A 57,671-nucleotide genomic window follows, 5' to 3' on the forward strand; every position below is an offset into this window, starting at 1 on the left:
CTCCATCGTGCGCAGCCCGTTGGACTTGAATGCCGCCTCTCACCTGATCATGGCGGGTCTGACCTTGGGTGTCGGCAGCATCGGTTTGTCTTATGCCCTGCCTTGGCTGCCGCTGATTGGACGACACATGGACACACGGCTGCATGCGGCCAGTGCTCAGGTGGGCTTTCGCTTCAACTCGTTTGTGGCGCTGGCTTTGGCCGACCGCATTGCGGGGCCTCAAGGCTTGCTGTTGATTGCGGTGTTGATTGGCGTCTGTGTGCCCCTCTTCAACATTGGAGCAATCTGGCCCATGGCCAGGCACGGGCAGCGGGGCTTTGTGCGCGAGCTGTCACGTAACCCGCTCGTCATCGCCACCGCCTCAGGGCTGCTTGCCAACGTCGTGGGCTTGCACATCCCCAGTTGGACCGAACCCACCTTGCAACGCATTGGCGCGGCCTCACTGGCCTTGGGACTGATGGCCGCAGGTGCGGGCATGCAATTCGCCACGCTGGCACAAGCCAAGACCTTAGGCCTCGCATTACTCGCGATTCGTCACTTGCTGACGCCGCTCATGGCATGGGGCTTAGCGAACTGGTTTGCGCTCGACGCCACCCAAACCAGTGTGTTGCTGGCCTTTTCAGCACTGCCCACGGCATCCAGTTGCTATGTGCTGGCAACGCGCATGGGCTACAACGGGGCCTTTGTGGCTGGACTGGTGACGCTTTCCACCCTGTTGGGCATGTTCAGCCTACCGTTTGCCTTGGGAGTGTTGCGCTGAAACTGCTGTCTTTTGTGGCACAATATCGCGTTTTGCGGAAAGTGCGTTGAAATAGGTTGACGTGGCTACCGCAGCTGACAAGGAAGATCATGAAAGAAGGCATTCACCCCAACTACCGCGAAGTTTGCTTCGTGGACATGTCCAACGGTTTCAAGTTTGTGACCCGTTCGTGCGCCAACACCAAAGAAATGGTGAAGATGGACGATGGCCGCGAGCTGCCCTTGTTCAAACTGGATACCACCAGCGAATCACATCCCTTCTACACAGGTACACAGAAATCTGTGGACAACATGGGTGGTCGCGTGGAACGTTTCCGCAACAAGTACGGCAAAACTGCCGCCAAGTAAGCCACTCGCTCACTTCCAAGAAGGCAGCCCGACAAGGTGCTGCCTTTTTTTATGACCGAAACCACCCCCGCCATCGTCGCCCAACACGCCGTTCGCCGCTTGCCACGCGTGGCCATGTGGCTGTTTTGCCTGGCGTTTGTAGTGCCGGGCTTGTTTGGTCGCGAGCCGTGGAAAGGCAACGAAATCACGGCCTTTGGCCAAATGCTGGCTTTGGTCGATCGCCCCAGCAGTTGGCTCACCCCCATGCTGTGGGGTCAGGCTCCGGATCTGGATGCCTTGCTGCCCTATTGGCTCGGCGCATGGGCCATCCAAATGGCCCCGCATGGCATGTCCGCAGCACTGGCTGTGCGCATTCCTTTCGCCATGCTGCTGGGCTTGACCATGGCCGCCACTTGGCACGGCGCCTACTACCTGGCGCTCAGTCCACAAGCCCAACCTGTGGCTTTTGCCTTCGGGGGTGAAGCCCAACCCAAAGATTACGCCCGCACCATGGCCGACGGGGCTTTGCTGGCCTTGATCGCCTGTCTTGGCCTGGCGCAGTTGTCACACGAAGCCAGCCCTATCTTGGCGCAACTGGCTTTTGTCAGTTGTGCGTTTTATGGTGTGGCAGCCCTGCCCTACCACCCGCGTTACAGCTTGGTTGCCCTGGGACTGGGCCTGTCAGGTCTCTCCTTGAGTGGCGCGCCCAGCTTTGCTGTGCTGATGGCCGCGGGCAGCGGCCTGTTGTGCTTGCTGGATCTGGAAAGCACATCGGCCACAACAGGACGCCGTCATGCCTTGTGGCTGGTGGGCATGGGCCTGGCCGTGGCATGCATTGCCAGTGCTTTGGACGTCTGGCAATGGCGTCTGCAAACCCCGCACAACAACTGGTCTGAGTGGCGCAGTGTGTTGCGCTTGTTGGCCTGGTTCACCTGGCCTGTCTGGCCACTGGCCTTGTGGACACTGTGGCGTTGGCGTAGCCATTGGACGTCGTTGCACTGGAGCCGCCATGTGGTGCTGCCTATGTGGTTTGCCGCCCTGACCGTGGTGACCGCACTGTTCACGCCTTCTGCGGACCGCACGCTGCTGCTGGCACTCCCCCCTCTGGCCACCCTGGCCGCGTTTGCCTTGCCTACCCTGCGACGCAGCATGAGCGCATTCATTGACTGGTTCACCCTGCTGTTCTTCTCAGGTTGCGCCTTGGTCATTTGGGTGGTGTGGATTGCCATGCAAACCGGTTGGCCAACGCAACCTGCGGCCAACGTGGCACGCCTGGCACCTGGTTTTGTGCCAAGCTTTGGTGTGCTTGCCTGCGTGGTGGCTGTCATGGCCACCCTGGCCTGGGCCTGGCTGGTGCTGTGGCGGGTTGGCAAACACCGCCATGCCTTGTGGAAAAGCGTGGTGTTGCCAGCCGGCGGTGCGGCCTTGTGCTGGCTGCTGCTGATGACCTTGTGGTTGCCCTTGCTTGACTTTGCCCGCAGCTACAAACCCTGGGTGGCACAAATTCAAACCGTGATGGCGCGCGTCAGCAGCACGGCACCGAACTGTCTGATGGCCTACGGGCTGGATGCGGGTCAAATGACGGCCTTTCGCTACCACGGTGGCTTTGAGATCAAACCCCTAGATAGCAGCTCACGCCCACAACACGCCAGTTGCGAGTGGCTGCTGGTCGACAACGATTTGCGCCCTGGCTTATCCCAGGTGGTCAAGCTCAGCGAGTGGACGCGCATTCAAACCATACGTCGTCCGTCTGACAACGACGAAGACGTGATCTTGTTCCATCGCCAACCATGAGTCGCAGCGAAGGAGCCACCATCGTGCGTCACGCCAGCACGGTGCTGGTGGGGCAATTGGCTGTCATGGCGTTTGGCATCACCGACACCCTGGTGGCCGGACGTTTTGCCGACACCGCCTTGGCGGCTTTGTCAGTGGGCTCGGCCACCTACATCACGGTACACATCTCATTGATGGGCATGTTGCAAGCCTTGCTGCCGGTGTGGGCTGAATTACACGGCGCAGGCCGTCAAACGGCGGTCGGACAGTCTGTGCGGCAGGCGCTTTACCTGTGCGCGTTCACCATGGTAATTGGCATGGTGGCTTTGTTTTTTCCTGGACCGTTGCTCAACTGGACCCAGGTGCCCGCAGCGCTGCAAGCCGAAGTGCGCGAGTACCTGGCCATCGTGGCCGTGGGTTTGCCCGCTTCCCTGCTGTTTCGCATGTACGGCACCCTGAACCAAAGCCTGGGCAAACCCAAGTTGGTGACCTGGGTGCAGGTGGGCGCATTGGCCGTGAAAGTGCCACTCTCCATCGTGTTGGTGCTGGGCATACCTGGCTGGTTCGACCCCATGGGCTTGGCGGGTTGTGCCTGGGCCACCCTGGCGGTCAATTACCTGATGCTGGGCTTGGCCCTGTGGTTGCTCAAAACGCAAGACTTCTACCGCCCGTATCGCATCTGGTCACGCCTAGAACGCCCCGACTGGGCACAACTCAAGCGCTTTGTTCAACTGGGCCTGCCCAGTGGCTTGGCGATTGGGGTGGAAGTGACCTCGTTCACCTTGATGTCGTTGTTCATTTCTCGCCTGGGTGTGGTGGCCACCGCCAGCCACCAAATTGTCAGCAACATGGCCGCCGTGCTCTACATGGTGCCGCTGGCGTTGTCGATTGCCAGCAGCGCACGCGTGAGCTACTGGTTGGGTGCGGGAGACACCCAACGCGCACGCCGCGCCCTGCGCACAGGCCTGGTGTGGGTGGTTGGCATGGCGTGTTTGTTGGCCACCCTGATGGGCTGGCAACGGGACGGCATTGCGGCTCTTTACACGGTGTCCCCACAAGTCGCCACACTGGCCAGCACCCTGCTGCTGTGGGTCGCGCTGTACCACTTGGCCGATGCCTTGCAGGTGTTTTGTGTGTTCACCTTACGCAGCTATGGCATCACCGTACTGCCCCTGCTCACCTACACCTTGCTGCTATGGGGACTGGGCTTGGCGGGCGGTTATGCCGTGGCCTACGGCCAGATAGATAGCAGTGAACTGTCCTGGTTGGTGCCTGAGTCACCCATTGCGTTTTGGCAAACCAGCAGCGTCGCCTTATGTCTGACGGCTGCGGTGCTGTTGAGTGTGTTGTGGCGTGCTGCTTACCAAACCCGCACGCAACGCTGATGGTGCGCTCTTAAGCCGCGTGCTGACGCCAACGTACTGGCGGCAAAGTCAAGGTAAAGCATGACCCTTGGCCCTGCACACTTTGAATTGACAAATGGCCACCGTGACGCTGCATCACGTGTTTGACAATGGCCAGCCCCAAACCCGTGCCCCCCGATTCGCGTGAACGGCTGCGGTCAACACGGTAAAAGCGCTCGGTCAGGCGTGGCACATGTTCGGCCGCAATTCCAGGGCCTGTGTCTTGAACTGCGAAGCGTAAGCTTCCGTCGGGCAATACCTGCGCCTTGACGTCAATGTGTCCCCCGGCTGGCGTGTAACGTACTGCGTTGCTCACCAGGTTAGACAACGCGCTTTGCAGCTCACGTGGCTCGCCCAGCAAAACGGCATCCGACAAACTGGGATCTGCCGAGAACGTCAAACTTTGGGGCATGCCGTGTGCGTCCAGCAAAGACGACAACGCTTGCGCTTCTTGCTGGCAAAAGCGCAGCAGTTGGGACACGCTCAGGTTAGATTGGTAGCCCGGGTTCGGACTGCCTTCCAAGCGTGACAGGGTGAGCAGGTCTTCCACCAAGCTCTGCATGCGATGCGCTTGTGTTGCCATCAAGGCGAGATAACGCTGCTGCTCGTGTGCACTCAAGGGTAGCGTTTGCAAAGTCTCCACAAAGCCCGACAACACCGTGAGTGGCGTACGGATTTCGTGTGACACATTGGCCACGAAATCGCGGCGCATGGCTTCGGCCTGCTCAAGTGCGGTGACATCGCGTGTGATCAGGAGTTGTTTACCCTCACCATACCGGTGACGCTGCACAAAAATGCGCACGGGATGCCCCTCGCGATCATCTCGCCCGGCGATGACCACCGGTTCGCCGGGCTCAGGAGTGCTCATGTACGCCATGAACACCGGGTCGCGCACCAAATTACCAATGCGCTGCATCAAATCACGCTCAGTGTTGATGCCCAATTGCGCAGCCGCTGTTTGGTTGCACCACTCGATTTGGGTTTGGTCATCCAACAGCATCACGCCATTGGGTGAGGCCTGAATGGCCAACAAAAAGTCTTTCAATCGTTGTTCGCTGGCCAGCAAAGCACGTTCACGCTCGCGCAGCAAGCGGCGGGTACGGTCCACTACTTCGCCCCATAAACCAATGGTTTGCGGAGCTCGGTCTAAGTCACCCTGACGCAACCACGACACCACACGCAAGCCACGCAAAGCATCGAGCAGCCACCACAACAATCCGGCCAGCAAGGCCCCACTGAGCAAAGAGGCCCATGCGGTAAGCACCGTTTTGGCGCCACCCCAGAAATAACCCAGGGCTGCGCCGAAAGAAAGCAGAAAAAGAAGACTGAAAAAACGCCAGAACACGTGACCCTTCAGAGACCTATCAGGTCTTGGCTGTGATTCGGTATCCTACGCCACGCACCGTTTCCACCATGGCACCGGCCTCACCCAAAGCCTCACGCAAGCGCTTGACGTGCACGTCGACCGTGCGTTCTTCAATGAACACATGGTCCCCCCACACGCGATCGAGCAACTGGCTGCGGCTATGTACACGCTCGGCATGGTGCATCAAATAATTGAGCAGCTTGAATTCAGTCGGCCCTAGCTTGATGGACTGATCCTGATAACTCACACGGTGCGTGGAACCATCGAGTTGCAGCAAACCGACCTTGACCACATCGCTGGCTTGTTCGGGTGCACGCCGACGCAAAACCGCACGGATGCGTGCCAACAGCTCCTGGGTCGAGAACGGCTTGGTGATGTAGTCATCTGCGCCAGCGTCCAAGCCCGCCACCTTGTCAGGCTCATCGCCACGCGCTGTCAGCATCAAAATTGGAATGGTCTTGGTGCGTGGGTCTGCACGCCAGCGACGCGCCAACACCAAACCACTGTGGCCAGGCAGCATCCAATCCAGCAAGATGACGTCGGGCAACACCTCATCGATTTCTTTTTGGGCAGCCTCACCATCGGACGCCAGCACAGCCAGCATGCCCTGGTGGCGCAAATTGACTGCAATCAATTCGGCAATGGCCGACTCATCTTCCACCACCAACACTCGGGCCATTTTCATGTCAGATCAGTCCTGCTCAACCCATGGACGATTCAACATCGGCCAATGGTGTGTGGCGCACATCTTCGCCTTTGACGATGTAAATGATGAACTCTGCAATGTTCTTGGCATGGTCGCCAATCCGCTCAATGGCTTTGGCAATGAACAACAAATCCAAGCTGGCGGAGATGGTGCGCGGGTCTTCCATCATGTAGGTGATGAGCTTGCGAACAAAGCCATCGAACTCTTGGTCAATCTGATCGTCTTCACGCAAGATGCTGACCGCAGCAGGCACATCCAAACGGGCAAAAGCATCCAGTGCTTTGCGCAGCAAGCCCGACGCCAGCTCTGCACACATGCGCAAATCGGTCGAAGGCAAGGTGCGGGGAGTACCCCCATCGATGATGGACTTGACCATGCGTGCAATCTTCGAAGCCTCATCACCCACACGCTCCAGGTTAGCAGTGGTTTTTGACATGGCCATCAGCAAACGCAAATCGCGCGCAGTAGGCTGCCTGCGACCAATGATGGATGAGATGTCGCGGTCGATTTCAACTTCCAGTGCATTGACACGTGCTTCTTGATGCAACACATCTTCAGCCACCTCGGCACTGAAATGTGACAAGGCATGGATGGCTTGTCGAATTTGCGACTCAACCAATCCGCCCATCTCCATGACGCGAGAAGACAGGTTGTTGAGGTCGTTGTCGAACTGGGAGGACAGGTGTTTATCAGGCATGGTGCATCTCTTCCAAAAAGCATTAGCCGAATCGGCCAGTGATGTAGTCTTCGGTCTCTTGGCGCTTGGGTTTGAAGAAAATTTGTTCGGTCTGACCAAATTCCACCAAGTCCCCCAGGTACATGTACGCCGTGTTGTCACTGCAACGCGCCGCTTGTTGCATGTTGTGCGTCACGATGACCACGGTGTAGTCACGCTTGAGTTCAATGATCAACTCTTCTACTTTGGCGGTTGAAATCGGGTCCAGGGCAGAGCAAGGCTCATCCAACAACAACACTTCAGGCTTGATGGCAATACCACGTGCAATGCACAAACGCTGTTGCTGACCACCCGAGAGACCCGAGCCGCTTTGTTGCAACTTGTCTTTGACTTCGGTCCACAAGGCCGCTTTGCGCAACGCCCATTCCACGCGGTCATCCATGTCGCTGGCATTGAGGTTTTCAAACAGCTTCACACCAAAGGCGATGTTGTTGTAGATCGACATCGGAAACGGGGTGGGCTTTTGAAACACCATGCCGACTTTGGCACGGATCAAGGCCACGTCTTGCTTGGAAGTGAGCAGGTTCTCACCATCGAGTTCAATCACGCCTTCGGCACGCTGCTCGGGATAGAGCTCAAACATGCGGTTGAAGGTGCGCAACAATGTGGACTTGCCACACCCCGAAGGACCGATGAAAGCGGTGACCTGGTTTTCGGGAATTTCAAGGTTGATGTTTTTGAGCGCGTGGAATTTGCCGTAATAAAAATTCAGGTCTTTGACTGAAATTTTGGCTTTGGTCGCAACTGCGGTATCCATGGTTCGCCTTTGGAAGATTAGTCTTTTTGACGCGTGAGCACACGCGCCAAAATATTGAGGCCCAACACCGCCACGGTGATGAGAAACACGCCAGCCCAAGCCAGCTCTTGCCAGTTTTGGTAAGGGCTCATGGCAAATTTAAAAATCGTCACGGGCAAACTGGCCATAGGTTCAGACAAACTGGAGGTCCAGAACTGGTTGCTCAGTGCTGTGAACAACAAGGGCGCCGTCTCTCCTGAAATACGCGCCACAGCCAACAAAATACCTGTAACGACCCCTGCACGCGCAGCCCGCAAGGTGATGCTGGAGATCACTTTCCACTTCGGAGCACCCAAGGCGTAAGCCGCCTCACGCAAACCGGAGGGCACCAACTGCAACATGTTTTCGGTGGTGCGAATCACCACCGGAATCACAATCAGCGCCAAGGCCACCACACCGGCCCAACCCGAAAAAGACTTGAAGCGTGCCACCACCAGGGTGTAGACAAACAGGCCAATCACAATCGATGGCGCTGACAGCAAGATGTCGTTCACAAAACGGGTGACGCTTGCGAGCAGGCTCTTGGGTGAATATTCAGCCAAGTAAATGCCAGCCATGATGCCGATGGGCGTGCCCACGAAGGTGGCCAATGTCACCATTAAGAACGAACCGTAAATGGCATTGGCAATGCCGCCCACATCGTTAGGGGCTGGCGTGGACTCGGTGAGTGCCACCCAAGTCAAACCGCCCACACCCAAACGAATGGTTTCCCACAAAATCCAGACCAACCAGACCAGGCCAAACGCCATCGCCGACATGGACAAAAACAAGGCCACGCGGTTGACACGCTGACGCGCTGCAAATTTAGCCAAACGGGGATCGCTCATGACTTGGTCCCTTCGCTGCGCTGCATGCGAGCCAACAATACTTTTGACAGCGCCAACACCACGAAGGTGATGAAGAACAACACCAGTCCCAAGTAAATCAAAGACGCTTGGTGCAGCCCTTCTGAAGCTTCCGCAAATTCATTGGCCAAAGCCGAGGTGATGCTGTTGGCGGCTTCAAACACACTGAGAGAGTTGAGTTGGTTCATGTTGCCAATCACAAAAGTCACGGCCATCGTCTCGCCCAATGCACGACCCAACCCCAACATGATGCCGCCGATGACACCCGCTTTGGTGTAGGGCAACACCACGGTGGACACCACTTCCCAAGTGGTCGCCCCCAAGCCGTAGGCGGACTCTTTCAACAAAGGAGGCGTGACTTCAAACACATCGCGCATGACCGATGCGATGAACGGAATGATCATGATGGCCAAAATAATGCCGGCCGACAAAATACCAATACCCACAGGCGGCCCGGAAACCATGGCCCCTAGGTAGGGCACACCCGTCAGCAGCTTTTGCAAGGGCACTTGCACATAGGTCGACAAAATGGGACCAAACACCAACAGGCCCCACATGCCATAGACGATAGAGGGAATGGCCGCCAGCAACTCAATGGCAGTCCCCAGAGGACGTTTGAGCCAGGCGGGCGACAGCTCAGTCAAAAACAAGGCAATGCCAAAACTGACCGGCACCGCAATCAACAACGCGATGAACGAGGTGGTCAGCGTGCCATAAATCATGACCAAACCGCCGTAGTCGTTCTTCACGGGGTCCCACACAGTGCGGGTCAAAAAGCCCAGGCCATAAGCATGAATGGCAGGCCAAGCACCCACCACCAAGGACAACAAAATACCAAACAACAACGCCAAGGTCAGACATGCCGCAGCAAGTGCCGCCCAGCCAAACAAACGGTCAATCAAGGACCCCATGCGCAAACTGGGAGGTAAAGGTGGTGGATTCATGTCTCGCTCATCACGTCGTGAAAAGGGGCCGCCGGAAACAGCAGGCCCACGGTCTGAGAGTGTATGACTCGTCACGTCTGGGGCCTTGGTTTCAAGATGAATAAATTTAGAACGCGACCGACTTGCCCGAAGCGTCTTTGATTTGGCTCCACGACTTACGGATGACGTCTTTCACCTTGTCGGGCATGGGCACATAGTCCAGATCGTCGGCAATCTTGTCACCGTTTTTATAACCCCAGTCGAAGAACTTGAGCGCTGCAGAGCCGTTGTCAGGCTTGTCTTGCACTTTGTGCATCAAGATGAAAGTGGCGCCAGTAATGGGCCATGCATCTTTGCCCACTTGGTTCGTCAAGATTTGGTAGAAGCTCTTGGACCAGTCGGCACCGGCAGCAGCCGCCTTGAAGGCTGAGTCGTCAGGCGAGACAAAGTTGCCAGAAGCATTTTTGACTTGCGCAAAAACCATTTTGTTTTGCTTCACATAAGCGTATTCCACGTAGCCAATGGAGTTGGGCAAGCGGCTCACAAACGCTGCCACGCCTTCGTTTCCTTTGCCACCTGCACCTGTGGGCCAGTTCACAGCTGTACCGTCACCGACTTTGGCTTTCCAATCGGCATTGACCTTGCTCAGGTAGTTGGTGAACAAGAAGGTGGTGCCGGAACCGTCAGAGCGACGCACTGGAGCAATCGTCTCATCGGGCAATTTGACGTTAGGGTTCAAGGCCTTGATGGCAGCGTCGCTCCACTTGGTGATCTTGCCCAGGTAAATATCACCCAGCACCTCGCCCGTTAGCTTCAACTGACCAGGAGTCAGACCGGCGATGTTGACGACAGGCACCACACCACCAATGACAGTGGGGAATTGCATTTGGTTTTTCTGAGCCAGCTCTTCATCTTTCAAGGGCATGTCCGACGCGCCAAAGTCCACCGTCTTGGCATCGATTTGCTTGATGCCAGCACCTGAACCCACCGATTGGTAGTTGACCTTGTGGCCCGTGACTTTGTTGTACTCAGCCGCCCATTTGCTGTAGATAGGCGCAGGAAAACTGGCGCCAGCGCCCGTGATGTCTTGCGCCGAAGCGGTGACACCGCCAAAAGCCAGAGCGGTGATGGCCAGCAGTGATTGAATGACGTTTGATTTCATGGAGTTTCCTTGTAGGTCATGAAGAGATGTGTGTACTGTATGAACACTTTGTGACAGCTTCGTGACGAAAACCCTAGCTTGCGCGTTCAAGCACTCAATTACGATGCCCCACAGAGAAACGCCACATGGTCTGCGGTGTGAAGTTGATCACTGGGTCATAAGCAATGCGGGTGAAGAAGTGCGCAAAGTCATACGTCACACTCAGGCCCGTGCGGTGCACCATGCGGTCTTCGACCAGACCACTTTTGAACAACACATCGAGCGTCAAGCGCTGATCATCAGGCATGGGGGTTCGATATAGCAAGTGCAGATGCTGTTGATCTGGGTTTTGGCGGTTGTCTCGCACCACTTGTAGAGACACCGATTGCAAGGACGACCAACGGTAGCCCACAGAGGCCATCCAGGCATCGTTGGGGTCAAAGTTGAGGTTGACATACGGGTGAAGGTTGGTACGCCCCAAGCCAACCCCCGCAAACAATGTATCGCCCGTTTCAACCGACAAACTGCCACCCCAAAAACCACCTGAAGCGGTTTGCACCGAAGGCATGATGCGCCAGTGCGAGGCCTCGAAGCTTTTGTCCCACCCCATGCGAGGTTGAGACACTTGCTGCTCGGGTGAACGGTACCAAGCCCCCCAGATATTGCCTAGCTGCGACGTTTGCCGGACATTGATGTCCAACCCATGGCTGTTGGACAGCCCCCCGCCAGATAAGGCGTACACACCGGTGGTGAACTTGTACGAAGGCTCCTCAGCCTGTGCGCTGCTGCAACCCAGCGCACACCACAGTACCAAGCCAGCGCATCGCTTGATCATGCTCAGACAAGCAAGGTGTCGGCAATACGCTGTGCGCAGCGCTGGGCTTGGTCTGCATCTTGTGCTTCCACCATCACGCGCACCAGAGGCTCGGTGCCACTGGCGCGAATCAACACACGCCCGCTCTGGCCCAACTCGGCGCGAACTTTCTCGGTTTCTTCTTGCATGCGGGTGTTGGCCTGCCATTCTTGGCCTGGACGCAAGCGCACATTGACCAGCGTTTGCGGGAACAAGGTGACATCTTTGAGCAAATCAGCCATGGTGCGGCCACTGCGCACGCAAGTTTGCAGCACCTGCAAAGCGCTGACCAAGCCATCACCCGTGGTGTGCTTGTCCAACGCCAGCAAATGCCCGGAGCCCTCGCCCCCCAAGATCCAATGGTGTTTTTCAAGCTCTTCCAACACATAACGGTCGCCGACCTTGGCACGCACAAATTGCACACCACGGCGGGTCAAGGCCACTTCAACGGCCATGTTGGTCATGAGTGTGCCCACCACGCCAGGTAACACCTCGTCTCTGGCCAAGCGGTCATCGGCCATGAGATACAACAACTCGTCACCGTTGTACAAGCGACCTTGGTCATCCACGATTTGCAGACGGTCGGCGTCGCCATCCAGAGCCACACCGAAGTCAGCATGGTTGGCTTTGACCGCGCGTACCAACGCCTCGGGGTGGGTAGCCCCCACTTCGTGGTTGATGTTGAGGCCATCGGGGCTACAACCAATCGCCACCACCTCTGCGCCGAGCTCATGGAACACCTTGGGCGCGATGTGATAGGCCGCACCGTGCGCGGCATCGACCACGACTTTGAGGCCTTTGAGGGTCAAGTCATGCGCAAAGGTGCTTTTGCAAAACTCGATGTAACGACCTGCCGCATCGTCCAGACGGCGAGTTTTACCCAGATTCGCGGAATCCACCCAGACGGGGGCTTCTTCTAACGCGGTCTCCACGGCTTGTTCCCACGCGTCGCTGAGTTTGGTGCCTTGGGCACTGAAGAACTTGATGCCGTTGTCAGCAAAAGGGTTGTGACTGGCACTGATGACCACGCCCAAGCTCGCACGCTGCGCGCGTGTGAGATAGGCCACACCCGGCGTAGGCAAAGGGCCCAGCAGCACCACATGAACACCCGCAGAGTTAAAGCCTGACTCCAGGGCAGACTCCAGCATATAGCCTGAAATGCGGGTGTCTTTGCCAATCAACACCGTGGGGTTGGCCTCGGTTTGTTTGAGCACACGGCCTACGGCATGAGCCAAACGCAACACAAAGTCAGGCGTGATGGGGGCTTGCCCCACGGTGCCACGAATGCCATCGGTGCCAAAGTATTGACGTGTCATATTTTTTGTTTTTTGAGGAATGATGGAGAGATTGTCTCAAAGAGTGGCGGACTGCCAGACCTTCAAGGCGTGGACAGTTTGCGCAACGTCATGCACACGCACAATGCGTGCGCCTCGCTCAACCGCCAACAGCGCAGCCGCCACACTGGGCACTAAGCGCTCGTGCACCTCACAGCCAGTCACAGCACCGAGCGAGGACTTGCGCGACCACCCCACCAGCAAGGGATAACCCAAAGCAAGCAACTCGGCTTGGCCAGACAGCAATTCAAAATTCTGTGCCACTGTTTTGCCAAACCCTACCCCCGGATCAAGCGTGATGCGCTCACGGGATACGCCCAAAGCATGTAGTTGTTGCGCCTGTTCGTTCAAAAACTCACGGACAACAGGCAAGGCCAAGCCTTCCATCGGACGCAATTGCATGGTGCGTGGTTCACCCGCCATGTGCATCAGACACACACCACAACTCGGGTGTGCTGCCAGCACAGCCTGTGCACCCGGTTGGCGCAAAGCCCAGATGTCGTTCACGATGTCAACCCCCGCATCCAACACAGCTTGCATGGCCTGTGGTTTGTAGGTATCCACCGACAGCGGCACCTGCCACTGCAAAGCCTCTCGCACCACGGGAAGCACGCGCGCCAATTCCTCCTCCAACGACACCGCAGGCGCTCCAGGACGGGTTGACTCCCCGCCAATGTCCAGCATATCGGCCCCTTCTTTGAGCAATTGCTCGGCATGCGCCAAGGCGGCTTGTGTGGTGGGGTGCTGGCCACCGTCTGAAAAGGAGTCTGGTGTGACGTTGACGATGCCCATCACTTGGGGGCGGCTCAGGTCAATGCGAAAGCGTGTGGTTTGCCAAAACATAAAGCGTCCATGAAAAACGGGGCTTGCGCCCCGTTGGTTGATGTCATCCACTGACCGAACTCCATCACGCAGCCGATGGGGCTGGATCAGGTTGAACAGCCGGCGTGCCACCACTGCCACCACCCGACGAAGGGGTGCGAGGCGTCCAGTCTTTGGGAGGACGTGGCTCACGGCCAGCCATGATGTCATCGAGCTGCTCGGTGTCAATGGTTTCCCATTCCAGCAGCGCTTTGGCCATGGCGTGCATTTTGTCGGCGTTCTCTTCAATCAGGCCGCGCGCCAACGCATATTGCGCGTCAATGATGCTGCGCACTTCCATGTCCACTTTTTGCATGGTGGCTTCGGACATGTTGGTGGTCTTGGTGACCGAGCGGCCCAAGAACACTTCGCCTTCGTTTTCGGCGTACACCATGGGTCCTAATGCCTGGGTCATGCCGTAGCGCATCACCATGTCACGGGCGATTGAGGTGGCACGTTCAAAGTCGTTGCTCGCACCGGTGGTCATTTGGTGCATGAACACTTCTTCTGCAATACGGCCACCAAAGAGCATGCTGATTTGGTTCAACATGTATTCGCGGTCGTAGCTGTAGCGGTCTTGTGCCGGCAGGCTCATGGTCACACCCAAGGCGCGGCCACGGGGAATGATGGTCACTTTATGCACAGGGTCGCACTTGGGCAAGAGCTTGCCAATCAAGGCATGACCAGACTCGTGATACGCCGTGTTGCGACGCTCCTCTTCCGGCATGACCATGCTCTTGCGCTCAGGCCCCATCAAGATTTTGTCTTTGGCTTTTTCAAAGTCGACCATCTCGACCACACGGGCGTTGCGACGCGCGGCCATCAAGGCGGCTTCGTTACACAGGTTGGCCAAGTCAGCACCGCTCATGCCGGGTGTACCGCGCGCGATCACGCTGGCGTTGACATCTTGGCCCAAAGGCACTTTGCGCATGTGAACGTTCAAAATTTGTTCGCGGCCACGGATGTCGGGCAGTGTCACGTAGACCTGGCGGTCAAAGCGGCCCGGACGCAGCAAGGCAGCATCCAAAATATCGGGGCGGTTGGTGGCCGCGACCACGATCACGCCGAGGTTGGTTTCGAAACCATCCATCTCCACCAGCATTTGGTTCAGGGTTTGTTCGCGTTCGTCATTGCCGCCACCCAAACCCGCGCCACGTTGGCGACCTACTGCGTCGATCTCATCGATGAAGATGATGCAAGGTGCATTTTTCTTGGCGTTCTCAAACATGTCGCGCACACGGGCTGCACCGACACCAACGAACATTTCCACAAAGTCCGAGCCTGAAATGCTGAAGAACGGCACCTTGGCTTCGCCAGCAATGCCTTTGGCCAACAAGGTTTTACCTGTACCTGGAGGCCCGACCAGCAGCAAGCCACGAGGGATACGTCCACCGAGCTTTTGGAATTTTTGCGGGTCTTTGAGGAAGTCGACCACTTCTTTGACTTCTTCTTTGGCCTCATCGCAACCAGCCACATCAGCAAAGGTCACGGTGTTGTTGTTCTCGTCGAGCATGCGCGCTTTGCTTTTGCCAAAGCTGAAGGCCCCGCCTTTACCGCCGCCTTGCATTTGACGCATGAAGTACACCCACACGCCAATCAACAGCAACATAGGGCCCCAACTGACCAACAAGGTCATGAGCAAAGAGCCTTCTTCGCGCGGTTTGACATCGAACTTGACACCATTGGCAATCAAGTCGCCCACCAAACCACGGTCCAGGTAAGTAGCGGTGGTGCGGATTTTTCGTTCGTCGTTGGTGACAGCGACGATTTCGGTGCCCCCTTGACCTTCTTGAATGGTGGCGGTCTTGATGCGCTTAGCTCGAACTTCTTCAAGGAAGTCCGAATAGCCCATGTAGCCAGAGCCAGCGCCGGGACGTGTTTCAAATTGTTTGAACACGGTGAACAGCACCAAGGCGATCACCAACCAAACAGCGACTTTTGAGAACCATTGATTGTTCAATGTGGGCTCCGAATAGAAAGAGAGTACGGGTCGTACTTAGATGCGCCCCATTTTAGGCCTTTCAAGCCATCAACCCGCGTTATTTGCAGGAATCAGCCATCCCGGCGTCAAGGGTTTGCCACATGGCGATGTTTCAGGCCGATACCAACCAAAAAGGTTTCACTTGATTTATCACGGCTGGCTTTGGGTTTGATCGGTTTGACCACGTGAAAAGTGTCCTTGAACAACTTGGTGAGTGGGCCGTAGCTACTGCCATGAAAGAGTTTGACCACCAAGGCGCCTTCGTCTTTCATATGGTGTTGTGCGAAATCGACCGCCAACTCCACCAGATGGGTAATACGGGCCGCGTCTGCTGACTCGATGCCGGACAAATTGGGGGCCATGTCAGACACCACCACATCGGCCAGACGACCTTGTAAGGCCTGCTCGAGCTGAACCAACATCTCAGGCTCGCGAAAGTCACCGTTCAAAAATTGAACGCCTTCTACAGGCTCCATCGGCAAAATATCCAACGCGATGATGGTGCCATTCAAGGTGCCAACCGCAGCCCCTTCGGGTGATAAGCGACGTCGCACATATTGACTCCAGGCACCAGGCGTGGAACCCAGATCAACCACCAGATGGCCCGGCTTGATCAAGCCCAGTTGCTCGTCAATTTCTTTCAGCTTGAACGCAGCACGCGCGCGGTAGCCGTCCTTCTTCGCCATCTTGACGTAAGGGTCGTTGACATGGTCGTTGAGCCATGACTTGTTGACCTTTTTGCTTTTAGTTTTAACTTTCAATTCATACCTTTGAACGAGCGGGGATAATACCCCCATGCCCGCAATTCAACTCACCCCTGCACAACGCAAAATCCACCGCTCAGAAGCCCACCATCTCGACCCCGTCGTGATGATCGGCAATGATGGTTTAACGCCTGCCGTCCTCAAAGAAGCCGAGATGGCGCTCAGCGCCCACGGCCTGATCAAAATTCGCGTCTTGGGCGATGACCGCGCCGCGCGCGAAGAGATGTTTGCCGCCTTGGCAGACCAACTCAATGCAGCACCGATTCAACACATTGGCAAGTTGCTGGTTCTGTGGCGCCCACAACCTGAAAAAGTCCGCGAAGTGGACGAAGATCGTTTGCCAGGCCCACGCGATGTCAAAGTGCTCAAGTACAGCAAACGTGGTGGCCAACGCCCCGAAGTCAAGATGTTGCGCGTATTGGGCAACCAACGACTGACCTCTGGCGGTCAAGTCAAACGCGCCAAGCCGAAGAAAACATCGGTCAAAAAGCGTACGCTGGGCTAATCGGCCCGCACTCAGGCCAGCTCAAGCAGCTGGCGATTGAGTGTCCCAGAGCACTTTCGCAGCACACAAACACTGCGCCAAATACAAAGCACTGCCCAGGTTGTGCCAAAGTTTCAAGTTGTCACGCGCCACGATGTGTGGTGCCACCGCAAACTCCAACAGCAAAGCCAGCAACACCCCGCCCAACACCCAAGGTGAGGGGGACTGTGTCAGCCCTTTTGCACGGGCTTGCCGCTGCGCCGACAGCACCAGCAACATGCCACATGCGAGAGACAGCCAGGTTTGCGCTGCAAACAGCTTGGCCGCCATAAGGCCGGCCATGGCTGGCGTGTCCAAATGCACAAACAACAAGGGCACCACCAGAAAGCCGATGGTCGTCATGCTGCCCCACCACAGCGCTGCCAAATAAATTTGCAACCGCGCCACGGGATGATCAGCGGTAAGCCACCGCGACGATTTCGTAACGTTTGATACCGCCAGGCGCCTGAACTTCAGCCACGTCGCCCTCCTCCTTGCCAATCAAGGCGCGGGCAATCGGGCTGCTGATATTGATCAGACCGAGCTTCAGATCGGCTTCGTCTTCACCCACGATTTGATACGTCACGGCGTCGCCTGAGTCTTCGTCTTCCAAATCAACCGTGGCCCCAAACACCACACGACCACCCGCATCGACGGCAGCTGGATCAATGATTTGAGCGGCAGACAGCTTGCCTTCAATTTCTTGAATGCGTCCTTCGATGAAACCTTGACGGTCCTTGGCTGCGTCGTACTCAGCGTTTTCGCTCAAGTCGCCTTGAGCGCGTGCCTCAGCAATCGCATTGATGACTGAAGGACGCTCCACAGTTTTGAGTTTGTGCAGCTCTTCTTTGAGCTTTTCGGCACCGCGCTTGGTGATAGGAATGGTGGTCATAAGCTTGTGTTCTTTAAGCAGTCAACTGAGCGTGCATCTCTTGCACAGAAATGACATCGAGTTGGTCCATGTACTTCATCCCCTCCACCGCCGCTTCAGCACCTGCGATGGTGGTGAAGGTGGTGACACGGTTGAGCAAGGCAGAGGTGCGAATGTGACGCGAGTCCGCAATCGCGTTGCGGCGCTCTTCGACGGTGTTGATCACCAAGGCGATCTCATTGTTCTTGATCATGTCCACGATGTGCGGACGACCTTCGGTCACCTTGTTCACCGTGGCACAGGCGACACCCGCTGTGGTGATGGCCAAAGCAGTACCTTTGGTGGCGATCAACTCAAAACCTTGGGCGACCAGTTGACGAGCCACCTCAATGGCTCGCACCTTGTCGTTGTTTTTGACCGAAATGAACACTTTGCCCGTGGATGAGCCGTCGGCTTGGTGTGGGCGGGGCAACTTGGTGCCAGCGCCCAATTGGCTTTTGACAAAAGCTTCGCCAAAGGTTTTGCCAACCCCCATCACTTCACCCGTGGACTTCATCTCAGGGCCCAGGATGGTGTCGACGCCAGGGAACTTGACGAACGGGAACACCGCCTCTTTGACGCTGAAATAAGGTGGCGTCACTTCATGAAGAATGCCTTGCGAGGCCAGTGTCTGACCGGCCATGCAACGCGCAGCCACTTTGGCCAGCTGAATGCCTGTGGCCTTGGACACGTAGGGCACCGTGCGTGAAGCGCGTGGATTGACTTCCAACACATAGATCACGTCTTTGCCATCCACATGCTGAATGGCGAACTGAACGTTCATCAAGCCCACCACGTTCAAGGCACCGGCCATGGCGGCAGATTGACGCTTGAGTTCGTTCACGGTCTCTGCAGACAGCGAGTACGGTGGCAACGAGCAAGCCGAGTCACCACTGTGCACGCCAGCTTGTTCGATGTGCTCCATCACGCCACCGATGAATGTTTTGCCTTCTGGATCACGTAGGCAGTCCACATCACACTCAATGGCATCGTTCAAAAAGCGATCTAACAACACCGGTGAATCGTGGCTCACTTTGACGGCTTCGCGCATGTAGCGCTCCAAGTCGCGTTGCTCGTGCACGATCTCCATGGCGCGTCCACCCAGCACATAACTGGGACGCACCACCAGGGGATAGCCCAAGGCAGCCGCTTTTTCCAAAGCTTCGGGTTCGGTGCGTGCGGTGGCGTTGGGCGGTTGACGCAGCCCCAGCTCTTGCAACAGGTGCTGGAAGCGCTCGCGGTCTTCGGCTGCGTCGATCATGTCTGGGCTGGTGCCAATGATGGGCACGCCTGCCGCCTCAAGACCCAGGGCCAGTTTCAAGGGGGTTTGGCCACCGTACTGAACAATCACACCGGTAGGCTTTTCTTTGTCCACAATCTCCAACACGTCTTCCAGTGTCAAAGGCTCGAAATACAGACGGTCCGACGTGTCGTAGTCGGTCGACACCGTTTCTGGGTTGCAGTTGACCATGATGGTTTCGTAGCCGTCTTCGCGCATGGCGAGTGCGGCATGGACGCAGCAATAATCAAACTCAATGCCTTGACCAATGCGGTTGGGGCCTCCGCCCAACACCATGATCTTCTTGTTCTGTGTCGGCTCAGCCTCGCACTCGCCGTCTCCGTTGCCTTCGTAGCTGGAGTACATGTAGGCGGTATCGGTGGAGAACTCTGCGGCGCAGGTGTCCACGCGTTTGTAGACAGGGCGCACATTCAAGGCATGACGCTTGGCGCGCACCACATGCTCAGTGGTTTTGAGCAGCTTGGCCAAACGACGGTCGGAAAAGCCTTTTTTCTTCAAGGCGCGCAACTCGTCAGCGGTGATGGCATCCAGCGTCGTGGTTTCGAGTTCCAACTCAATTTTCACGATCTCTTCGATTTGCACCAAGAACCAGCGGTCAATTTTGGTCAACTCAAACACCTCGTCGACGCTCAGGCCCTGGGCGAACGCGTCGCCAACATACCAAATGCGCTCAGGGCCGGGCTCACCCAGCTCTTTTTCAAGCACTTCGCGGTCTTGGGTCTTTTCGTTCATCCCGTCCACGCCAACCTCCAAGCCGCGCAGGGCTTTTTGGAACGACTCTTGGAAGGTACGGCCCATGGCCATGACTTCGCCCACCGATTTCATCTGGGTGGTCAAGCGGCTGTCGGCTGTGGGAAATTTTTCAAAGGCAAAACGTGGGATTTTGGTGACCACGTAGTCAATGCTGGGCTCAAAGCTCGCGGGCGTAGCACCACCGGTGATTTCGTTGCGCAACTCATCAAGCGTGTAACCCACGGCCAACTTGGCCGCTACCTTGGCAATCGGAAAGCCCGTGGCCTTGGACGCCAAAGCAGATGAACGCGACACGCGCGGGTTCATCTCAATCACCACCATGCGACCATCTTTGGGATTGATGGAGAACTGCACGTTCGAGCCCCCCGTGTCCACACCAATTTCACGCAACACAGCCAACGAGGCGTTGCGCATGATTTGGTATTCCTTGTCGGTCAAGGTTTGGGCCGGAGCCACGGTGATCGAGTCACCGGTGTGCACCCCCATGGGATCCAAGTTCTCGATCGAGCAAATGATGATGCAGTTGTCCGCTTTGTCGCGCACCACTTCCATCTCGTACTCTTTCCACCCCAGCAGCGACTCTTCAATCAACAACTCATTGGTAGGCGAAGCTTCCAGGCCACGCTTGCAGATGACCTCGAACTCTTCCGGGTTGTAGGCAATGCCACCACCGGTGCCACCCAAGGTGAAGCTGGGACGAATCACGGTAGGAAAGCCCACCTGGCGTTGCACATCCCAAGCTTCTTCCATGCTGTGGGCAATGCCAGAACGTGCTGAGCCCAGACCAATTTTGGTCATGGCATCTTTGAACTTCAAGCGGTCTTCCGCTTTGTCAATCGCCTCGGGTGTGGCACCGATCAATTCCACTTTGTATTTATCAAGCACCCCGTGGTGCCACAAATCCAAAGCGCAGTTCAAAGCGGTCTGCCCACCCATGGTGGGCAAGATAGCGTCTGGACGCTCTTTGGCAATGATTTTTTCAACCGTTTGCCAGGTGATGGGCTCGATGTACGTGACGTCTGCCGTGGCGGGGTCGGTCATGATCGTGGCGGGATTGCTGTTGATCAAAATGACTTTGTATCCCTCTTCACGCAAGGCTTTGCAAGCCTGCACACCAGAGTAGTCAAATTCACACGCCTGCCCAATGATGATGGGGCCAGCGCCAATGATGAGGATGCTTTTTAGGTCGGTGCGCTTAGGCATTTATTTTTTCTCCATCAAGTTGATGAAGCGGTCGAAAAGATAGGTGATGTCATGAGGACCAGGCGATGCCTCGGGGTGTCCCTGAAAACAAAACGCGGGTTTGTCTGTGCGGGCCAAGCCCTGCAAGGTGCCGTCAAACAAGGACACGTGGGTGGCTCGTAAATTGGCAGGCAATGTTTTTTCATCCACCGCAAAACCGTGGTTTTGGCTGGTGATCGACACGCGGCCACTGTCAAGGTCTTTGACCGGGTGGTTGGCACCGTGGTGTCCAAATTTCATCTTGAAGGTTTTGGCACCGCTGGCCAAGGCCATGATTTGATGACCCAAACAGATACCAAAAGTCGGGATACCTGTTTCAATCAACTCGGCCGTAGCGGCAATGGCGTAGTCGCACGGCTGCGGGTCGCCGGGACCGTTGGACAAAAAGATCCCATCCGGCTGGTGTTTGAGCACTTCGGCTGCCGAAGTTTTGGCGGGCACCACGGTCACTTTGCAACCGCGCTCGGCCAACATACGCAAGATATTTTTCTTGACGCCAAAGTCGTACGCCACGACGTGAAACTTAGGCGTGGTTTGTTCGCCATAACCCTTGCCCAGCGCCCATTCGGTTTGCGTCCAGGCATAGGGCGCGGTCACGGTGACTTGTTGTGCCAAATCGAGACCGGCCATGCTGGGTGCCCCTTGGGCGGCGGCAATGGCTTGTTCTTTCAGCGCTTGGCTGACTTGCTGACCTGGCGCCAGGGCCAAGATCGCACCGTTTTGCGCCCCTTTGGTACGCAAGATGCGTGTCAATTGACGGGTATCGATATTGGCAATCGCCACCGTGCCACTCTCGGTCAGATAAGCCGACAAGGTTTGATGTGATCGAAAGTTGCTGGCCACCAAAGGAAGGTCTTTGATGATCAGGCCAGCAGCATGGACTTTGTCAGCTTCGATGTCTTCCACGTTGACGCCATAGTTGCCAATGTGCGGGTACGTCAAGGTGACGATCTGCTGGCAATAGCTGGGGTCGGTCAGAATTTCTTGGTAGCCGGTGAGCGATGTATTGAACACCACCTCGCCTACGGTGGAGCCAGAGGCTCCAATCGAATTGCCGATAAAGACCGTGCCGTCTGCAAGCGCCAAGATGGCGGGCGGGAAGGTTCCCTGAAGAGACAAAAGCACTGGGTTCTCCGGAGTAGTTCGGGTACGCCTCAGCGCTTACAAGAGAACGGGTCTCTTTTTGGCTGCTTGTTCGAGGAATGGGCCTTGGTTGAGCTGGGGCGTACAGGTTGATGCGGGAAAGCCTCTCATTATATCCGAGGCACTCGTTTACCCTTGCGTCACGTCACACGACAAGTGGCACTGGCGTGCAAACAAATCGCGGCAGCAGCGGCCACATTCAATGACTCTTCGCCACCGGGTTGCGCAATACGCACCGACAATGCCGCATGGTCGGCGAGCTGAGGTGAAACGCCCTGCCCCTCATGCCCCATCAGCCAGGCGCACGGCATGGGCAATGCCTGCTGAGCGAGCAACTGGTGCAGGAATGGGCCTTGGTGCGAACTGGTGGCCACCCAAGGCATGTCCAGTGCGTCCAACGCCGAAGGCTCCAGGCCCTCCACCAAATGCAAACCAAAATGCGCGCCCATGCCAGCGCGTAAGACTTTGGGAGACCACAGGGCAGCAGCACCTTTGATGGCCAACACCTGGCCAAAACCAAAGGCGGACGCGCTGCGCAAAATTGAGCCAACGTTGCCCGCGTCTTGCACCCGATCCAGCACCACGGTGGGGGTGTGACGCAAGATGTCGGGTGCCACTGGCACCGTCATCACAAACCCCATCCGCGCGGGGGATTCGAGTCCACTCACCTCGGCAAACAGGGCATCGGGCAACACCGTGTTGCGGGGGGCAGCCTCGGTCCAGTCGCGCGGAGCGATGTCCCATTGCGATTGTGCAAACACGGCATGCTCAGGCCGAACACCACGTGCCAACGCCGCACGACACAGGTGGTCGCCTTCCAACCAAACACGACCGAGTTTGCGATAGGCCGTGCTGTCTTGCGACAGGCGACGCAGCTCTTTGACCAAGGGGTTGTCACGCGAAGTAATCACGTTCATCGCAGCACCTCGGCAACGGGTGAAAAACTGTGACGATGCCAGGGCGTTGCCCCATGGGTACGCAAAGCCTGCAAATGTGCTTCGGTGCCGTATCCCTTGTGACGGTCAAAGCCGTACTCTGGGTATTGAGCATGCAATTGCAGACACCAGCGGTCACGGTGTACCTTGGCCAAGATAGATGCCGCAGAAATGGCGGGTACCTTGCTATCGCCTTTGACAATGGCTTCGGCCAACACATCGAGGACAGGTAGACGGTTGCCATCCACCAACACTTTGTGCGGCTTGAGGCGCAACCCTTCTACCGCCCGACGCATCGCGAGAAGGGTGGCATTCAAAATATTCAGACTGTCAATTTCCTCCACCGAGGCCTCAGCAATCGAACAGCACAGAGCTTTGGCACGGATCTCGTCATACAAACGCTCGCGCTTCAAGGCCGTGAGTTTTTTGGAGTCCGCCAAGCCGACGATCGGGTTCAGGTCATCTAAGATGACGGCAGCGGCCACGACGGGCCCAGCCAAAGGACCTCGCCCAGCCTCATCCACGCCGGCAATCAGACCCGGGGCATCCCAGACCAGCGAAGCCTGTTCAGCGCGCAAGAATTTTTTGGATCGCATGGGCAGCCAATGCAGGGGTGTCACAGCGCAAACTGTCATGCAGTGCGGCAAAACGTTGTTGAACGGCGGTCATGGCGGCGGGTTGTGCCAGCCACTGCAATACTTCATGCGCCATGGCGTCCGGGGTGGCAGCGTCTTGCAACAACTCAGGCACCACAAACTCCTGGCACAAGATATTGGGCAGACCCACCCAGGGTTGGAGTTTTTTGCGACGCATGATTTGCCAACTGATCCAGTTCATGTTGTAAGCGATGACCATCGGACGTTTGAAAAGCGCGGCTTCCAGCGTGGCGGTACCACTGGCAATCAGTGTCACATCGCAAGCGGCCAGAGCAGTGTGCGATTGTCCGGTCAACACCGTCAGCCCAGGCACGCCACCTACCTCGCGAACCAGCGCATCGATGCGGGCACGTAACGCAGACATGGCGGGCAAGACAAAGATCAGCCCAGGCTGTTGCTGGGCCATGCGCTGCGCCGCTTGTAAAAAACGACGTGCCAAATATTCAATTTCAGAATGTCGACTGCCAGGCAATAACGCAACCACAGTCGCGTCTTGTGGCAAGCCCAGTGCAACACGTGCCGCAGCACGGTCAACATGTTCAGGAATCGTTTGTGCCAGTGGATGCCCCACGTAGGTGGCAGCAATGCCGTGCGCTTCGAGCAAGGCTTTTTCAAACGGAAAGATGCACAGCACATGGTCTACGCTGCGTCGAATTTTGTCGACTCTGTCAGCACGCCAAGCCCAAATAGAAGGACACACAAAATGCACTGTCGGAATGCCGCTCGCCTTCAGATCATGCTCTAAGTCAAGATTGAAGTCTGGCGCATCCACACCAATGAAGGCGCTGGGTGGTTGGGCCAACAAACGCGCTTTGAGCTGCTGACGAATACCCACAATTTCACGGTAGTGCCGCAGCACTTCCACATAGCCACGCACAGCTAATTTTTCGTAGGGCCACCAAGCTTCAAACCCTTGCTGCGCCATGCGCGGCCCCCCAATGCCGGTGCTTCGCATCTCGGGCCATGTTTGGTGCATTCCCTGCAGCAACAGGCCTGCGAGCAAATCACCCGAGGCCTCGCCAGCGACAAGCGAGAAGGTCACAAGTGCCGACATAGGCTCAGCGCACGATGCCACGTTGTGGCGAGGTCTGGTTCAAGAAGTCGAGCATCATCTGCACATCGGGTGCAGATTCAGGTTTGGATTGCACCAGCGCTGCGATGCGCTCTTTGGCTTTGTCGAGCGTCAAGTCTTCACGGTACAAGGCCTTGTGCATGGCCTTGACTGCGCTGATACGCTCAGGGGAAAAGCCGCGACGACGCAGCCCTTCGTAATTCATGGAGCGCGCCTCTGCCGGCTGCCCTTGGCACATCACAAAAGGTGGCAAATCTGCAAACAGCAACGAATGCATGGCCGTGAAACTGTGAGCGCCAATACGTACAAACTGATGCACAACGGTAAACCCACCCAAGATCACCCAATCACCCACGTGCACGTGGCCAGCCAATTGCGCACTGTTGGCAAAGATGGTGTGATTGCCCACCACACAATCGTGCGCCAAATGCACATAGGCCATGATCCAGTTGTCATCGCCCACACGCGTCACGCTCGTGTCGCCGGGAGAACCGATGTTGAAGGTACAAAACTCGCGGATGGTGTTGCGGTCACCGATCACCAATTCGCAGGGCTCACCTGCGTATTTCTTATCTTGCGGGATCGCGCCCAAAGAGTTGAATTGAAAAATACGGTTGTCGCGTCCAATGGTGGTGTGACCTTCGATCACACAATGGGCACCGACCGTAGTACCCGCCCCCATACGCACATGGGGGCCAATGATGGTGTATGGCCCCACTTGCACCGAGCTGTCGAGTTCGGCTTGGGGGTCAACAATCGCCGTGGGATGGATGAAGCTCATCGTCGCGGGGCATGGGTCAAGCAATGGTGCGCATGGTGCACATCAACTCGGCTTCGGTGGCGATTTCATCCCCCACTTTGGCTCGGGCTTTGAATTTGAAAATGCCAGCTTTCATGCGGTCCAGTTCAACTTCCAAAATCAGCTGGTCGCCTGGCTCAACTGGACGTTTGAAACGCGCACCATCGATGCCAGCGAAGTAGTACACCGTTTTGTCATCTGGGGTCACGCCCACGGCATCAAATGCCAGCAAAGCGGCTGCTTGGGCCAAGGCCTCCAGCATCAACACACCCGGCATCACAGGGCGATGCGGAAAGTGACCGGTGAAATACGGTTCGTTGATTGAGACATTTTTGAGCGCCTTGATGCGTTTACCTTTTTCGATCTCCAACACGCGGTCAACCAGCAAGATGGGATAGCGGTGCGGCAATTGCTTCAGGATTTGATGGATGTCCATGCTCATTTTTTTTGACTTTCTAAAGCTGATTCAAGAGATTTGATGCGGTCACGCAAACGGTGCAGTTGACGCAAGGTGGCAGCATTTTTTTCCCACGAGGCATTGTCGTCGATGGGAAACACGCCGCTGTACTGTCCAGGCTGACGAATTGAACGCATCACGACCGATGCAGCAGAAATATGCACACCATCGGCCAACTCCAAATGCCCCAACACCACGGCTCCACCACCGACCGTGCAGTGAGCGCCGATGCGTGCGCTACCTGCCACGCCTGCGCAACCAGCCATGGCCGTGTGTGCGCCAATGTGAACGTTATGGCCTATTTGCACCAAGTTATCGAGCTTCACACCATCTTCAATCACGGTGTCATCTAGAGCGCCACGGTCAATGCAGGTATTGGCACCGATCTCGACATCGTTGCCAATGTGCACTGCACCGAGTTGTTCAATTTTTTCCCAGCGCCCTTCAAACAGCGCAAAACCGAACCCATCTGCACCGATGACAACACCAGCATGCACGATGCAGCGTTGACCCAAGACGCAATCTTCACCCACAGTCACACCAGACTTGAGCCAAGTGTGCGCACCAATACGTGCACCGCGTTCAATCACACACAAAGGACCAATGCGTGCGCTGGCGTCAACGTGTGCAGAGGGATGAATCACGGCGCTTGGATGAACCATCGGCTCATCGTGCTGCTGATGCTGAGCACGCCACAACTGCGTCAAACGTGCAAAGTAGTGGTAGGGGTTGTCGGTCACGATGCAGGCACCACGTGCTTGCGCCAGTGTCGCCATCATGGGCGACACAATCACGCAAGCTGCCTGAGACGTCGTGAGTTGAGATTGGTATTTGGGATTACTTAGAAAACTCAAGGCATCGGCATGCGCAGTGTCAAGCGGTGCGAGTTTTTGAATCCATTGCTCGGGGTTTCCATGCAACTGGCCCCCAAGACTTTCAACGATTTGGCCGAGACGCAGTGCCACGGCAGATTACTTGGTCGAATTGATGACCTTGAGCACTTTGTCAGTGATGTCGTGCTTAGGGCTGATGTAGACCGCCTCTTGCAAAACGAGGTCGTATTTTTCGGCTTCAGCCACTTGCTTGATCACGCGGTTGGTGCGCTCAAGAACCAGTTGGAACTCTTCGTTTTTGCGCGCATTGAGTTCTTCTTGAAATTCACGACGCTTGCGTTGAAAGTCGCGGTCTTGCTCGCCCAATTGCTTTTGTCGGCTCAAGCGCTGTGACTCTGACAAAGTGGGGGCTTCACGCTCGAATTTTTCAACCGCAGATTTCAATGCAGCACCCGCATCATTGAGTTCTTTGTCGCGCTTGGAAAACTCTTGCTCCAATTTTTGCTGTGCCTGCTTGGCTGTGTTGGCTTCTTTGAAAATACGGTCTGTATTGATAAAGCCAATACGAATTTCGTCAGCATAGGCAGTCAAGCTGACCACGCCCACCATCAACGCCAAAGAAAGTTGGCTAAAAAACTTTTTCATCAGAAAGATGTCCCGATTTGGAATTGCAATCTTTGAATTCTATCGCCAGTGAAGGTTCTGGCGGGTAAGGCCCAGGCAAAGCGCAGAGGGCCCATGGGAGAGACCCAACTCAGCCCCACGCCATATGAACTACGAAGTTGGTTCAACTGAACTTTGTCGAACTCACCAAACACGTTACCCATGTCATAGAAGCCATAGAGCCTCAGACTTCTGTCGTTACCCGCACCTGGGAATGGCATCAAAAACTCACTGTTGAGGGTGATTTTTTTGGTACCACCCGACACAATGCCGTAGACGTCACGAGGGCCCAGGGTGCCTTGCTCAAAGCCACGCACGGAGCCTAAACCACCCGAGAAGTAGTTCTTGAAAACTGGGAAGCTTTGCCCTTGCAAGCCTTTACCAACGCCTAAATCGGCATTGAATGCAAATGTGTATTGCTTGCTGAGTGCGAAGTACTGTTGGTATTGACCACCGATCTTGGCGTAGCGCGTGTCGCCTGCTGCCCCCACTTCGGTGTTGGCTCGAATCAACTTACCCGTCGATGGATTCAGGTAACTGTCACGACCATCTCTCGCCCAGCCCAAAGTCACAGGCACAGTTTTGGTGGTGTACCCGTGGTTGTATGCGTACACCAGCCAAGAGGCTGGCAAATTGGTGCCGGGAATAATTTCGGTCTGTTCGAGCGATGTACCTACGAAAACGCGGTCCAGCTCACTGAATGGAACGCCAAAACGGATGCCAAGGCCAGAAGTCACAAGTCGGTAATCTCCGCCCTGCTCCACGTAAGGTTTGCTCGACCGATGGTAGTAATCAAAGGTGCGCGACACACCGTCTTGGGTGAAGTACGGATCGGTTGTACTGATCACGTAGTACTGGTTGTACTTGCTGGTGCTGACTTGGAGTCCTAAGTTTTGGCCCGAACCAAAAACGTTTTCCTGCTGAATGCCAAAAGAAAAGGTGACCTTTTCAGCACTCGAAAACCCAGCGCCCAGTGTGAGCATGCCTGTGGGCTTTTCCGTCACATTGACATTCAAGTCCACCTGATCTTGTGAAGCGGCAACTTCTTGGGTATCTATATCAACCTCTTTGAAGTAGCCCAAGCGATTGATGCGGTCGCGTGACAAGCGGATGCGCTCGCCGTCATACCAAGATGACTCCATCTGGCGGAACTCACGGCGCACAATTTCATCTCGGGTTCGGTTATTCCCCAGAATGTTGATACGCCTCACATAGGCACGACGTGACGGATCTGCCACCAAGACCAGCTTGACGCGATTGGTCGCTCGGTCAATCTCAGGTCGCACATCGGTGCGGGCAAACGCAAACCCGAAGTTGCCAAAGTATTCATTGAAGGCTTTGGTGGTTTTGGCGACATCGTCTGCGTTGTAGGGTTGACCTGCTTTGATTTCAATCAACGACTTGAAGTCGTCATCTTTACCCAGGTAATACCCCTCCAGAGCCACCTCAGACACCACGAAACGGTCACCCTCTGTGATGCTGATGGTGATGCTGATGTCTTGCTTGTTAGGTGAAATGGCCACTTGCGTGGAATCAATTCGAAACTCCAAATAACCGCGAGACATGTACCAAGCACGCAAAGTTTCCAGGTCAGCATTCAGTTTGGCACGCGAATAGCGATCTGACTTGGTGTACCAGCTCAGCCAGTTGCCCGTACTTTGGTCAAACTGATCAAGCAGTGTGGATTCACTGAAGGTTTTGCTACCAACGACTCGGATTTCTTTGATTTTGGCCAGATCGCCTTCCACGACGGTGAAAGACAAATTGACCCGGTTACGGTCGCTCGGCGTCACGGTGGTGATCACCTCAGCACCGTACAGACTGCGGCTGACGTACTGACGCTTGAGTTCTTGCTCTGCACGATCAGCCAACGCTTTGTCGAAAGGCCGTCCTTCGGCCAAGCCGATGTCGCGCAAAGCTTTACGCAATATGTCTTTGTCAAACTCTTTTGTGCCAATGAACTCCACCGCAGCGATGTTCGGACGCTCTTCCACAATCAGCACCAACACATCACCCGTGACTTCAATGCGAACGTCCTTGAAGAGCCCCAGTGCGAACAAACTGCGAATGGCAGCAGCGCCCTTGTCGTCGGTGTAATCATCCCCAACGCGGAAAGGAATAGATGCAAAGATCGTCCCAGGCTCCACACGCTGTAAGCCCTCGACACGGATGTCACGAACTGTGAAAGGATCGACGGCCCAAGCATTGAAAGCCAGCGCAGTGCCCGCCAACAAAGCAGCAGCATAGGACAGCGGAGCGCGGGTAAAACTGATAGGTTGCTTGTTCATGAAGAGAAAACTTCAGGGTCTGGGTGAATGATGAAGGAGCTTAACTGAGCCAGCCCAGACGGACCAAATCATTGAAGAGAGAAAAAAACATGAGTGCCACTAACATCAACAAACCCAAGCGTTGTAAAACGTCGAGCCAATGTGCTGCGGGGGGACGGCCGGTCAAGGCCTCATAAAGATAATACAACAGGTGCCCCCCGTCGAGGACGGGCAAAGGCATCAGATTGAGCACCCCAAGACTGATGCTGATCAAGGCCAAATACGACAAATACGCAGACAAGCCGATACTGGCTGAGCGTCCCGCGTAATCAGCCATTGACAAAGGCCCACTCAGATTATCGAGTGAAGCACTGCCAACGACCATGCGCCCCACCATGTCCAACGTCAGTCCGATCACTTCCGACGTGCGTACAAATGCACGGCTTACGCCATCGATGAACCCAGCTTGCACCCAAACACGCGCGGGTGGCTCGCCCACATACGCACCGATACGCCCGACATAGCGGTCCTTGTCCCACACGCGCTCAGGCGTGACCTCTACCATCAGCTCACCTTGGTGAGGTCGTCGAATCGCCCATACTTGAAGAGGCACAGGGCCACGCTCGCCAGCGGCACGCACCCATGCGCGCAGCATGGCAGCGTCTTCCATGCGGTGTCCATCAATGTGCAACACCACATCGCCGCGTTGCAAACCGGCACGCTGCGCTGCACTCCCCTCCTGTACGTTACCGATAACAGCAGGGCTCCAGAGCTGTCCTAGCCCATAGACAGACAAGCCTGATAGATCTTGCGCGTTCTCGGCTATCGAAGCAGGAGCCAGCAATGACACGGTATGAATGCGATGGTTGTGTGCTGACTCAACTTCCAACACCAATGGCTCATGGAGGGTGTCTTCTTGCAGGGCCCACCAACGCAAGGCCTCCATAGATTCGACCTCGTGCAAGGTCGCTTCAGACAAACCGACACGCAGTACCAAATCGCCACCGCGCAAACCCACGGACTCGGCCACAGAACCCAAGGCAGGCGACGCCAGTAGCGGTTTTGACTCATACTGCCCTAACCAAAAAGTCGCGGCATACAACACCACCGCGAGCAACAGGTTGGCCAAGGGTCCTGCTGAGACGATGGCTGCACGTCGCCATAAGCTCTGACGGTTCAGGGCCATGGAGACATCACCGGGAGCAACGACTTCCTCGTTTTCATCCAACATCTTGACGTAGCCGCCCAAGGGAATGAGACAAATCATGAACTCGGTACTCTGTCCAGGGAAAGGACGGCGAGCGCGCCATCTCAGCAAGGGTCGACCAAAACCCACAGAAAACGTGAGCACTTTGACCCCGCAGGCCACAGCCATTCTGTAATGCCCCCATTCATGTACGGCAACCAACAAACCCAAAGTGCCGAGAAAGACCAACACGGTCATGGCAATGCAAATTTTTGAACGAGCGTTTCAGCTGTGACGCGAGCTTGTGCATCGAGCGCTAATAAATCCATCAAGTCGTGTGGTGGCGAAGGCTGTAATTGATCGATACAGGCCACATTAAGATGATGGATTTGGTCAAATCGGATGCGACGATCCAAGAATGCAGCCACAGCAACCTCATTGGCCGCATTCAAAATTGCAGTGGTGCCTGAGGGACCACGCAAGGCGTCCCACGCCAAGCGCAAACCAGCGAACCGCTCGGGATGGCCATGGTCGTTCAATGCCTCAAACGTCATCGCTGACAGCGTGTGGAAATCCAGCGCTTGAGCCCCCGAAGCAATGCGCTCAGGCCAACTCAAACCATAAGCGATAGGACCTCGCATATCCGGAGTCCCCAACTGCGCAACCACCGAAGCGTCGCGGTATTGCACCATCGAATGAATAACGCTTTGCGGATGTATCACGACATCAATCCGCTCTGGCGGCAAACCAAACAAATAACGCGCCTCAATGACCTCCAAGGCTTTGTTCATCATCGTGGCTGAATCCACTGAAATCTTTCGCCCCATGACCCAATTGGGATGAGCGCAAGCTTCCTCAGGCGTGACGTCTTTAAGGGTCTTCACATCGCGGGTGCGAAACGGGCCACCCGACGCCGTCAAAATGATTTTTTCGACGCGTGAATCCCAGGTGTGCGGGTCTTCAGGCAAGGACTGAAAAATTGCCGAGTGCTCGCTGTCGATAGGTAGCAAGGTGGCACCACCACGTTTCACCGCTGACAAAAAGACGTCCCCGCCTACCACCAACGCCTCTTTATTGGCCAGCAACAAACGCTTACCGCTTCGTGCTGCGGCCAAACAAGGCGCCAAGCCTGCAGCGCCAACAATGGCCGCCATCACAGCATCAACCTCGGGATGTGAGGCCACGTCTTCAAGTGCTTGCGCACCGGTACGCACCTGCACATCCAAGCCTTGCGCGTGCACTTTGTCTTGGAGTGAGCGTGCGGCCTGCGCGTGCGCCATCACGACAACCTGGGGTTTGAATTGCACGCACTGTTGCAGCATCAAGTCCACTTGAGAGGCACCCGTTAAAGCAAAGACTTGGAATCGATCTGGGTGACGTGCGACCACGTCCAGAGTATTGGTGCCAATGGAGCCCGTTGAGCCCAATACGGTGAGCTTTTGCGGCTTGAGTCGGTCCAATGCGTTCATCACAGTGACTGCATTAGCATGAGGGCAATCGGCAAGGTAGGCAGCAGGGCGTCCACACGGTCCAACACCCCTCCGTGTCCAGGCAATAACTGGCTGCTGTCTTTCATACCGGCACTGCGCTTGACCAAAGACTCCACCAAATCCCCCACCACGCTCATTGCCACCAAAAATAAAGTGGCTAACAACAAGAATGGCCAGCCGCGCGCTTGTAAGCGCGTGAACAAACTCTGGCTATCCATGGGGTATTGGGTATCGAGCCAGATCCAAACCAAGGCCATCAGAAGCACCCCGGCCATCCCACCCCACACACCCTCCCAACTTTTACCGGGACTGATGTGGATCGCCAACTTACGACGACCAAAGGCACGCCCAAAAAAGTAAGCAGCTATATCGGCCATCCAAACAATCAGCAGCAAAGACAGCAAAAAGTTGGTACCCATAACCTTCGCTTGGTACAGGGCAAGCCAAGTCGCCCACAAGGCCAACAAACCAACGATCAAACGCAACATACGCGGAATGCGAGGCCATGCCTCAACCCCGCCACGAATCAACGCTGCGCCCCCCAACACCCACAAACCACCAGCAATCGGCCAGACCCAGGCCGGGGGGTGGTAAGCCCAATGCGCTGCCCAAGTCAAAAAGCAAGCGAACAAACAAACCGCGGCGCATCGCAATGCACCGCGCATGCCCAAACCATTCAAACGGCCCCACTCCCAAGCACCAGCAGCAATCAACACCAAGGTGAAGGTGGCAAGCGGTTCCGCCGTGGAAGCCAGAAGTGCTGGCAACAAAAGCGCCAACAACACAAGTGCCGTGATGATGCGTTGCTTGAGCATGGGGTGCTTAGACCGCCATGATTTCTTGTTCTTTGCTGGCGATCACTTTGTCAATGTCAGCAATGTGTTTGTCGGTCACTTTTTGGATGTCTGCTTCCGCACGTTTTTGATCGTCTTCTGATGCCAATTTATCTTTGACCAATTTCTTGACTGACTCATTGGCGTCGCGACGCAGGTTACGTACCGCAACTTTGGCGTTTTCGCCTTCAGAGCGAACCACCTTGGTCAACTCTTTGCGACGCTCTTCAGACATCGGTGGCATGGGCACGCGAATGAGTTCACCCATTGATGAGGGATTCAAACCTAGGTCGCTGTCGCGAATGGCTTTTTCAATCTTGGCAGACATGCTTTTCTCCCAAGGCTGAACACTGATAGTGCGTGCATCGAGCAAGGACACGTTGGCCACTTGACTGATTGGCACCATCGAACCGTAGTAATCCACTTGCACGGCATCCAGCAAAGCTGGACTGGCGCGGCCTGTACGGATTTTTGTCAGGCTGTTGCTGAAAGACGCAATGGACTGATCCATCTTGGTTTCGATATTTTTCTTGATGTCAGCAATCGTCATGTGTTCCTCCTGAATCTAGGCGTGAAAAGTCTCAAAAACCGTGGGCTCAAGCGTGCACAAGCGTGCCTTCATCCTCACCCAAGACCACGCGTTTGAGCGCACCATTTTTAAAAATTGAAAAGACTTTCACTGGTAATTTTTGATCGCGACACAACGCAAATGCCGTGGCATCCATGATGCCAAGGTTTTGGCTGATGGCATCGTCAAAACTCAGCTCGCTGTAGCGAGTTGCTGTCGGGTCTTTTTTGGGATCAGCGGTATACACACCATCCACTTTAGTAGCCTTGAGCACCATTTCAGCCCCAATTTCAGCGCCACGCAAAGCTGCTGCTGTGTCAGTGGTGAAAAATGGGTTACCTGTACCCGCCGCAAAAATAACAACTTTACCTTCCTCAAGGTATTGCAGCGCTTTGGGACGTACGTAAGGCTCGACCACTTGGTCAATGGCAATCGCAGACATAACCCGTGCCGTCAAACCAGCCTTGTTCATGGTGTCTGCCAAAGCCAATGAATTCATCACCGTGGCCAACATACCCATGTAATCTGCCGTTGCACGGTCCATACCGACGGCACCACCGGCAACACCGCGAAAGATGTTGCCGCCACCAATCACGATGGCGACCTCAACCCCGAGACGAATGACCTCAGACACTTCATCCACGATGCGCACAATCGTGGCCCGGTTGATACCAAATGCATCGTCCCCCATCAAAGCTTCGCCGGACAGCTTGAGCAAAATACGCTTGTGGGCTGGCTGGACTGATGTCATGAGAAAACTCCTTGGTCTATCTTGATGGGGGTGCGAGGTTGACGTCAAAAGGGGAGCCGATGCTCCCCTTTTTGTGATTAGACCGACTGCTTGGCCGCGGCGACTTGAGCCGCCACTTCGGCAGCAAAGTCGTCTACCTTTTTCTCAATGCCCTCGCCCACCACATACAAAGTAAATGCTTTGACGTTGGTGTTCGCAGCTTTGAGCATTTGCTCAACGGTTTGCTTGTCGTTTTTGACGAAAGGCTGATTGAACAAAGACACCTCTTTGAGGTATTTCTGCACAGAGCCTTCAATCATTTTGCTGGCGATGTCAGCTGGCTTGCCAGATTCCGCAGCTTTGGCTGTGGCGACTGAGCGCTCTTTCTCAATCAACTCAGCAGGCACATCGGCACTGGTCAAAGCCACTGGTTTCATCGCAGCCACATGCATGGCAACGTCTTTGGCAGCAGTCATGTCACCATCAAACTCCACAACCACACCAATGCGTGTGCCGTGCAGGTAAGAAGCCACTTGAGCACCTTCGAAACGCTTGAAACGACGGAAGCTCATGTTCTCGCCGATCTTGCCAATCAAGCCCTTGCGCACATCTTCTAGCGTAGGGCCAAAACCATCTTGGCTGTAAGACAAAGCACCCAAGGCCTCTAAAGAGGCGGGGTTGTGCTCAACAATCAACTTGGCTGCTGCTTGGGCCAACGCCAAGAAGCTGTCATTTTTAGTCACAAAGTCTGTTTCGCAATTCACTTCAAGCAACGAACCCTTGTTGCCGTCAATGAAGCTGGCGATCACGCCTTCTGCAGTGATACGACTTGCGGCCTTGCCTGCTTTGCTGCCAAGTTTGACGCGCAGCAGTTCTTCAGCTTTGGCCATGTCACCATCGGCTTCAGTCAAGGCCTTTTTGCACTCCATCATGGGGGCATCTGTTTTGGCGCGTAGTTCAGCGACCATGCTTGCAGTAATAGCTGCCATATGTTTCTCCGTCTTCAGTTCAATTCAATCAGGGTGTGAAAAAGGGGCTGCACGAGCCCCTTCTCAAAGTTGGGGAGTCGCTTACGCAGCGACTTCAACGAATTCGTCACCAGCTTCGGCAACCGCCTTGACCACGTCATTGACAGCGTTGGCACGACCTTCAAGGATCGCGTCAGCGATACCGCGGGCGTACAAGGTCACGGCTTTGGAAGAGTCATCGTTACCTGGAATCACATAATCGATGCCTTCAGGCGAGTGGTTAGAGTCCACCACACCAATCAAAGGAATCCCAAGCTTTTTGGCTTCTGCGATCGCAATTTTGTGATAGCCCACGTCGATGACAAAAATGGCGTCCGGCAAAGTTGCCATATCTTGAATACCACCGATATCCTTTTCGAGCTTCTCGATCTCGCGCTTGAACATCAGCTGTTCTTTTTTCGACAGCGCGTCCAAACCGGCTTCTTGCTGCGTTTTCATGTCTTTCAAACGCTTGATAGAGGTTTTGACAGTTTTGAAGTTGGTCAACATACCACCCAACCAACGTTGGTCGACAAAGGGAACACCAGCACGTTGCGCTTCAGCAGCAACGATTTCGCGCGACTGACGCTTGGTACCCACCATCAAAATGGTGCCACGGTTGGCAGCCAGTTGCTTGACGAACTTGGCTGCATCTTGAAACATCGGAAGCGATTTTTCAAGGTTGATAATGTGAATTTTGTTGCGATGACCAAAAATGAATGGCGCCATTTTGGGGTTCCAGAAGCGGGTTTGGTGACCAAAGTGGACGCCAGCTTCGAGCATTTCGCGCATAGTGACTGACATGTGATTACTCCAAAGGTTGAGTCTAAAATTCAGCCCGTCATCGCCGCTAATTTTCATTTGAAAATCTTTGGCAACACCTTGAGTGGGCTGATTTGCGAGTGATGTTTTAACAAGTCTCCCCAACAAGGAGACACTTACAAAACCCAATGATTCTAGCACAGCAAGCCCCCCAGCACTCCCAGGTACGACCACGCATCGCGAGGCATAGTGCATGAAAGTCGCAGTGATTGGGGCTGGTGTTATAGGGGTGACAACAGCGTACGAACTGGCGGCCCAGGGCCATGATGTCAGCGTCTATGAACGCAGCAGTTCATCAGCCGAAGGCTGCAGCTTTGCCAATGCAGGCGTTATTTCTCCGGGGTATGTAACACCGTGGGCAAAACCAGGGATGACCCTGCATATCTTGAAACATTTGTGGAGGGCTCACAGCCCCGTCCGCTTGTCGCACCCGAGCTGGGACGAAGTCAAGTGGCTGTGGCGATGGTGGCGTGCCTGTGACGAGGACACCTTTATCCAAAATCGAGCGCGTTTATTACGCCTATCAACCTACAGCCATCAAAGGCTGCAGCGCTTGACGGAGCGTCTTCACATAGAGCACGACCGAACACTAGGTTATATGGTGTTGTTGCGCGGCGAACAGGAGCACCAAATGGTGCAACCGTCGCTAAAAATCATGCGTGACGCAGGCTTGAGCTTTAAAACCTTGAGCGCATCAGAAGCACGCAGCGTTGAACCAGCGTTGAACCCCGACACGGCCCTGGCCTATGCCTTGCATTTTCCCAACGATGAAGTAGGGAACTGCCGCCAATTCACCTTGCTGCTGAAAAATATTGCGGAATCTAAGGGTGTGAAATTTCATTTCAATGCAAGCGTACAAGCGCTTTCTCCCAGTGAGCCGCGTCGAATCCGAATCGGCACAGCAGATCCAGGCATCGTGTTCGATGAGGTTGTGGTGTGCGCCGGTTTGGGCAGCGCGCGTCTTTTGGCACCTGTGGGCCTGCATATTCCATTGGCAGCTGTTCACGGTTATTCTGTGAGTGCATCTGTGCGCGAACCGCTGGATGCCCCTCGCAGCGGCGTCATGGATGAACGCTATAAAGTTGCGATTTCAAGACTTGGACAGAGAGTGCGCGTTTCAGGAAGTGCGGAAATTGGTGGAAATGCTCGCCAGCACCACGCAGCCAGCGTCAAGACGCTCTATCGGGTGCTGGACGACTGGTTTCCCGGCGCAGCGCGCACACAAGACAGTGTGCAAGTATGGAAAGGTTCTCGTCCCATGCTGCCTGATGGACCACCTGTCATAGGACCTAGTGGTATTCCTGGTATTTGGTTGAATTTAGGCCACGGATCCAGCGGTTGGGCACTGTCGTGTGGCAGCGCAAAGGCACTGGCAGACAGCATGTCAGGACTGACGCCAGAAATTGACCTTGAAGGTCTTGGCATTGAGCGATTGAAGCCGCAGAGATGACACGTCCTACAGTGACTGTTTGCCCCCTCACGGCGTATCAAGCATGGCCGCTGTATGACACATTGAGCACGCAACACATTGAGGCCGAACTCAAGACGGCTTTACCTGAGCACACCTTGATGGAACGCGCAGGTCTTGCGACAGCACAATTGGCATTGGCCATTGCCCCGCACGCACAAAGAATTTGGATCGCTTGCGGCCCAGGCAACAACGGCGGCGATGGGCTTGAAGCTGCGATTCGCCTCCAGCATTGGGGCAAACAAGTGGTGGTCACTTGGCTAGGAAACAAGCAAAACACGCCAAGTGACGCCCAAAGAGCCGGACAGCGAGCTATCAAAGCAGGCATAACTTTTGCAGAAGATCCACCAGAAACTTTTGATTTGGCCATAGACGCCTTGCTGGGATTAGGTGTGAACAGAGCGCCGGATGGCACCATCGCCAATTGGCTCCATACCATGCAAACCAGCAATGTCCCCGTTTTGTGTATAGATCTGCCCACCGGCTTGTGCGCAGACACGGGGGAATGGCTTCGCAGCGACAACACACATCAAAGCACATCACCACGTCATACCTTGAGCTTACTCACCCTCAAACCGGGTCTTTTCACGGCCGACGGGCGAGACGCCGCAGGCCAAGTTTGGTTTGACGATTTGGTATCCACTCCAACTGACAAAACAGTTCATTCAACACCGCCTGTTGCGTACCTTCAAGTCTCAGTCCACCCGAGCACACAGCGCCCACACAACAGCCATAAAGGCAGTTTCGGGGAACTCATCGTGATGGGTGGAGCATCTGGCATGACAGGTGCGGCCGTGTTGGCAGGCGTGGCGGCACTGCATGGAGGTGCTGGTCGCGTGTATTTGGGCTTGCTGGATGCAGCCTCACGATCCAGCGTGACAGCTCAGCATCCGGCCTTGATGGTTCGCGCGGTGGACACGCTGGAACCAAAAACAGCATGTGTCGTTTGTGGCTGCGGCGCAGGAGATGACGTACGCGCCATCTTGCCAAAGGTGTTGAGCACAGCCGCACAATTGGTGTTGGACGCAGATGCATTGAATGCCATTGCGAGCGATGCATCGCTCTTGCAACTAGTGAGGAATCGAACACAAAACAGGCGTCCCACCGTGCTCACGCCACATCCACTGGAGGCCGCCCGATTGCTCAAATGCAGCACGCGCGACATACAAAACAACCGCCTGCATTCCGCTCAGCAACTCGCAGAGTTGACCGGTGCTGTCGTCGTTCTCAAAGGCTCCGGCACAGTGATTGCCTGCTCAGGGATGACGCCTGTGATCAACCACACAGGGAGTGCTTTACTAGCGACAGCAGGAACGGGCGACGTCCTTGCCGGTTTCATTGGGGCCAAAATGGCACAAGGACAAAGCGCGTTTGAAGCTGCTTGCCATGGCGCACATGCACACGGGCTGATCGCAGACACTTGGCCAACAACAGGCCCAGCGTTGGATGCTGCCTTATTGGCAGCATCCATTCGCTAACCGATCAACGGGGTCTCCGACTCTTACTCTTCACCCCACCGGACTTTTTGACACTGGGTTTACCCGACTTATCATTTGTCTTTGTGAACGCTTTTTTGACAGCGGCCTTGAAGTTTTGCATCGGAGATTTGGTCGTCTCTTTGGGTGAACGTGGCAACACATCCTCGCTGTCACGGACCAAACGAAAGTCAATTTTTCGACCGTCTAAATCCACGCGACTGACCTGAATCCGAACTCGTGAGCCAATGGCATAACGAATGCCAGTTCGTTCGCCACGCAACTCTTGTCGGGCTTCATCAAAGCGGAAGTACTCGCCTCCCAGTTCGGTGATGTGGACCAAGCCCTCTACATACATCGCATCCAAGGTCACAAATAAGCCAAAGCCTGTAGCCGCAGTGACCACCCCACCGTACTCTTCTCCCAAATGTTCACGCATGTATTTGCACTTGAGCCAAGCCTCTACATCGCGACTGGCCTCGTCTGCGCGACGCTCATTGGCACTGCAATGCAGGCCCGCAGCTTCCCATGCCTGCTGATCGGGTGTCGGTTTGGTTTTTAGCTCCAGCTTTTGTGACGGTTCCCGGACACGCGTTGCCAAGCGACGTGCCAGTTTGGCATGTGCTTCACCCGGCGTGGGCAACACCGGCAATTGGTAACGGCGCTTGAGCAAAATAGCCTTGATCACACGGTGCACAAGCAAGTCGGGGTAGCGCCGAATAGGACTGGTGAAGTGGGTGTAGGCCTCAAAGGCCAAACCAAAGTGACCGCTGTTAATCGGGGTGTAAATCGCTTGCTGCATTGAACGCAACAGCATCGAATGAATTTGCTGCGCATCAGGACGCTCTTTGGTCGCTTCTGCAATCGCCTGAAACTCTCCAGGCTTGGGGTTATCGGTGATCGTCAACCCCACACCCGTCGCCTTCAAGTAATTGCGAAGGATGTCTTTTTTCTCAGGTGTTGGCCCTTCGTGAACTCGAAATAAACCTGGGTGCTTGCTTTGCAAAATGAAGTCTGCACTGCACACATTGGCAGCCAACATCGCTTCTTCAATTAACTTATGGGCGTCGTTACGTATACGAGGAATAATTTTTTCAATACGACCACTGTCATCGCACACAATTTGTGTTTCGGTGGTTTCAAAATCTACGGCACCACGGACACGGCGTGATTTCAGCAAAGCACCGTAGACATCGTGCAAGTTGATCAGATCTGGCACACGTTCTTTGCGCTTGGCAGCCTCTGGCCCGCGTGTGTTAGCCAAAATAGCCGCCACTTCGGTGTAGGTAAAACGTGCATGGCTATGCATGACCGCCGGATAGAACTGATAGGCATGGATCTCACCGCTAGCCGTGATCAACATGTCACACACCATGCACAAGCGCTCAACGTCGGGGTTGAGTGAGCACAAGCCATTTGATAGTTTCTCAGGCAACATCGGAATGACCCGACGTGGGAAGTACACACTGGTGGCGCGGTCATAAGCGTCAATATCAATCGCACTGCCCGTCTCCACATAGTGGCTCACATCGGCAATAGCCACCAACAGACGCCAGCCTTTGCCACGGCCCACTTTGGCAGGCTCGCAATACACAGCATCGTCAAAGTCACGCGCATCTTCGCCATCGATCGTGACCAAAGCCACATCGGTCAAATCAACGCGATCTTTTTTATCTTGAGGACGTACCTTGTCAGGCAACCCGCGGGCCAAAGCCAAGCAAGCTTCAGAGAATTCGTGCGGTACGCCGTATTTACGAACCGCGATTTCGATCTCCATGCCTGGGTCATCAACTTCGCCCAAAACTTCTTTGATGCGACCTACGGGCTGTCCATACAAGCTCGGAGGCTCGGTCAACTCGACCACGACAACCTGCCCCGTGCTCGCGCGACCGGTCGCCCCTTTGGGAATCAACACATCTTGACCATAGCGCTTGTCCTCAGGCGCAACTAACCATACGCCGCTTTCTTGAAGTAGGCGGCCAATGATCGGCTGATTCGAACGCTCCATGATTTCGACCACGCGTCCTTCTGGACGCCCTTTTTTATCGAAACGTACCACGCGTGCTTTGACACGATCGCGATGCAGCACAGCACGCATTTCATTTGGAGGCAGATAAATATCTGCCGCTCCATCATCGCGCTGCACAAAGCCATGACCATCACGGTGACCGAAGACGGTGCCTTCAAACTCTTCCAGCAATCCGCTGGTTGTTGATAAATTTTTGATACAATGCCTTTCTTTCCTGAAATGCCCAGGTGGCGGAATTGGTAGACGCACTAGTTTCAGGTACTAGCGAGTAACATCGTGGGGGTTCGAGTCCCTTCCTGGGCACCAATATAAGTTAAATGAAAGCCACCTTCACGGTGGCTTTTGTGTTTTTGCTCTTCAAACAGGCAACGCAACAAGATCATGCCCGTCAGTGGCCACCACACGTGCACGTGTGAATTCACCAACTCGCAAAACTTTGCTGATTTTTTCAGATGGCAACAGCTTGACCACACCATCAATTTCAGGCGCATCTGCGTAGCTGCGCCCCACGCCACCTTTGCGTCCATTACCCGGTGCCTCATCTACCAAAACTTGCAAAGTAGAACCTATGCGACGCTTGAGCTTCTGGATGGACACCTCTTCTGCCACTGCCATGAAACGCGCTTGGCGCGCCTCACGAACCTCTTGAGGCAACATGCCCGGTAATTCGTTGGCTGTTGCGCCATCTACCGGGCTATAAGCAAAGCAACCGGCGCGATCGATTTCGGCTTCACGGACAAAATCTAACAAATGTTCAAACTCAGCCTCTGTTTCACCAGGAAAGCCTGCAATGAATGTGCTGCGAATCACGATCTGAGGACACAACTCTCGCCAACGAGCAATACGCTCTAGGTTCCTCTCACCACTTGCAGGTCTTTTCATGCGTTTCAAGACGTCCGGATGGCTGTGCTGAAACGGCACGTCTAAATAGGGCAACACATGTCCAGTCGCCATCAAGGGAATGATGTCATCCACGCTGGGATATGGGTACACATAATGCAAACGAATCCACGCACCATAGCTTTGCGCCAGCTGTGCCAAGGTCTGCGCCAACTCCAAGGTCCGCGTTTTGATCGGCTGTCCATCCCAAAAACCTGTGCGGTATTTGACGTCAACGCCGTACGCCGATGTGTCTTGGCTGATCACCAGCAACTCTTTGACACCTCCTTCAAACAAAGCACGCGCTTCTTTGAGCACATCACCGATGGGGCGACTCACCAAGTCTCCGCGCATTGAAGGGATGATGCAAAACGTACAGCGATGGTTACAGCCTTCACTGATTTTCAAATATGCGTAATGCTTGGGCGTGAGCTTGATACCTGCTTCACCAAAAGCTTGGGGCACCAAATCCAGAAAAGGATCATGTGGCTTAGGCAAATGTGCATGCACCGCATCCATCACCTCTTGCGTGGCATGGGGGCCAGTGACAGCCAACACGCGCGGATGAATTTGCTGAACCAGATTGGCTCCACCTTCACCGCTTCTCGCACCCAAACATCCCGTGACAATGACTTTGCCATTTTCAGCCAAGGCCTCGCCAATCGTGTCGAGACTTTCTTTGACAGCGTCATCAATGAATCCACAGGTATTCACAATGACCAAATCAGCACCGGCAAAGGTTTTCGATGTTTGGTATCCCTCAGCACTGAGCTGAGTCAAGATCAATTCGGAATCTGTCAATGCTTTGGGACAGCCCAAGCTGACAAAACCCACTTTTGGTGTCGTCACGTCATTCATCAGCGTTTCAGCCTCATCACATCCATCATCTGCTCGGTTTGTTTCTTAAATTGTTGCTGCATCTGTTCTTGCATTTCTGTCAGAACTTGCGTTGATTGGTCGACATATCGCCCCACCAAGCCCTGCATCATGGGAAGGGGCGCCAAATCCTTGGATGTTCCAGCCAACTGAGCTTGAAAATCCATGAAGGTCTGCACGTTCTTTTCCAGATACGACCCCATGAATCCTTGCATGGCGTGGCCATAAAAGCGAATGATGTTGGCCAACATGGGCTCCGTCAAAATCGGAGAACCATCAGACTCTTCTTCCAGAATGATTTGCAGCAAGATGCTACGGGTCAGATCTGCCCCAGTCTTGGCATCGCGCACCACAAAAGGTGTGTTTTCCATGACCAAGCGCTTGATGTCACCCAACGCAACATAGCTGGACGAAGATGTGTCGTAAAGCCGACGATTGGGGTATTTTTTGATGATGCGTCTGTCGTCTTCAGCAGGGCGCATGTAATTTTTGCTGCTCATGAGTCAGCTCCCGTTGTAAACAAAAGCCCGTCACTGCTCTGACAGTGCCGGGCTGGACGGGTAACAATTGGTAGGCGCGATTGGACTCGAACCAACGACCCCCACCATGTCAAGGTGGTGCTCTAACCAGCTGAGCTACGCGCCTAATTGTTCGAAGCCATGAGTATAGCAGACTCAGCGACGACGGGCAGAACGTACACCAGAAACATCGCGCACAGCCGTCAAAACTTTCTGCAAACGTCCCGAGTCACTGACCTCGACCGTGAATGTCATCAAAGCCAACTCTTTGATCGATTGTGTTTGGACGCCGATCACGTTCATTTTCTCTTTGGAAAAAACCTCCGATATGTCACGCAGCAAACCTTGACGATCAAACGCTTCGATATACACATCCACAGGGTAGATCTGATCTTGGGCCTGCTTTGATTTACCCCAGTCGACCTCAATCACACGCTCAACATTACGCAGCGCCATTTGGCGAAAGTTACCGCAATCAGCACGGTGAATGCTGACACCTTTGCCACGCGTCACAAACCCCCGTATATCGTCAGGTGGCGCTGGCTTGCAGCACTTTGCCAATTGGGTCAACAAAGAATCAATGCCGACAACCAACACGCCGCCTTTGGGATTTTGTTCCGTATGGCGCGACTTCTTTAACAGCACGTAGTCATCTGGCGCCAAGCTGGGTTCCGGTGGATTCAGCAGCGTCTCAATGTTACGCAAAGAAAATTCATCTTTACCCACAACCTCAAATAGAGCATCCGAGGATTTGAAGCCAAGTTGAGACGCAAGGTCATCCAGCTTGATGGCCGTCTTTCCCTCACGTTGCAACAACTTCTCAACGGCCTCTCGACCCTTTGCGACAGTCTCTTGCATCGCTTGTGCGTTGAACCATGCCCGTACTTTTGAACGCGCTCTTGGACTCGCAAGAAACCCCAATTCGGTATTCAGCCAGTCCCGCGAAGGCCCGCCTTCTTTCACAGCAGTGACCTCAACAGTTTGACCATTTTTCAACACGGTATGAAGGGGCACCATCGCGCCATCCACACGAGCACCGCGGCAGCGGTGACCTAAATTCGTGTGTAACGCATAGGCAAAGTCAATGGACGTTGCACCTTGCGGCAACTCCACCACAGCAGCATCAGGCGTCAAAACATAAATGCGATCACTCAGAGCATCGGTCTTGGTGGACGGTGCCGCAGAACCATTCTGGGATGCAGATACCAACTCTCGCTCCCAGGCCAGCAATTGACGCAAGACAGCAATCTTGGCGTCATAAGCACCTGAAGCAGATACCCCGGCATACCCGCGTGCTCCGGCTTCTTTGTACGCCCAATGTGCAGCAACGCCCTGCTCTGCATGTTCGTGCATTGCACGAGTTCTTATTTGCACTTCGATGGGTCGTCCTTGTGCATCGCGCACGACCGTATGCAAAGACTGGTACCCATTCGACTTAGGACGCGCAATGTAATCGTCAAACTCTTCAACGATAGGAGTGAAATGTGTATGAACCCAACTCAATACGGCGTAGCAATCTGGCACGGAGGGCACAATCACACGCAATGCGCGCACATCAAACACACGCTCAAAACCCAACGACTTGCCACGCATTTTTTTGACAATGCTGTAAATGTGCTTGGGCCGTCCTTGAACACTTGCCTCAATCCCTTGCTCTTTCAATGCACTGGAGAGTTGTTGCTGCAACTCAACCATGTACTTTTCTCGCTCAGCACGTTTCTCATCCAACCAACGCGCGACTTCACGGTATGTCTCAGGCTCAAGAAATCTCAGGGATAAGTCCTCGATTTCCCATTTGATTTGCCAAATACCCAAACGATTGGCAAGAGGGGCAAAAACATGCAACGACTCATGAGCCAAACCATGAGGCACACTTTTCTTGCTGGCTGCGTAATAGCGTAAGGTTTGTAAACGCGAAGCTAAACGTAAAAGGACAACACGCAGGTCCCGGGAAAATGCCAAGAGCATTTTTCGCACATTCTCGGTTTGCAAGTTCGCAGCAGGTTTGTCAGAGGCAACAACACGTGCCTGTCGTTGCACACGGATCAAACGTACAGTCTCTAAAGCAAGCTCGGCATAACTGGGGCCAAACGCCTTGGAGATCACATCTTCAGGTTTGTTGAGAAACTCTGTCGCATAAACCAAATAGCAGGCTGCTTGCATGGCTTCTGACCCACCAATTTGACCCAGAATAGTGGCCACACCATCTGCATGCTGCAAAACATCTTCGCCGGTATCCAGGCTCGCGCCACTGAACAAAGGTTCGACGAATGCTCGCGCACGCGCCAGTGCATCCGGCTGATCAGGCAAGTCCTGCAACGTCGCATTCAGCATCAAGGGCTGTGGGGAGATGGCTGAAGTTTGTTTCATAAAAGCGAAAAATGCATTCAGTTAACTGACAACTGAAAACTCCATAATGTCAAACGATTCTCATCGTAATTCATATGGAGTTTTTCATGGCTGAACGCACGCTTTCAGGTAAAACAGCATTGGTCACCGGTTCCACCAGCGGTATAGGCTTAGGCATTGCCAAGTGCTTGGCAAAACAAGGCGCCAATATTGTGCTGAATGGATTTGGTGACTACCAAGCCCCCAAAGCCGAGGTGGAGGCTTTGGGCGTCCAAGTTCGCTACCACGGTGCAGACATGAGCAAGGCGTCAGAAATTCAGGCCATGATGCAGTTCGCCAGCGAGTCCTTTGGTGGTGTAGACATCTTGGTCAATAACGCAGGAATTCAACACGTGGCAGCTGTTGAGAATTTCCCAGTCGAACGCTGGGATGCCATCATTGCCATCAACCTAAGTAGTGCGTTTCATACCTCACGGTTGGCATTGCCGTACATGCAACAAAAAAATTGGGGCCGCATCCTCAATGTGGCATCCGTACATGGCTTGGTCGGCTCCGCACAGAAGTCGGCCTATGTCGCCGCCAAACACGGCATCGTGGGACTCACAAAAGTGACCGCCCTGGAAAACGCCACCTCAGGCATCACATGCAATGCCATTTGTCCTGGCTGGGTGCTGACACCTTTGGTCCAAAAACAAGTCGACGCCAAAGCCCACGAACTGTCACTCTCCAACGAAGAGGCAACCAAACTATTGTTGGGAGAAAAGGAGCCGTCCATGCAGTTCACGACACCAGAAGAGTTGGGTGAACTGGCTGTCTTTTTGTGCTCAACAGCCGCCAACAACGTTCGCGGCGTAGCTTGGAACATGGATGGTGGCTGGACCGCACAATAAATCTAGCCATAGACAACACCAAGCATCGAAGTAATTCTTTAGGTGTAACTTACTATGTTTTTTAACTTAGAATTAGTTCATTCATCGGATTACCTTTTAGGCTTGAGTCATGACAAAAAGCAACAGAAAAGTACCGGGAACGTTTGCAGACCGCCTCCGTGAGGCTTTGAAAGATGCAGGCGTTCGTGTCTCAGCAACCATCGTCGCCAGCGAATTCAATTTGCGTTATTGGGGGGATGGCATTTCATCCCATGCCGCGCGCAATTGGCTGATGGGCGTATCCATTCCCAAACAAGACAAACTATTGGTGTTGTCGAGATGGCTGAAGGTATCTCCAGAAGGCCTACTATTTGGCACCCCCCCAGTAGGCACCAACAACGCTGCCGGCAAAGAAGAAGCCATGAACTTGGTTGACCAGCAGTTGATCGCCAGTTACTTTGCCCTTCAACCCGAGCACCGCCGGGTCATTCGTGAAGTCGTTGACGGATTGGCGGCCTTGAGCGCAAAAGATCAGTAAATCAAAGTCAGCGCACGGGCTTCGATGCTCTGCCCCAAACCAACGGGGCCCATTTTTTCAGCTGTTTTTGCTTTCACATTGACCTGATCGACTTCGATCGCTAAGGCTTGTGCAATCCGCAAGCACATCGCTGGTATGTACGTGGCCAACTTAGGTGCCTGGGCAATCACCGTGCTGTCCACGTTGCCTATACGCCAGCCAGCCTCGCGTACCCGGGCCCCTGCCTGTTGCAACAAACCCCAAGAATCGGCACCTTTAAAGCGTGCGTCTGTATCAGGGAAATGGCGCCCAATATCTCCAAGGGCAGCGGCACCTAGCAAGGCATCTGTGATGGCGTGCATCAACACATCGGCGTCTGAGTGCCCAAGTAATCCATGCGTGTGTTGAATTTGCACGCCTCCAATCGTGAGTGGACGACCTTCGACCAACGCATGGACATCCCAACCTTCACCAACACGAAATCTAGGTGTTGTCATCGTTTCATCTCTTTTCCAATCGCAACATAAAAACGGCATGCGCCAAAGCAAAATCCTCTGGATAAGTCACTTTGAAATTTTGGGCACTTGCCGCAACCAGTCGAGGCGCAAAACCTGCAGCCTCCATGGCGCTGGACTCATCCGTCACGTCATGACCGGCATGCGTTAGCGCAGCCCACAGCTCGCCCTTGCGAAACATTTGCGGCGTTTGAGCAAGCCATTTGCTGTCACGCGCAATGGTGCTGCTCACACGGCCACGAAACTCTTGCTTGAGCGTATCAGCCACCGGATGTGCCAACAATCCACCCACAGCATCGCCTTGGCAGGCGTCGATCAGGGCATTGATTTGTTCTGGTGTCACCAAACAGCGCGCGGCATCGTGGACCAGTACCCAGTCTGTCTCTTGCGCGCCTAGTGCAGAAAGTTCACGTAAACCGGCCATCACACTGGCGGCACGGCTAGCCCCACCCACATGGGCCACCGTGAACAAAGGTTGAGGATCGGCTGCCATCACCTCCTCCATGTGGGAGTCATCGGGTGCCACAACCAACAACCCTCGCGTAAGGCGTAACACAGCCGCAAAAGCCCTGAGCGTATGCATCACCATCGGCAAACCAGCAATCTCTTGGTACTGTTTGGGACGCGATGTGCCTGCACGGCTACCTGAGCCTGCACACGGAATCAAAGCGAAGAAGCGGGCAGAGGAATGGGGCATGAGGGTTATAGAGGGATAAATGCGGATCTTCATCCGGTCCACCATTCTAGAATTGCGGCAATGCATCTGCCCTCTTTGAGTCCCGGCAAGCGATTTGCCATGCCCCGCCCTGTTGGTTCTGCGGACGCTTTGCTGTTGGCACAACTCAGCGCACGCGAAAAAACCAACCAACAACGGGTTGCCATCATCACCGCGAACGCGACCGATGCGCAACGTCTACAAGACGAAATGGCCTTCTTTGCGCCTGATCTTCGTTGCGTGCTGTTCCCCGATTGGGAAACCTTGCCCTATGACAGCTTTTCACCGCATCAAGACCTGATCAGCGAGCGCCTGGCAACTTTGTGGCGCATCTCCCAAGGCGAAGCCGATGTGGTGTTGATTCCAGCCACCACCGCCCTCTACCGTTTGGCGCCACCCGCCTTCTTAGCCGGCTATACCTTTCACTTCAAAGTCCGCCAAGCTTTAGACGAAGCCAAGCTCAAAGCACAACTCACGCTTGCAGGCTACAGCCATGTGACCCAAGTGGTGAGTCCGGGCGAATATGCTGTACGCGGGGGCTTGATTGACCTCTTCCCCATGGGCTCTCTGGTGCCTTATCGCGTCGATCTGTTTGACAACGAGATCGACTCCATCAGAACCTTTGACCCTGATACCCAACGCAGCCTGTATCCCGTTGCAGAAGTGCGCTTACTGCCCGGCCGTGAATTTCCCATGGACGACACAGCACGCACGCAATTCAGAAGCCGCTGGCGAGAGCTGCTAGAGGGTGACCCCACCAAAAGCCGGATCTACAAAGACATTGGCAATGGCGTGGCGACTGCGGGTATTGAGTACTACCTGCCCTTGTTTTTTGAAGAAACCGCCACCGTATTTGATTACCTGGGCACCCACGCCACCGTGGTGTTGCACGGTGATTTGGAGCCCGTCATTCAGCAGTTTTGGCAAGACACCCAAGACCGCTACCGATTGGTGCAAGGCGACCCTGAACGACCCGCACTGCCGCCCATCAACTTATTCCTCAATGCTGAGCAGTTTTATGCGGCAGCCAACGTCTACGCCCAGTTCTCGCTGCGGCCGCAGGTCACCGACGTTCCAGACAATGCCTTTGTCCAAACACTGCCAGACCTGACCGTCGTGCGTGGTGCGGCAGAGCCCTTGCAGCGATTGCAACATCACGCCAAGCACACCACCCAACGCTTGCTGGTGCTGGCCGAGAGCGATGGCCGGCGTGAAAGCCTGCTGGACTTCTTGCGCGCGTCCCAGTTCAGCCCGCCTGCCTTTGACTCACTGGCTGAATTCCAAGCCAGCGACGAAAAAATTGGCATTGCTACATCGGCTCTGCAAGTCGGCTTCAGTTGGACCGAAGCAGGCATCGACCTGATCACTGAGACCGAGTTGTTTGCCGCAGGGGCCACCACACGTCGGCGTAAAAAACAAGAACAAATCAGCGACGTCGAGTCACTCATCAAAGACTTGTCTGAGCTCAACCTCGGAGATCCGGTGGTACACAACGCCCACGGCATTGGTCGCTACCGTGGTTTGGTCAACATGGACTTGGGCGAAAAGAACCCGGATGGCACGCCTGCCCTGCAAGAATTCTTGCATCTGGAATACGCCGACCAGGCCGTGCTCTACGTGCCGGTGAGCCAATTGCATTTGATTGGACGCTACACCGGCGTCAGCGCCGACGAGGCCCCGTTGCACAAACTGGGCTCGGCGCAGTGGGACAAAGCCAAACGCCGCGCCGCCGAGCAAGTGCGCGATGCAGCCGCAGAATTGCTCAACATTTACGCCCGTCGCGCAGCGCGGCAAGGCCACCCCTTCCGTTACTCGCCACAAGACTACGAAACCTTCGCCAACGACTTTGGTTTTGAAGAAACGGCAGACCAACGCGCCGCCATCCACGCCGTCATACAAGACATGATCAGCCCACGCCCCATGGACCGCCTCGTCTGCGGTGATGTGGGATTTGGCAAAACCGAAGTCGCCTTGCGCGCGGCCTTTGTGGCGGTCACGGGCGGCAAGCAAGTCGCCTTGCTGGCCCCCACCACCTTGTTGGCTGAGCAGCACTACCAAACGCTCACCGACCGCTTCAGCAAATGGCCGGTCAAGATTGCCGAGATGAGCCGTTTTCGTTCGACCAAAGAAATCACAGCTGCGGCCAAAGGTTTGGCCGAAGGACAAGTCGACATCGTGGTGGGCACCCACAAACTATTGAGCGAATCGGTCAAATTCAAAAACCTGGGTCTGCTCATCATCGATGAAGAACACCGTTTTGGCGTGCGTCACAAAGAAGCCATGAAAGCCATGCGCGCCGAAGTGGATGTGCTCACCTTAACTGCCACGCCGATTCCCAGGACCTTGGGCATGGCGCTCGAAGGCCTGCGTGACTTGAGCGTCATTGCCACCGCACCTCAACGCCGACTGGCCATCAAAACCTTTGTACGCAACGAGGGCAATGGCGTCATCCGCGAAGCCGTGATGCGCGAACTCAAACGTGGTGGCCAGTGCTACTTTTTGCACAACGAAGTCGACACCATCGAAAACCGCCGTGCGCGCCTGGAAGAACTCTTACCTGAAGCGCGCATTGCCGTGGCGCACGGCCAGATGCCAGAGCGTGAGCTAGAGCGCGTCATGCGCGACTTCGTGGCCCAGCGCTTCAACGTGCTGTTGTGCTCCACCATCATTGAGACCGGCATTGATGTGCCAAGCGCCAACACCATCATCATGAGCCGTGCCGACAAATTTGGCTTGGCCCAACTGCACCAACTGCGCGGGCGCGTCGGACGCAGCCACCACCAAGCCTATGCGTACCTGATGGTGCCAGACACCCAAGGGCTGACCAAGCAAGCCGCCCAACGCTTGGATGCGATTCAGCAAATGGAAGAATTGGGCTCAGGCTTTTACCTCGCCATGCACGACCTCGAAATTCGAGGCGCCGGCGAAGTGTTGGGCGAAAACCAAAGCGGCAATATGCTGGAAGTTGGCTTTCAGCTCTACAACGAAATGCTCAACGAAGCCGTGCGTGCGCTCAAAAATGGTGAAGAGCCAGACTTGCTCAGCCCTTTGAGCGCCACCACCGACATCAATCTGCACGCCCCAGCCTTGTTGCCTGACGACTATTGCGGCGACGTGCACCTGCGTTTGTCCTTCTATAAAAAATTGGCCACGGCCAAAACCTCCGACCAAATCGACGCCTTGCTGGAAGAAATTGTGGATCGTTTCGGCAAACTGCCGACACAAGCCCAGACCTTGATCGACGTGCACCGCTTGCGCGTGCTGGCGCGTAGCTACGGGGTCACCAAAGTCGATGCGGCACCTGGCGTGATCCACATCAGCTTCAAAGCCAACCCACCCTTTGACGCCATGCGCATCATCGAGTTGGTACAAAAAAACAAGCACATCAAACTTGCTGGCAATGACCGCTTGCGTATTGAACGTGATCTGCCTGAGCCCAAGGCAAGGGCACACATGGTGCGTGATGTCTTGCGCTCACTGGGCACACCCACAGCGGCTGCACCGCCCGCCCCTGCAACCACCGTGCACTGAAGCCTGATGGGACTCGAACTTGCACTGACCCTGCTGGCACTGGGCGCATCGCTTTGGATGCGGCCTTGGCGCATGCTGGCTGCGGGCTCCGCATTACTCACCCCGATGCTGGCCAGCGTCGTACTTCTGCCCTGGCTGTGGGCCTTGCCCAACTTGCACCACATGCCGCTGCAACTTCATTGGTCGGGGGCACCGCTGGTCACGTTGATGCTTGGCTGGCCCCTGGCTGTATTGACCTTAACCGCCATTGGGGCGATCACCACCGTGATTTCCAGCACCAGTGCAGAAGCCGCCTTGGGTTTGGTGGTATGGCAAGGCCTGGTCCCGGCCACCTTCACCTTGCTGCTAGGCGCCGCACTGCGGCGATGGGTCAGTCACCATCCGTTTGTTTACGTGTTGGGACGTGGTTTTTTAGGTGCTGTGCTGTGCATTTTTTTATCCAGTGTGCTGGCTCAATCCCTGGGACATGAAGTGCCCTACGTCAGCAGCAGCTTGTCCATGATTGGACTGTGGCTCATGGCCTGGGGTGACGCGTTCATCACTGGCATGGTCTGCGCCATCTTCCTCGCCTATCGCCCGCAATGGTTGGCCACTTGGTCAGACCAGATGTACCTCAAGGTTTAACTTTTACCCTGCCAACACATGTCTTACGAATTCGCCCCCGATTTGGTTCTCCAAGGTTTCACCCCGCCATTGCGCTTGCAGGACTTCAAGCTCATTGCGTTCGACATGGACTCGACCCTCATCAACATCGAATGCATTGATGAAGTCGCCGATGCAGCCGGCCGCAAAGCCGAAGTAGCCGCCATCACCGAAGCCGCCATGCGCGGCGAAATTACAGACTTCAAAGAAAGCCTGCGTCGCCGCGTCACCCTGCTCAAAGGGGTTCCTCAACAGGCCCTGGGGGAGGTGTACGAAAAGCGTCTGCGTGTGAACGCTGGTGCCAAAACATTGATCGACACCTGCAAAGCACACGGAATGAAAGTGCTGTTGGTCAGCGGCGGCTTCACCTTTTTTGCAGAGCGTGTGTGCGGCTTGCTGAACATCGACTACTCGCGCAGCAACGTGCTCGAAATCATCGACGGTCACCTCACGGGTCGCATGATTGATCAACCCTGGGGTGACATCTGTGACGGCGCTGAGAAACGCAAGATGATGTTGGAGACCTGCGCTCAGCTGGGCATCAGCCCCCAACAAGCCATCGCCATGGGCGACGGTGCCAATGATCTGTTGATGATGGGCGCAGCCGGTTTGTCCGTGGCCTACCACGCCAAGCCCAGAGTACGAGAGCAAGCCATGGTGGCCATCAATGCCGGTGGCTTGGACCGCTTGCTTGAGGTATTGAAGGCTTAAGCCATTGCCCGCAGACAGCCACCGGTGATCAACGCAAGGCTTGGTAAATCGTTTGTGCCAGCTCGGCCGAGATGCCATCCACCGACATCAAGTCTTGCACGCTGGCATCGGCCACGCCACGCGCGCCACCAAACCGTTGCAATAACTTGGCGCGTTTCTTAGGGCCAATCCCTGCAATTTCCTCCAGCTTGCTGCCTCCCACACGCACCTTGGCACGTGCAGCGCGCATGCCCGTGATGGCAAAGCGGTGCGCCTCATCGCGCACCTGGGCCACCAGCATCAAGGCCGCCGAGTCACGGCCCAAATACACCTTTTCACGGCCATCGGCAAACACCAACTCTTCCAGGCCCACCTTGCGGCCTTCGCCTTTTTCCACCCCCACGATGCGCGACAAGTCCAAACCCAGCGACTCAAACACCTCGCGCGCCATCGACACCTGGCCTTTGCCGCCATCGATCAGCACCAAGTCAGGCAACTTGCCCTCACCTGCACGCACCGCCTCGGCCAATTTGCTGTAACGACGCGTCAGCACTTGGCGCATGGCCGCGTAATCGTCTCCTGGCGTGATGCCCTCAATGTTGTATCGGCGGTATTCGCTGCTTTGCATCTTGTGGTGATGAAACACCACACATGACGCCTGGGTGGATTCACCCGCCGTGTGCGAAACATCAAAACACTCCATGCGAAAGCTGTCGATGTCTTCGGGGGCCAAATCCAGCGCGTCCACCAAGGCACGCGTGCGTGCCTGTTGCGACCCTTCCTCGGCCAGCAACCGCGCCAATTGAATGTCGGCATTTTGTTGCGCCATCTCCAGCCACACGCGACGCTGCTCACGTGGGTTATGCACCGCCGCTATCTTGACCCCCGTCTGCTCAATCAACGCATGGATCAGCTCCTTGTCGACCGCATGGCTGGTGATCAGCGCGGGAGGCACCGGCACCTCCAGGTAATGCTGACTCAAGAACGCCTCTAACACCTCCACTGGCTCGGCATCGTCCACATGCACCGGAAAATAAGGCCGGTCGCCCAAGTGCCGACCGCCACGCACCATCGCCAAGTTCACGCAGGCCTTGCCGCCCTGCACCTTGACGGCCAGGATGTCCACATCCTGATCGCCCACCGTGTCCATCGCTTGGCTGTGCAGCACCTTGGACAAGGCGCTCATTTGATTGCGCAACTCAGCCGCTTGCTCAAACTCCAGCCGCTCGGCATGTGCCATCATGCGCTGCTCAATCGAGGTCATCACCTCTTGCGTCTGACCTCGCAGCAAACGCATGGCACTGTCCACATCGCGTTGGTAGTCGGCCACAGAAATATGTCCCACGCACGGCGCCGAGCAACGTTTGATTTGAAACAGCAAACAGGGTCGGGTGCGGTTGCTGAACACGGTGTCCTCACAGGTGCGCAGACGAAATACTTTTTGTAGCAACTGAATCGCTTCACGCACCGCCCACACGCTGGGGTAAGGCCCGAAGTAGTCGTGCCGTTTATCCACCGCCCCGCGGTAATACACCACGCGCGGCACTTGCGTCGCGCTCGGCGTGGCAGCGCCCGCCGCTGCCACGTCATCCTTTGCCTTGACGGACAAGGAACGTGTGAGTTTGAGATAGGGGTAACTCTTGTCATCACGAAACAAGATGTTGTACTTGGGCTTGAGTGACTTGATCAGGTTGTTTTCAAGCAGCAACGCCTCTGCTTCTGAGCGCACCACCGTGGTCTCCAGACGCACAATCTTGCTCACCATGTGCCCGATGCGGGTGCCGCCATGGTCTTTTTGAAAATAACTCGCCACCCGCTTCTTCAGGCTGATGGCCTTGCCCACATACAACACTTGATCTTGCGAATCGAAGTAGCGGTACACGCCTGGCAACGCAGGCAGGGCCGCCACTTGTTGCAACAACTCAGGCGAATGGCGGGAAACGGGTTCTTCTTGCATCCCCGTATTGTGGACAATCCCCTGCGTGAAACAAACCACATGGACTTGGGATATTTTTTGCCGCGTCATCGACAACCACGGTGACTTGGGTGTGTGCTGGCGGCTGTGCGCCGATCTCGCTGCGCGCGGCCATCACGTGCGCCTGTGGGTCGACGATGCGTCGGCCCTGTCCTGGATGGCCCCCTCTGGCTGCGCTGGCGTTGAAGTCCATCCCTGGGCCGCAGCCGAACAGACCACCGAGGTCGGTCATGTGGTCATTGAAGCCTTTGGCTGTCATTTGCCCGAAGCGGTCGAATGCGCCATTGCCAAACAGCCGCGCACGGTATGGGTCAACCTCGAATACCTCAGCGCCGAAGACTATGTCCGCCGCTCTCACGGCTTGCCGTCCCCCGTGATGCAAGGCCCCGCGCGCGGTGCCACCAAATGGTTTTTTTACCCTGGTTTTACAGCCGATACAGGGGGATTGCTGCGCGAGCCTGATTTGGACTCACGGCAGCAAAAATTTGACACACACGCCTGGCGTACGGTCCGACGTGGACAGCACCCCTTACACGTGCAAGAACGCTGGATGTCGCTGTTTTGCTATGAACCCCATGGCTTGCCGGCGCTGCTGCATGCCCTGAGCTGCGCCCCCCAGCCTACGTACTTGTGCGTCACAGCGGGTCGTGCACAAGCGGCGGCTGCGCAGGCCTGCCAAACGCTGGCTTGGCCGACACAAGGCACAGGACATTTGCACATCATCCCCTTGCCTTACATGGGTCAGACCGAATTTGACCAGTTGCTCTGGGCCTGTGACCTGAACTTTGTGCGAGGTGAAGACTCTCTGGTTCGCGCCCTTTGGGCAGGCAAGCCCTTGGTTTGGCACATCTACCCACAAGATGATTTGGCCCACCACGACAAACTGCGTGCTTTCTACCAAAGAACAAACATGCCACACAGCCTGCGCCAAGTTCATGAGGTCTGGAACCACGTAACCCCATTAGCCCCCCTCAACTGGCCCAGCGCGCTGCCCCCCGATTGGTTGACTTGGAGCCAAGCGTGTCGCGATCAATTGCGAAAACAAACCGATTTATGTACCCAGTTGATCGGCTGGGTATCGCAGCGTCGGAGGCGACTTTGAAACCCGCTAAAATAAGAGGCTTAGTTCGCCCTGCTCAGCTTGAGTTGCTTGTGGGCCCTATTTCACTCATCAACCCTACACACTATGAAAACCGCTCAAGAAATCCGCGCTGGCAACGTCATCATGCACGGCAAAGACCCCATGGTTGTCCTGCGCACCGAATACCAACGTGGCGGCCGTGGCTCATCCACCGTTCGCATGAAGCTCAAGAGCCTGATCGCCAACTTCGGCACCGAAGTCGTGTTCAGGGCCGACGACAAGATGGACCAAGTCATCTTGGACAAAAAAGAGTGCACTTACACCTACTTCGCTGATCCCATGTATGTCTGCATGGACACCGAGTTCAACCAGTACGAAGTCGAAGCCAGCAACATGGGCGACGCCCTGAACTACCTCGAAGACGGCATGTCACTCGAAGTGGTGTTCTACGACGAAAAAGCTATTTCCGTTGAACTGCCCACCACCGTGGTGCGTGAGATCACCTGGACAGAGCCTGCCGTCAAAGGCGACACTTCTGGCAAGGTGCTCAAGCCTGCCAAGATCTCCACGGGCTTTGAAATCGGTGTGCCAATCTTTGTGGCGCAAGGCGACAAGGTCGAAATCGATACCCGCACGGGCGAATACCGCAAACGCGTCTAAACCTATCGTGTGTTCTTTGAGAAAGGCTCCTTCGGGAGCCTTTTTCACGTCGGCATGCCGGTAACATGTGTGCATGGATGGAATGCTTGACCCTCACGACAGACGCTTGGCCGAGGCCTGGGAAA

At 55.3% G+C, this 57,671-nt stretch carries 53 protein-coding genes and 2 tRNA genes (2 of these 55 only partly in view); 16 read left to right on the plus strand and 39 right to left on the minus strand.

Features of this window, described 5'->3' with window-relative positions:
• The 4 genes from B9Z39_RS06730 to B9Z39_RS06745 all read left to right on the plus strand — a co-directional run.
• Positions 1-760 carry the 3' portion of an AEC family transporter gene (locus tag B9Z39_RS06730; RefSeq protein ID WP_108301130.1) on the plus strand. The gene continues 146 nt to the left of window position 1, outside the view, so only the last 760 of its 906 coding nucleotides appear in the window; the start codon falls outside the window, past its left edge; its stop codon occupies positions 758-760.
• Positions 761-849: 89 nt separating this feature from the next.
• Positions 850-1,107 carry a type B 50S ribosomal protein L31 gene (locus B9Z39_RS06735; protein ID WP_100146748.1) on the plus strand — a complete coding sequence of 86 codons (258 nt, stop codon included), beginning with the start codon at positions 850-852 and terminating at the stop codon, positions 1,105-1,107.
• A gap of 51 nt (positions 1,108-1,158) precedes the next feature.
• Entirely contained in the window at positions 1,159-2,880 is a 1,722-nt protein-coding gene (locus tag B9Z39_RS06740) for a hypothetical protein (RefSeq protein WP_108301131.1), read from the plus strand.
• On the plus strand, positions 2,877-4,244 hold the full coding sequence (locus B9Z39_RS06745) for an MATE family efflux transporter (protein ID WP_108301132.1): 1,368 nt from the start codon (positions 2,877-2,879) through the stop codon (positions 4,242-4,244). Before B9Z39_RS06740 ends, B9Z39_RS06745 begins: the two co-directional genes overlap by 4 nt.
• A gap of 10 nt (positions 4,245-4,254) precedes the next feature.
• On the opposite strand, the gene phoR is transcribed toward B9Z39_RS06745, so the two are convergent.
• The 12 genes from phoR to B9Z39_RS06805 form a co-directional block, all read right to left on the minus strand.
• Complete coding sequence (gene phoR / locus B9Z39_RS06750; RefSeq protein ID WP_108301133.1) at positions 4,255-5,607, minus strand: phosphate regulon sensor histidine kinase PhoR; 1,353 nt, start codon at positions 5,605-5,607, stop codon at positions 4,255-4,257.
• Between the two features lie 19 nt (positions 5,608-5,626).
• Positions 5,627-6,313 carry a phosphate regulon transcriptional regulator PhoB gene (phoB, locus tag B9Z39_RS06755; RefSeq protein WP_100146752.1) on the minus strand — a complete coding sequence of 229 codons (687 nt, stop codon included), beginning with the start codon at positions 6,311-6,313 and terminating at the stop codon, positions 5,627-5,629.
• 16 nt (positions 6,314-6,329) lie between these two features.
• Positions 6,330-7,031 (minus strand): phosphate signaling complex protein PhoU, encoded by a 702-nt coding sequence (phoU, locus tag B9Z39_RS06760; RefSeq protein WP_100146753.1) that lies wholly within the window; start codon positions 7,029-7,031, stop codon positions 6,330-6,332.
• A 22-nt stretch (positions 7,032-7,053) separates the two neighbouring features.
• The gene (gene pstB, locus B9Z39_RS06765) at positions 7,054-7,827 is read right to left on the minus strand and encodes a phosphate ABC transporter ATP-binding protein PstB (RefSeq protein WP_100146754.1); all 774 of its coding nucleotides are present in this window, start codon (positions 7,825-7,827) and stop codon (positions 7,054-7,056) included.
• A 17-nt stretch (positions 7,828-7,844) separates the two neighbouring features.
• Positions 7,845-8,693: a phosphate ABC transporter permease PstA gene (pstA, locus tag B9Z39_RS06770; RefSeq protein WP_100146755.1), complete on the minus strand. Its 849-nt coding sequence runs from the start codon at positions 8,691-8,693 to the stop codon at positions 7,845-7,847.
• Positions 8,690-9,655, minus strand: coding sequence for a phosphate ABC transporter permease subunit PstC (gene pstC / locus B9Z39_RS06775; protein ID WP_108301134.1), 966 nt, complete (start codon positions 9,653-9,655; stop codon positions 8,690-8,692). The genes pstA and pstC overlap by 4 nt, the downstream gene beginning before the upstream one ends.
• Positions 9,656-9,761: 106 nt before the next feature.
• The gene (gene pstS, locus B9Z39_RS06780; RefSeq protein ID WP_108301135.1) at positions 9,762-10,796 is read right to left on the minus strand and encodes a phosphate ABC transporter substrate-binding protein PstS; all 1,035 of its coding nucleotides are present in this window, start codon (positions 10,794-10,796) and stop codon (positions 9,762-9,764) included.
• Between the two features lie 94 nt (positions 10,797-10,890).
• The gene (locus B9Z39_RS06785) at positions 10,891-11,610 is read right to left on the minus strand and encodes a hypothetical protein (protein WP_233248936.1); all 720 of its coding nucleotides are present in this window, start codon (positions 11,608-11,610) and stop codon (positions 10,891-10,893) included.
• Positions 11,611-11,612: 2 nt separating this feature from the next.
• A complete protein-coding gene (gene glmM / locus B9Z39_RS06790; protein ID WP_108301136.1) occupies positions 11,613-12,944 on the minus strand; it encodes a phosphoglucosamine mutase in 1,332 nt (443 codons plus the stop codon).
• 36 nt (positions 12,945-12,980) lie between these two features.
• Positions 12,981-13,805, minus strand: coding sequence for a dihydropteroate synthase (gene folP, locus B9Z39_RS06795; protein WP_108301137.1), 825 nt, complete (start codon positions 13,803-13,805; stop codon positions 12,981-12,983).
• Positions 13,806-13,869: 64 nt separating this feature from the next.
• A complete protein-coding gene (ftsH, locus tag B9Z39_RS06800; protein ID WP_100146760.1) occupies positions 13,870-15,783 on the minus strand; it encodes an ATP-dependent zinc metalloprotease FtsH in 1,914 nt (637 codons plus the stop codon).
• A 107-nt stretch (positions 15,784-15,890) separates the two neighbouring features.
• Positions 15,891-16,565 carry an RlmE family RNA methyltransferase gene (locus B9Z39_RS06805; protein WP_100146761.1) on the minus strand — a complete coding sequence of 225 codons (675 nt, stop codon included), beginning with the start codon at positions 16,563-16,565 and terminating at the stop codon, positions 15,891-15,893.
• A gap of 34 nt (positions 16,566-16,599) precedes the next feature.
• Between B9Z39_RS06805 and B9Z39_RS06810 the strand changes: the two genes are divergently transcribed.
• Complete coding sequence (locus B9Z39_RS06810) at positions 16,600-17,073, plus strand: YhbY family RNA-binding protein (protein WP_100146762.1); 474 nt, start codon at positions 16,600-16,602, stop codon at positions 17,071-17,073.
• 21 nt (positions 17,074-17,094) lie between these two features.
• On the opposite strand, the gene B9Z39_RS06815 is transcribed toward B9Z39_RS06810, so the two are convergent.
• From B9Z39_RS06815 to rpsB, 19 genes are all read right to left on the minus strand, one after another.
• Positions 17,095-17,499, minus strand: coding sequence for a DUF4149 domain-containing protein (locus B9Z39_RS06815; protein WP_108301138.1), 405 nt, complete (start codon positions 17,497-17,499; stop codon positions 17,095-17,097).
• 7 nt (positions 17,500-17,506) lie between these two features.
• Positions 17,507-17,983, minus strand: coding sequence for a transcription elongation factor GreA (gene greA / locus B9Z39_RS06820; protein WP_100146764.1), 477 nt, complete (start codon positions 17,981-17,983; stop codon positions 17,507-17,509).
• A gap of 13 nt (positions 17,984-17,996) precedes the next feature.
• Positions 17,997-21,257 carry a carbamoyl-phosphate synthase large subunit gene (gene carB / locus B9Z39_RS06825; RefSeq protein WP_100146765.1) on the minus strand — a complete coding sequence of 1,087 codons (3,261 nt, stop codon included), beginning with the start codon at positions 21,255-21,257 and terminating at the stop codon, positions 17,997-17,999.
• Positions 21,258-22,421 (minus strand): glutamine-hydrolyzing carbamoyl-phosphate synthase small subunit, encoded by a 1,164-nt coding sequence (carA, locus tag B9Z39_RS06830; protein WP_199221175.1) that lies wholly within the window; start codon positions 22,419-22,421, stop codon positions 21,258-21,260.
• A 158-nt stretch (positions 22,422-22,579) separates the two neighbouring features.
• The gene (locus B9Z39_RS06835) at positions 22,580-23,356 is read right to left on the minus strand and encodes an RNA methyltransferase (protein ID WP_100146766.1); all 777 of its coding nucleotides are present in this window, start codon (positions 23,354-23,356) and stop codon (positions 22,580-22,582) included.
• Complete coding sequence (rnhB, locus tag B9Z39_RS06840) at positions 23,353-23,970, minus strand: ribonuclease HII (protein ID WP_108301139.1); 618 nt, start codon at positions 23,968-23,970, stop codon at positions 23,353-23,355. The genes B9Z39_RS06835 and rnhB overlap by 4 nt, the downstream gene beginning before the upstream one ends.
• The gene (gene lpxB / locus B9Z39_RS06845) at positions 23,942-25,084 is read right to left on the minus strand and encodes a lipid-A-disaccharide synthase (RefSeq protein WP_100146888.1); all 1,143 of its coding nucleotides are present in this window, start codon (positions 25,082-25,084) and stop codon (positions 23,942-23,944) included. The genes rnhB and lpxB overlap by 29 nt, the downstream gene beginning before the upstream one ends.
• A 4-nt stretch (positions 25,085-25,088) precedes the next feature.
• Entirely contained in the window at positions 25,089-25,883 is a 795-nt protein-coding gene (lpxA, locus tag B9Z39_RS06850; RefSeq protein WP_108301140.1) for an acyl-ACP--UDP-N-acetylglucosamine O-acyltransferase, read from the minus strand.
• A 16-nt stretch (positions 25,884-25,899) separates the two neighbouring features.
• Positions 25,900-26,337, minus strand: coding sequence for a 3-hydroxyacyl-ACP dehydratase FabZ (gene fabZ, locus B9Z39_RS06855; RefSeq protein ID WP_100146889.1), 438 nt, complete (start codon positions 26,335-26,337; stop codon positions 25,900-25,902).
• Positions 26,338-26,339: 2 nt separating this feature from the next.
• Entirely contained in the window at positions 26,340-27,323 is a 984-nt protein-coding gene (gene lpxD / locus B9Z39_RS06860) for a UDP-3-O-(3-hydroxymyristoyl)glucosamine N-acyltransferase (protein WP_108301141.1), read from the minus strand.
• A 6-nt stretch (positions 27,324-27,329) separates the two neighbouring features.
• Positions 27,330-27,836: an OmpH family outer membrane protein gene (locus tag B9Z39_RS06865; RefSeq protein WP_100146770.1), complete on the minus strand. Its 507-nt coding sequence runs from the start codon at positions 27,834-27,836 to the stop codon at positions 27,330-27,332.
• Positions 27,836-30,142: an outer membrane protein assembly factor BamA gene (gene bamA / locus B9Z39_RS06870; protein ID WP_100146771.1), complete on the minus strand. Its 2,307-nt coding sequence runs from the start codon at positions 30,140-30,142 to the stop codon at positions 27,836-27,838. Before bamA ends, B9Z39_RS06865 begins: the two co-directional genes overlap by 1 nt.
• Before the next feature lie 40 nt (positions 30,143-30,182).
• Positions 30,183-31,565: an RIP metalloprotease RseP gene (gene rseP, locus B9Z39_RS06875; RefSeq protein ID WP_233248937.1), complete on the minus strand. Its 1,383-nt coding sequence runs from the start codon at positions 31,563-31,565 to the stop codon at positions 30,183-30,185.
• Complete coding sequence (gene ispC / locus B9Z39_RS06880; protein ID WP_108301143.1) at positions 31,562-32,776, minus strand: 1-deoxy-D-xylulose-5-phosphate reductoisomerase; 1,215 nt, start codon at positions 32,774-32,776, stop codon at positions 31,562-31,564. The genes rseP and ispC overlap by 4 nt, the downstream gene beginning before the upstream one ends.
• Positions 32,776-33,612 carry a phosphatidate cytidylyltransferase gene (locus B9Z39_RS06885; protein ID WP_108301144.1) on the minus strand — a complete coding sequence of 279 codons (837 nt, stop codon included), beginning with the start codon at positions 33,610-33,612 and terminating at the stop codon, positions 32,776-32,778. Before B9Z39_RS06885 ends, ispC begins: the two co-directional genes overlap by 1 nt.
• Before the next feature lie 7 nt (positions 33,613-33,619).
• Positions 33,620-34,180, minus strand: a complete 561-nt coding sequence (gene frr / locus B9Z39_RS06890; protein WP_108301145.1) for a ribosome recycling factor — start codon at positions 34,178-34,180, stop codon at positions 33,620-33,622.
• 46 nt (positions 34,181-34,226) lie between these two features.
• On the minus strand, positions 34,227-34,949 hold the full coding sequence (pyrH, locus tag B9Z39_RS06895) for a UMP kinase (RefSeq protein WP_100146776.1): 723 nt from the start codon (positions 34,947-34,949) through the stop codon (positions 34,227-34,229).
• A 77-nt stretch (positions 34,950-35,026) separates the two neighbouring features.
• Positions 35,027-35,917: a translation elongation factor Ts gene (gene tsf, locus B9Z39_RS06900; protein WP_108301146.1), complete on the minus strand. Its 891-nt coding sequence runs from the start codon at positions 35,915-35,917 to the stop codon at positions 35,027-35,029.
• Positions 35,918-35,998: 81 nt separating this feature from the next.
• Entirely contained in the window at positions 35,999-36,739 is a 741-nt protein-coding gene (rpsB, locus tag B9Z39_RS06905) for a 30S ribosomal protein S2 (RefSeq protein WP_100146778.1), read from the minus strand.
• Between the two features lie 211 nt (positions 36,740-36,950).
• Between rpsB and B9Z39_RS06910 the strand changes: the two genes are divergently transcribed.
• Together B9Z39_RS06910 and B9Z39_RS06915 are read left to right on the plus strand one after the other, a co-directional pair.
• The gene (locus B9Z39_RS06910; protein WP_108301147.1) at positions 36,951-38,207 is read left to right on the plus strand and encodes a D-amino acid dehydrogenase; all 1,257 of its coding nucleotides are present in this window, start codon (positions 36,951-36,953) and stop codon (positions 38,205-38,207) included.
• A complete protein-coding gene (locus B9Z39_RS06915; RefSeq protein WP_108301148.1) occupies positions 38,204-39,703 on the plus strand; it encodes an NAD(P)H-hydrate dehydratase in 1,500 nt (499 codons plus the stop codon). The genes B9Z39_RS06910 and B9Z39_RS06915 overlap by 4 nt, the downstream gene beginning before the upstream one ends.
• Positions 39,704-39,707: 4 nt before the next feature.
• On the opposite strand, the gene rnr is transcribed toward B9Z39_RS06915, so the two are convergent.
• Entirely contained in the window at positions 39,708-41,900 is a 2,193-nt protein-coding gene (rnr, locus tag B9Z39_RS06920) for a ribonuclease R (protein WP_199221176.1), read from the minus strand.
• A gap of 50 nt (positions 41,901-41,950) precedes the next feature.
• Here rnr and B9Z39_RS06925 point away from each other — a divergent pair.
• Positions 41,951-42,035: transfer RNA gene (locus B9Z39_RS06925), tRNA-Leu, on the plus strand.
• 51 nt (positions 42,036-42,086) lie between these two features.
• On the opposite strand, the gene rimO is transcribed toward B9Z39_RS06925, so the two are convergent.
• The 4 genes from rimO to B9Z39_RS06945 form a co-directional block, all read right to left on the minus strand.
• On the minus strand, positions 42,087-43,457 hold the full coding sequence (rimO, locus tag B9Z39_RS06930; RefSeq protein ID WP_369823314.1) for a 30S ribosomal protein S12 methylthiotransferase RimO: 1,371 nt from the start codon (positions 43,455-43,457) through the stop codon (positions 42,087-42,089).
• Positions 43,458-43,465: 8 nt separating this feature from the next.
• Positions 43,466-43,984 carry a polyhydroxyalkanoate synthesis repressor PhaR gene (phaR, locus tag B9Z39_RS06935; protein WP_100146783.1) on the minus strand — a complete coding sequence of 173 codons (519 nt, stop codon included), beginning with the start codon at positions 43,982-43,984 and terminating at the stop codon, positions 43,466-43,468.
• Between the two features lie 68 nt (positions 43,985-44,052).
• Positions 44,053-44,129: transfer RNA gene (locus tag B9Z39_RS06940), tRNA-Val, on the minus strand.
• Positions 44,130-44,158: 29 nt separating this feature from the next.
• A complete protein-coding gene (locus B9Z39_RS06945) occupies positions 44,159-46,372 on the minus strand; it encodes a bifunctional (p)ppGpp synthetase/guanosine-3',5'-bis(diphosphate) 3'-pyrophosphohydrolase (RefSeq protein WP_108301149.1) in 2,214 nt (737 codons plus the stop codon).
• Between the two features lie 86 nt (positions 46,373-46,458).
• On the opposite strand from B9Z39_RS06945, the gene B9Z39_RS06950 reads away from it, so the two are divergent.
• Positions 46,459-47,241, plus strand: coding sequence for a 3-hydroxybutyrate dehydrogenase (locus B9Z39_RS06950; protein WP_108301239.1), 783 nt, complete (start codon positions 46,459-46,461; stop codon positions 47,239-47,241).
• 109 nt (positions 47,242-47,350) lie between these two features.
• Positions 47,351-47,758, plus strand: coding sequence for a hypothetical protein (locus B9Z39_RS06955; protein WP_100146785.1), 408 nt, complete (start codon positions 47,351-47,353; stop codon positions 47,756-47,758).
• Here B9Z39_RS06955 and ispF read toward each other — a convergent pair.
• On the minus strand, positions 47,752-48,234 hold the full coding sequence (ispF, locus tag B9Z39_RS06960; protein ID WP_100146786.1) for a 2-C-methyl-D-erythritol 2,4-cyclodiphosphate synthase: 483 nt from the start codon (positions 48,232-48,234) through the stop codon (positions 47,752-47,754). The genes B9Z39_RS06955 and ispF overlap by 7 nt on opposite strands.
• A 4-nt stretch (positions 48,235-48,238) precedes the next feature.
• Positions 48,239-48,949, minus strand: coding sequence for a 2-C-methyl-D-erythritol 4-phosphate cytidylyltransferase (gene ispD / locus B9Z39_RS06965; RefSeq protein WP_369823315.1), 711 nt, complete (start codon positions 48,947-48,949; stop codon positions 48,239-48,241).
• A 60-nt stretch (positions 48,950-49,009) separates the two neighbouring features.
• On the opposite strand from ispD, the gene mfd reads away from it, so the two are divergent.
• Genes mfd through serB form a run of 3 tightly spaced genes read left to right on the plus strand, consistent with a single transcriptional unit; the run spans position 49,010 to position 53,851 of the window.
• Positions 49,010-52,498, plus strand: coding sequence for a transcription-repair coupling factor (gene mfd / locus B9Z39_RS06970; RefSeq protein ID WP_108301150.1), 3,489 nt, complete (start codon positions 49,010-49,012; stop codon positions 52,496-52,498).
• Positions 52,499-52,504: 6 nt separating this feature from the next.
• Positions 52,505-53,122 (plus strand): hypothetical protein, encoded by a 618-nt coding sequence (locus tag B9Z39_RS06975; RefSeq protein ID WP_108301151.1) that lies wholly within the window; start codon positions 52,505-52,507, stop codon positions 53,120-53,122.
• Between the two features lie 18 nt (positions 53,123-53,140).
• Complete coding sequence (gene serB / locus B9Z39_RS06980; RefSeq protein WP_108301152.1) at positions 53,141-53,851, plus strand: phosphoserine phosphatase SerB; 711 nt, start codon at positions 53,141-53,143, stop codon at positions 53,849-53,851.
• A gap of 28 nt (positions 53,852-53,879) precedes the next feature.
• Here serB and uvrC read toward each other — a convergent pair whose 3' ends face one another.
• A complete protein-coding gene (gene uvrC, locus B9Z39_RS06985; protein ID WP_108301153.1) occupies positions 53,880-55,787 on the minus strand; it encodes an excinuclease ABC subunit UvrC in 1,908 nt (635 codons plus the stop codon).
• A gap of 25 nt (positions 55,788-55,812) precedes the next feature.
• On the opposite strand from uvrC, the gene earP reads away from it, so the two are divergent.
• The 3 genes from earP to B9Z39_RS07000 form a co-directional block, all read left to right on the plus strand.
• Positions 55,813-56,907: an elongation factor P maturation arginine rhamnosyltransferase EarP gene (gene earP, locus B9Z39_RS06990; protein ID WP_199221177.1), complete on the plus strand. Its 1,095-nt coding sequence runs from the start codon at positions 55,813-55,815 to the stop codon at positions 56,905-56,907.
• Positions 56,908-56,991: 84 nt separating this feature from the next.
• Entirely contained in the window at positions 56,992-57,546 is a 555-nt protein-coding gene (efp, locus tag B9Z39_RS06995; protein WP_100146793.1) for an elongation factor P, read from the plus strand.
• A gap of 73 nt (positions 57,547-57,619) precedes the next feature.
• Positions 57,620-57,671, plus strand: partial view of a TIGR00730 family Rossman fold protein gene (locus B9Z39_RS07000; protein WP_108301155.1) — the start only. 812 nt of this gene lie beyond the right edge of the window; only the first 52 of its 864 coding nucleotides appear in the window; it begins with the start codon at positions 57,620-57,622; its stop codon lies beyond the right edge, outside the window.

The organism is Limnohabitans sp. JirII-29 (assembly GCF_003063395.1).
Taxonomy (GTDB): Bacteria; Pseudomonadota; Gammaproteobacteria; order Burkholderiales; family Burkholderiaceae_C; genus Limnohabitans.

What these genes read in the sequence shown, in the direction of transcription:
- ispF (WP_100146786.1), bottom strand. Translation starts at nt 48,234, where the DNA reads ATGACAACACCTAGATTTCGTGTTGGTGAAGGTTGGGATGTCCATGCG.
- B9Z39_RS06915 (WP_108301148.1), top strand. Translation starts at nt 38,204, where the DNA reads ATGACACGTCCTACAGTGACTGTTTGCCCCCTCACGGCGTATCAAGCA.
- B9Z39_RS06785 (WP_233248936.1), bottom strand. Translation starts at nt 11,610, where the DNA reads ATGATCAAGCGATGCGCTGGCTTGGTACTGTGGTGTGCGCTGGGTTGC.
- efp (WP_100146793.1), top strand. Translation starts at nt 56,992, where the DNA reads ATGAAAACCGCTCAAGAAATCCGCGCTGGCAACGTCATCATGCACGGC.
- pstA (WP_100146755.1), bottom strand. Translation starts at nt 8,693, where the DNA reads ATGAGCGATCCCCGTTTGGCTAAATTTGCAGCGCGTCAGCGTGTCAAC.
- B9Z39_RS06735 (WP_100146748.1), top strand. Translation starts at nt 850, where the DNA reads ATGAAAGAAGGCATTCACCCCAACTACCGCGAAGTTTGCTTCGTGGAC.
- ispD (WP_369823315.1), bottom strand. Translation starts at nt 48,949, where the DNA reads ATGCCCCATTCCTCTGCCCGCTTCTTCGCTTTGATTCCGTGTGCAGGC.
- lpxA (WP_108301140.1), bottom strand. Translation starts at nt 25,883, where the DNA reads ATGAGCTTCATCCATCCCACGGCGATTGTTGACCCCCAAGCCGAACTC.
- B9Z39_RS06865 (WP_100146770.1), bottom strand. Translation starts at nt 27,836, where the DNA reads ATGAAAAAGTTTTTTAGCCAACTTTCTTTGGCGTTGATGGTGGGCGTG.
- glmM (WP_108301136.1), bottom strand. Translation starts at nt 12,944, where the DNA reads ATGACACGTCAATACTTTGGCACCGATGGCATTCGTGGCACCGTGGGG.
- pyrH (WP_100146776.1), bottom strand. Translation starts at nt 34,949, where the DNA reads ATGACATCAGTCCAGCCAGCCCACAAGCGTATTTTGCTCAAGCTGTCC.
- B9Z39_RS06910 (WP_108301147.1), top strand. Translation starts at nt 36,951, where the DNA reads ATGAAAGTCGCAGTGATTGGGGCTGGTGTTATAGGGGTGACAACAGCG.
- B9Z39_RS06810 (WP_100146762.1), top strand. Translation starts at nt 16,600, where the DNA reads ATGCCCGCAATTCAACTCACCCCTGCACAACGCAAAATCCACCGCTCA.
- pstS (WP_108301135.1), bottom strand. Translation starts at nt 10,796, where the DNA reads ATGAAATCAAACGTCATTCAATCACTGCTGGCCATCACCGCTCTGGCT.
- tsf (WP_108301146.1), bottom strand. Translation starts at nt 35,917, where the DNA reads ATGGCAGCTATTACTGCAAGCATGGTCGCTGAACTACGCGCCAAAACA.
- bamA (WP_100146771.1), bottom strand. Translation starts at nt 30,142, where the DNA reads ATGAACAAGCAACCTATCAGTTTTACCCGCGCTCCGCTGTCCTATGCT.
- B9Z39_RS06835 (WP_100146766.1), bottom strand. Translation starts at nt 23,356, where the DNA reads ATGAACGTGATTACTTCGCGTGACAACCCCTTGGTCAAAGAGCTGCGT.
- B9Z39_RS06950 (WP_108301239.1), top strand. Translation starts at nt 46,459, where the DNA reads ATGGCTGAACGCACGCTTTCAGGTAAAACAGCATTGGTCACCGGTTCC.
- phoU (WP_100146753.1), bottom strand. Translation starts at nt 7,031, where the DNA reads ATGCCTGATAAACACCTGTCCTCCCAGTTCGACAACGACCTCAACAAC.
- pstC (WP_108301134.1), bottom strand. Translation starts at nt 9,655, where the DNA reads ATGAATCCACCACCTTTACCTCCCAGTTTGCGCATGGGGTCCTTGATT.
- B9Z39_RS06945 (WP_108301149.1), bottom strand. Translation starts at nt 46,372, where the DNA reads ATGAAACAAACTTCAGCCATCTCCCCACAGCCCTTGATGCTGAATGCG.
- phoB (WP_100146752.1), bottom strand. Translation starts at nt 6,313, where the DNA reads ATGAAAATGGCCCGAGTGTTGGTGGTGGAAGATGAGTCGGCCATTGCC.
- uvrC (WP_108301153.1), bottom strand. Translation starts at nt 55,787, where the DNA reads ATGCAAGAAGAACCCGTTTCCCGCCATTCGCCTGAGTTGTTGCAACAA.
- mfd (WP_108301150.1), top strand. Translation starts at nt 49,010, where the DNA reads ATGCATCTGCCCTCTTTGAGTCCCGGCAAGCGATTTGCCATGCCCCGC.
- ispC (WP_108301143.1), bottom strand. Translation starts at nt 32,776, where the DNA reads ATGAACGCATTGGACCGACTCAAGCCGCAAAAGCTCACCGTATTGGGC.
- B9Z39_RS06885 (WP_108301144.1), bottom strand. Translation starts at nt 33,612, where the DNA reads ATGCTCAAGCAACGCATCATCACGGCACTTGTGTTGTTGGCGCTTTTG.
- greA (WP_100146764.1), bottom strand. Translation starts at nt 17,983, where the DNA reads ATGACCACCATTCCTATCACCAAGCGCGGTGCCGAAAAGCTCAAAGAA.
- folP (WP_108301137.1), bottom strand. Translation starts at nt 13,805, where the DNA reads ATGTTTTGGCAAACCACACGCTTTCGCATTGACCTGAGCCGCCCCCAA.
- fabZ (WP_100146889.1), bottom strand. Translation starts at nt 26,337, where the DNA reads ATGGACATCCATCAAATCCTGAAGCAATTGCCGCACCGCTATCCCATC.
- rseP (WP_233248937.1), bottom strand. Translation starts at nt 31,565, where the DNA reads ATGACCGTGTTGGTCTTTCTCGGCACTTTGGGTTTGTTGGTTGCCGTA.
- pstB (WP_100146754.1), bottom strand. Translation starts at nt 7,827, where the DNA reads ATGGATACCGCAGTTGCGACCAAAGCCAAAATTTCAGTCAAAGACCTG.
- carB (WP_100146765.1), bottom strand. Translation starts at nt 21,257, where the DNA reads ATGCCTAAGCGCACCGACCTAAAAAGCATCCTCATCATTGGCGCTGGC.
- B9Z39_RS06975 (WP_108301151.1), top strand. Translation starts at nt 52,505, where the DNA reads ATGGGACTCGAACTTGCACTGACCCTGCTGGCACTGGGCGCATCGCTT.
- B9Z39_RS06955 (WP_100146785.1), top strand. Translation starts at nt 47,351, where the DNA reads ATGACAAAAAGCAACAGAAAAGTACCGGGAACGTTTGCAGACCGCCTC.
- phaR (WP_100146783.1), bottom strand. Translation starts at nt 43,984, where the DNA reads ATGAGCAGCAAAAATTACATGCGCCCTGCTGAAGACGACAGACGCATC.
- B9Z39_RS06745 (WP_108301132.1), top strand. Translation starts at nt 2,877, where the DNA reads ATGAGTCGCAGCGAAGGAGCCACCATCGTGCGTCACGCCAGCACGGTG.
- rnhB (WP_108301139.1), bottom strand. Translation starts at nt 23,970, where the DNA reads ATGCGATCCAAAAAATTCTTGCGCGCTGAACAGGCTTCGCTGGTCTGG.
- frr (WP_108301145.1), bottom strand. Translation starts at nt 34,180, where the DNA reads ATGACGATTGCTGACATCAAGAAAAATATCGAAACCAAGATGGATCAG.
- serB (WP_108301152.1), top strand. Translation starts at nt 53,141, where the DNA reads ATGTCTTACGAATTCGCCCCCGATTTGGTTCTCCAAGGTTTCACCCCG.
- lpxB (WP_100146888.1), bottom strand. Translation starts at nt 25,084, where the DNA reads ATGTCGGCACTTGTGACCTTCTCGCTTGTCGCTGGCGAGGCCTCGGGT.
- rpsB (WP_100146778.1), bottom strand. Translation starts at nt 36,739, where the DNA reads ATGTCAGTCACTATGCGCGAAATGCTCGAAGCTGGCGTCCACTTTGGT.
- B9Z39_RS06740 (WP_108301131.1), top strand. Translation starts at nt 1,159, where the DNA reads ATGACCGAAACCACCCCCGCCATCGTCGCCCAACACGCCGTTCGCCGC.